This window comes from Rothia sp. ND6WE1A, from assembly GCF_001683935.1.
In the GTDB taxonomy this organism is placed as follows: domain Bacteria; phylum Actinomycetota; class Actinomycetes; order Actinomycetales; family Micrococcaceae; genus Rothia; species Rothia amarae.
Genome location: NZ_LXTU01000024.1, coordinates 1 through 47,356, shown reverse-complemented (window position 1 = coordinate 47,356; position 47,356 = coordinate 1). Strand labels below are relative to the sequence as shown.

At 52.0% G+C, this 47,356-nt stretch carries 45 protein-coding genes; 23 read left to right on the top strand and 22 right to left on the bottom strand.

Annotated features, from left to right (window positions below; all coding sequences use genetic code 11):
- Window positions 1–256 (top strand): LPXTG cell wall anchor domain-containing protein (locus A7E48_RS02565; protein ID WP_141669353.1); only part of this gene is annotated, 256 nt, incomplete at its 5' end.
- Between the two features lie 78 nt (window positions 257–334).
- Here the strand turns inward: A7E48_RS02565 and A7E48_RS02560 are convergent.
- A complete protein-coding gene (locus A7E48_RS02560; protein ID WP_068169041.1) occupies window positions 335–1,840 on the bottom strand; it encodes a PLP-dependent aminotransferase family protein in 1,506 nt (501 codons plus the stop codon).
- A gap of 127 nt (window positions 1,841–1,967) precedes the next feature.
- Here A7E48_RS02560 and pdxS point away from each other — a divergent pair, with 127 nt between their 5' ends.
- A complete protein-coding gene (pdxS, locus tag A7E48_RS02555) occupies window positions 1,968–2,876 on the top strand; it encodes a pyridoxal 5'-phosphate synthase lyase subunit PdxS (RefSeq protein WP_068169038.1) in 909 nt (302 codons plus the stop codon).
- Between the two features lie 330 nt (window positions 2,877–3,206).
- Window positions 3,207–3,809 (top strand): pyridoxal 5'-phosphate synthase glutaminase subunit PdxT, encoded by a 603-nt coding sequence (gene pdxT / locus A7E48_RS02550; RefSeq protein WP_068169037.1) that lies wholly within the window; start codon window positions 3,207–3,209, stop codon window positions 3,807–3,809.
- A 581-nt stretch (window positions 3,810–4,390) separates the two neighbouring features.
- Here the strand turns inward: pdxT and A7E48_RS02540 are convergent.
- The 4 genes from A7E48_RS02540 to A7E48_RS02525 form a co-directional block, all read right to left on the bottom strand.
- Window positions 4,391–7,303: a DEAD/DEAH box helicase gene (locus A7E48_RS02540; protein WP_068169035.1), complete on the bottom strand. Its 2,913-nt coding sequence runs from the start codon at window positions 7,301–7,303 to the stop codon at window positions 4,391–4,393.
- Between the two features lie 3 nt (window positions 7,304–7,306).
- Window positions 7,307–7,702, bottom strand: coding sequence for a (deoxy)nucleoside triphosphate pyrophosphohydrolase (locus A7E48_RS02535; RefSeq protein ID WP_068169034.1), 396 nt, complete (start codon window positions 7,700–7,702; stop codon window positions 7,307–7,309).
- 125 nt (window positions 7,703–7,827) lie between these two features.
- Window positions 7,828–8,385: a hypothetical protein gene (locus tag A7E48_RS02530; RefSeq protein WP_068169033.1), complete on the bottom strand. Its 558-nt coding sequence runs from the start codon at window positions 8,383–8,385 to the stop codon at window positions 7,828–7,830.
- Between the two features lie 19 nt (window positions 8,386–8,404).
- Entirely contained in the window at window positions 8,405–9,067 is a 663-nt protein-coding gene (locus tag A7E48_RS02525; protein ID WP_083147145.1) for a CPBP family intramembrane glutamic endopeptidase, read from the bottom strand.
- 55 nt (window positions 9,068–9,122) lie between these two features.
- Here A7E48_RS02525 and A7E48_RS02520 point away from each other — a divergent pair, with 55 nt between their 5' ends.
- From A7E48_RS02520 to A7E48_RS11220, 4 genes are all read left to right on the top strand, one after another.
- On the top strand, window positions 9,123–10,814 hold the full coding sequence (locus tag A7E48_RS02520) for a tryptophan-rich sensory protein (RefSeq protein WP_068169032.1): 1,692 nt from the start codon (window positions 9,123–9,125) through the stop codon (window positions 10,812–10,814).
- A gap of 571 nt (window positions 10,815–11,385) precedes the next feature.
- Window positions 11,386–12,750, top strand: a complete 1,365-nt coding sequence (locus A7E48_RS02515) for an HAAAP family serine/threonine permease (protein WP_068169031.1) — start codon at window positions 11,386–11,388, stop codon at window positions 12,748–12,750.
- 47 nt (window positions 12,751–12,797) lie between these two features.
- Window positions 12,798–14,171, top strand: a complete 1,374-nt coding sequence (locus A7E48_RS02510; RefSeq protein ID WP_068169030.1) for an L-serine ammonia-lyase — start codon at window positions 12,798–12,800, stop codon at window positions 14,169–14,171.
- A gap of 149 nt (window positions 14,172–14,320) precedes the next feature.
- A complete protein-coding gene (locus A7E48_RS11220) occupies window positions 14,321–15,202 on the top strand; it encodes a transcriptional regulator (RefSeq protein WP_198924114.1) in 882 nt (293 codons plus the stop codon).
- A gap of 2 nt (window positions 15,203–15,204) precedes the next feature.
- Here A7E48_RS11220 and A7E48_RS02500 read toward each other — a convergent pair whose 3' ends face one another.
- From A7E48_RS02500 to A7E48_RS02480, 5 genes are all read right to left on the bottom strand, one after another.
- Entirely contained in the window at window positions 15,205–16,134 is a 930-nt protein-coding gene (locus A7E48_RS02500; RefSeq protein WP_068169029.1) for an SPFH domain-containing protein, read from the bottom strand.
- A gap of 193 nt (window positions 16,135–16,327) precedes the next feature.
- On the bottom strand, window positions 16,328–17,821 hold the full coding sequence (locus A7E48_RS02495; RefSeq protein ID WP_068169028.1) for a DUF1846 domain-containing protein: 1,494 nt from the start codon (window positions 17,819–17,821) through the stop codon (window positions 16,328–16,330).
- Between the two features lie 30 nt (window positions 17,822–17,851).
- Window positions 17,852–18,796 (bottom strand): YgcG family protein, encoded by a 945-nt coding sequence (locus tag A7E48_RS02490; protein ID WP_068169027.1) that lies wholly within the window; start codon window positions 18,794–18,796, stop codon window positions 17,852–17,854.
- Window positions 18,797–18,918: 122 nt separating this feature from the next.
- On the bottom strand, window positions 18,919–19,224 hold the full coding sequence (locus A7E48_RS02485; RefSeq protein WP_068169026.1) for a hypothetical protein: 306 nt from the start codon (window positions 19,222–19,224) through the stop codon (window positions 18,919–18,921).
- Window positions 19,225–19,474: 250 nt separating this feature from the next.
- On the bottom strand, window positions 19,475–20,836 hold the full coding sequence (locus A7E48_RS02480) for an MATE family efflux transporter (RefSeq protein WP_068169025.1): 1,362 nt from the start codon (window positions 20,834–20,836) through the stop codon (window positions 19,475–19,477).
- A gap of 127 nt (window positions 20,837–20,963) precedes the next feature.
- Between A7E48_RS02480 and A7E48_RS02475 the strand changes: the two genes are divergently transcribed.
- Entirely contained in the window at window positions 20,964–21,203 is a 240-nt protein-coding gene (locus tag A7E48_RS02475; protein WP_068169024.1) for a hypothetical protein, read from the top strand.
- 17 nt (window positions 21,204–21,220) lie between these two features.
- Here A7E48_RS02475 and A7E48_RS02470 read toward each other — a convergent pair whose 3' ends face one another.
- The 5 genes from A7E48_RS02470 to A7E48_RS02450 form a co-directional block, all read right to left on the bottom strand.
- Complete coding sequence (locus tag A7E48_RS02470) at window positions 21,221–21,820, bottom strand: hypothetical protein (protein WP_141669352.1); 600 nt, start codon at window positions 21,818–21,820, stop codon at window positions 21,221–21,223.
- Window positions 21,821–22,155: 335 nt separating this feature from the next.
- Complete coding sequence (locus A7E48_RS02465) at window positions 22,156–22,629, bottom strand: pyridoxamine 5'-phosphate oxidase family protein (protein ID WP_068169022.1); 474 nt, start codon at window positions 22,627–22,629, stop codon at window positions 22,156–22,158.
- Window positions 22,630–22,804: 175 nt separating this feature from the next.
- The gene (locus tag A7E48_RS02460) at window positions 22,805–23,317 is read right to left on the bottom strand and encodes a hypothetical protein (RefSeq protein WP_068169021.1); all 513 of its coding nucleotides are present in this window, start codon (window positions 23,315–23,317) and stop codon (window positions 22,805–22,807) included.
- An 8-nt stretch (window positions 23,318–23,325) separates the two neighbouring features.
- Window positions 23,326–24,321, bottom strand: coding sequence for a GNAT family N-acetyltransferase (locus A7E48_RS02455; RefSeq protein ID WP_158004386.1), 996 nt, complete (start codon window positions 24,319–24,321; stop codon window positions 23,326–23,328).
- A 59-nt stretch (window positions 24,322–24,380) separates the two neighbouring features.
- Complete coding sequence (locus A7E48_RS02450) at window positions 24,381–24,812, bottom strand: RNA-binding S4 domain-containing protein (RefSeq protein ID WP_083147143.1); 432 nt, start codon at window positions 24,810–24,812, stop codon at window positions 24,381–24,383.
- Window positions 24,813–25,053: 241 nt separating this feature from the next.
- Between A7E48_RS02450 and A7E48_RS02445 the strand changes: the two genes are divergently transcribed.
- The 5 genes from A7E48_RS02445 to A7E48_RS02425 all read left to right on the top strand — a co-directional run bounded on the left by A7E48_RS02445 (window position 25,054) and on the right by A7E48_RS02425 (window position 31,090).
- On the top strand, window positions 25,054–26,130 hold the full coding sequence (locus tag A7E48_RS02445; protein WP_068169019.1) for a sucrase ferredoxin: 1,077 nt from the start codon (window positions 25,054–25,056) through the stop codon (window positions 26,128–26,130).
- A gap of 133 nt (window positions 26,131–26,263) precedes the next feature.
- Window positions 26,264–28,441 (top strand): bifunctional UDP-sugar hydrolase/5'-nucleotidase, encoded by a 2,178-nt coding sequence (locus A7E48_RS02440; RefSeq protein WP_068169018.1) that lies wholly within the window; start codon window positions 26,264–26,266, stop codon window positions 28,439–28,441.
- 344 nt (window positions 28,442–28,785) lie between these two features.
- Entirely contained in the window at window positions 28,786–29,124 is a 339-nt protein-coding gene (locus tag A7E48_RS02435; protein ID WP_068169017.1) for a hypothetical protein, read from the top strand.
- A 191-nt stretch (window positions 29,125–29,315) separates the two neighbouring features.
- Window positions 29,316–30,524: a DUF308 domain-containing protein gene (locus A7E48_RS02430; protein WP_068169016.1), complete on the top strand. Its 1,209-nt coding sequence runs from the start codon at window positions 29,316–29,318 to the stop codon at window positions 30,522–30,524.
- A gap of 176 nt (window positions 30,525–30,700) precedes the next feature.
- The gene (locus A7E48_RS02425) at window positions 30,701–31,090 is read left to right on the top strand and encodes a hypothetical protein (protein ID WP_068169015.1); all 390 of its coding nucleotides are present in this window, start codon (window positions 30,701–30,703) and stop codon (window positions 31,088–31,090) included.
- A 75-nt stretch (window positions 31,091–31,165) separates the two neighbouring features.
- Here the strand turns inward: A7E48_RS02425 and A7E48_RS02420 are convergent, their stop codons facing one another.
- Window positions 31,166–31,360, bottom strand: a complete 195-nt coding sequence (locus A7E48_RS02420; protein WP_068169014.1) for a hypothetical protein — start codon at window positions 31,358–31,360, stop codon at window positions 31,166–31,168.
- Window positions 31,361–31,511: 151 nt separating this feature from the next.
- Between A7E48_RS02420 and A7E48_RS11075 the strand changes: the two genes are divergently transcribed.
- Complete coding sequence (locus tag A7E48_RS11075; protein WP_158004385.1) at window positions 31,512–31,658, top strand: hypothetical protein; 147 nt, start codon at window positions 31,512–31,514, stop codon at window positions 31,656–31,658.
- Window positions 31,659–31,832: 174 nt separating this feature from the next.
- Here the strand turns inward: A7E48_RS11075 and gabT are convergent, their stop codons facing one another.
- Window positions 31,833–33,179, bottom strand: coding sequence for a 4-aminobutyrate--2-oxoglutarate transaminase (gene gabT / locus A7E48_RS02415; RefSeq protein WP_068169013.1), 1,347 nt, complete (start codon window positions 33,177–33,179; stop codon window positions 31,833–31,835).
- 286 nt (window positions 33,180–33,465) lie between these two features.
- Here gabT and A7E48_RS02410 point away from each other — a divergent pair, with 286 nt between their 5' ends.
- Together A7E48_RS02410 and A7E48_RS02405 are read left to right on the top strand one after the other, a co-directional pair.
- On the top strand, window positions 33,466–34,917 hold the full coding sequence (locus tag A7E48_RS02410) for a hypothetical protein (protein WP_141669351.1): 1,452 nt from the start codon (window positions 33,466–33,468) through the stop codon (window positions 34,915–34,917).
- Window positions 34,918–35,062: 145 nt separating this feature from the next.
- Complete coding sequence (locus A7E48_RS02405) at window positions 35,063–35,671, top strand: arsenic metallochaperone ArsD family protein (RefSeq protein ID WP_068169010.1); 609 nt, start codon at window positions 35,063–35,065, stop codon at window positions 35,669–35,671.
- 145 nt (window positions 35,672–35,816) lie between these two features.
- Here the strand turns inward: A7E48_RS02405 and A7E48_RS02400 are convergent, their stop codons facing one another.
- The 3 genes from A7E48_RS02400 to A7E48_RS02390 form a co-directional block, all read right to left on the bottom strand.
- Entirely contained in the window at window positions 35,817–36,518 is a 702-nt protein-coding gene (locus A7E48_RS02400) for a TrkA family potassium uptake protein (protein WP_141669350.1), read from the bottom strand.
- Window positions 36,511–37,842: a TrkH family potassium uptake protein gene (locus tag A7E48_RS02395; protein WP_068169008.1), complete on the bottom strand. Its 1,332-nt coding sequence runs from the start codon at window positions 37,840–37,842 to the stop codon at window positions 36,511–36,513. Before A7E48_RS02395 ends, A7E48_RS02400 begins: the two co-directional genes overlap by 8 nt.
- 234 nt (window positions 37,843–38,076) lie before the next feature.
- Window positions 38,077–38,589: an N-acetyltransferase gene (locus A7E48_RS02390; RefSeq protein WP_068169002.1), complete on the bottom strand. Its 513-nt coding sequence runs from the start codon at window positions 38,587–38,589 to the stop codon at window positions 38,077–38,079.
- Window positions 38,590–38,724: 135 nt separating this feature from the next.
- On the opposite strand from A7E48_RS02390, the gene A7E48_RS02385 reads away from it, so the two are divergent.
- A complete protein-coding gene (locus A7E48_RS02385) occupies window positions 38,725–38,925 on the top strand; it encodes a hypothetical protein (RefSeq protein WP_068168999.1) in 201 nt (66 codons plus the stop codon).
- Between the two features lie 92 nt (window positions 38,926–39,017).
- Here A7E48_RS02385 and A7E48_RS02380 read toward each other — a convergent pair whose 3' ends face one another.
- The gene (locus A7E48_RS02380) at window positions 39,018–39,353 is read right to left on the bottom strand and encodes a cupin domain-containing protein (RefSeq protein ID WP_068168996.1); all 336 of its coding nucleotides are present in this window, start codon (window positions 39,351–39,353) and stop codon (window positions 39,018–39,020) included.
- A gap of 125 nt (window positions 39,354–39,478) precedes the next feature.
- Between A7E48_RS02380 and A7E48_RS02375 the strand changes: the two genes are divergently transcribed.
- The 6 genes from A7E48_RS02375 (at window position 39,479) to A7E48_RS02350 (ending at window position 46,185) form a co-directional block, all read left to right on the top strand.
- Window positions 39,479–40,126 carry an HAD hydrolase family protein gene (locus A7E48_RS02375; protein WP_369796751.1) on the top strand — a complete coding sequence of 216 codons (648 nt, stop codon included), beginning with the start codon at window positions 39,479–39,481 and terminating at the stop codon, window positions 40,124–40,126.
- Between the two features lie 42 nt (window positions 40,127–40,168).
- Window positions 40,169–40,918, top strand: coding sequence for an MBL fold metallo-hydrolase (locus tag A7E48_RS02370; RefSeq protein ID WP_068168991.1), 750 nt, complete (start codon window positions 40,169–40,171; stop codon window positions 40,916–40,918).
- Window positions 40,919–40,984: 66 nt separating this feature from the next.
- The gene (gene deoD, locus A7E48_RS02365; RefSeq protein ID WP_083147141.1) at window positions 40,985–41,695 is read left to right on the top strand and encodes a purine-nucleoside phosphorylase; all 711 of its coding nucleotides are present in this window, start codon (window positions 40,985–40,987) and stop codon (window positions 41,693–41,695) included.
- Window positions 41,696–41,998: 303 nt separating this feature from the next.
- Window positions 41,999–42,649, top strand: coding sequence for a C39 family peptidase (locus A7E48_RS02360; RefSeq protein WP_083147140.1), 651 nt, complete (start codon window positions 41,999–42,001; stop codon window positions 42,647–42,649).
- A gap of 188 nt (window positions 42,650–42,837) precedes the next feature.
- Window positions 42,838–43,878, top strand: coding sequence for an HAD hydrolase-like protein (locus tag A7E48_RS02355; RefSeq protein ID WP_068168987.1), 1,041 nt, complete (start codon window positions 42,838–42,840; stop codon window positions 43,876–43,878).
- Between the two features lie 258 nt (window positions 43,879–44,136).
- Window positions 44,137–46,185, top strand: coding sequence for a fibrinogen-like YCDxxxxGGGW domain-containing protein (locus A7E48_RS02350; RefSeq protein ID WP_068168984.1), 2,049 nt, complete (start codon window positions 44,137–44,139; stop codon window positions 46,183–46,185).
- 224 nt (window positions 46,186–46,409) lie between these two features.
- Here the strand turns inward: A7E48_RS02350 and A7E48_RS11215 are convergent, their stop codons facing one another.
- A complete protein-coding gene (locus A7E48_RS11215) occupies window positions 46,410–47,063 on the bottom strand; it encodes a hypothetical protein (RefSeq protein WP_068168981.1) in 654 nt (217 codons plus the stop codon).
- Window positions 47,064–47,356: the final 293 nt, after the last annotated feature.

The following is a 47,356-nucleotide window of genomic DNA, read 5'->3' as shown; positions in this document are numbered from 1 at the left end:
AACTGAGCAACCTGCAGCGCCTGTAGATCATGAGGCTCCTGCGCCTGCTCAGCCGGCAGCTCCCGTAGCTGAAACCCCTGCCGCACCAGCTCCTGCGCATACCCAGACAGCTCCTGCTGTTGCAACTCCCGCGCCGGCTCCCGCCCCCGCGCTTGCCCACACCGGCGCAACCAGCATTGCAGTTCTCTCCGGTGCCGGTCTGCTACTGCTAGTCGGCGGCGCGGCACTGCTGTGGGGACGTCGTCATTCGGCATAAGCTAGTTGGCTCTTATGCCCAACGCAGCATTGCCTAGCAATAAATGAATCTCTCAGGAGCTGAACCTCCCCGCGAGGTTCAGCTCCTGCGTTTAAGCGCCGAAATCAGCAGCAGGAGCCCGCGCTGGAGCGCCCGGTCGCTGGCGGCGCCAAACCCCACCACAATACCGAACGCTCGTTCTTTTTCACTGATTCCTGCATGGGACCAGTAGTCTCCCAGCGCGGCCGCTTTCACACCTGACTCCTCCAGAATTTCTAACACTGCGCGCTCGTCTGCCTCGGTTGCATAATCGCCAGAGAACTCCAGCACCACATGCAAACCACCATCCATGGGGAGCACCTGCACCCAGGCGGGCATATCCCCGGTTGATAACGTGTCCAGGAGCAGATTGCGGCGTCCCTTATAGAGCCTTCGCATCCGCCCGATGTGCCGGCGCACCCCGCCATCGCGCATAAACTCAGCCATCGCGTCCTGCACCATGGCAGAGACGGGTGAGCCTAAATCTTCCCGCAGTTCCCACAGCGAATCGGTCAACGTATTGGGCGCAATCATGAATCCCAGCCCCAGCCCGGGGCTAATAGTTTTAGCGAACGACCCGAGGGTAATGACGCGGTCGAGCGCAGCGGCACTTTCGCCGGCATCGCGGGCAAGAGCTGCAAGGGCAGGGAGGGGATCGCCCACGTAGCGCAGTTCCGAATCATAGTCGTCTTCCACAATGAAGGCGTCATTTTCTGCGGCCCAGTTCAGCAGTTCCAGACGGCGCGCCACAGGCATCGAGGCTCCCAGGGGGTACTGGTGGCTGGGGGCAACCAGTACGAGGTCAGGGCGATTTTCTGCTGGTAAATAGGCAGGATTCAGACCGTGATTATCTACAGGAATCGGCATAATTTCATGGTCAAAGGCCGCAGGAATTCGATGTAACGAAGGGTAGCCGGGGTTCTCCACGGCAATGCGCAGCGGACGGTCATGAATTTCCCGTCGCAGGGCAGACAGCACCAGACGAAAAGCGTCACGAGCACCGGCAGTTACCATAATCGAGGCAGGCTCGCGCACTACCGACCGCATGAGCCGCAGGTGCTCGGCAAGCTGATATTGAAGTTCGAGGGAACCAGCCGCCGGGTGGGTTGGACTGGGGTGAGCCGCCGTGCGGCGCCACGCTGATCGCCATGCCGAGGTAGCCAGCTGTGAGGTGTCGGGAATGCCCGGTCGTAGGTCAATGAACTGTCTCGTTGGCATAGTTTTGGGAATGGGACGGACACGCGGACTAGGAGACGGTTCCGGCATTGTGGGGCTCGTGGGTCGGGGTGGTGCGGAGGAATCAAACGCCACACTCACCGTGGTGCCGCCTTTTCCCGTAGAAACGTAGCCTTCACCCGCTAACTGCTCATATGCAGCGACCACCGAACCGCGCGAAACCCCTAACCGCGCCGCCAGCGTGCGCGTGGCGGGCAGGGAGTCTCCTCCAGCTAACGTTTGGCTAACAATGAGCGCGCGAATTTGTTCCGCAATCTGAGAAGGCAGAGAAGCGGTTGAATTTTTGTTGATCTGGAGCGGCAGTTCTGCCGAGGTGGATGAGCGAGCCATATCCTCAACCTACCGCGAGGGCGGGCGGGGCGTCGTCGTCTTTTCTGATGTTCACTCTCGGATGGTCTAAAATTTTTATTGCTTTTTGGCTCTTTATTAGACCAATTTTTAGCGGCACTGTGGTGGTATGACTGAAAATAACAACGAAGTAACCGGATCCCCCCTCGTCAAGCGCGGCTTGGCAGACATGCTCAAGGGCGGCGTCATCATGGACGTCGTCACCCCAGAACAGGCAAAAATTGCCGAGGACGCCGGCGCAGTAGCCGTCATGGCACTCGAACGAGTTCCCGCAGATATTCGCGCGCAGGGCGGCGTGGCACGCATGTCCGACCCAGACATGATTGAAGGCATCATCGACGCCGTTTCCATTCCCGTGATGGCAAAGGCACGCATCGGCCACTTTGTTGAAGCGCAGATTCTCGAAGCGCTCAAAGTCGACTACATCGACGAATCAGAGGTGCTATCCCCCGCTGACTACGTCAACCACATCGATAAGCAGAACTTCAAAGTTCCTTTCGTTTGCGGTGCAACCAATCTCGGCGAAGCACTACGCCGCATCGCCGAAGGTGCCGCTATGATTCGCTCCAAGGGTGAAGCCGGCACCGGCGACGTTTCCGAAGCTACCAAGCATATTCGCACTATCAAGTCACAGATTGCTGAGCTTCAGGCACTTTACGCGGTCTCACCCGATCTGCTCTATGTGAAGGCTAAGGAGCTTGCGGCTCCTTACGATATCGTTCTTGAGGTTGCTCGTACCGGCAAACTTCCCGTGGTTCTCTTTACTGCTGGCGGTGTGGCAACCCCTGCCGATGCGGCAATGATGATGCAGCTGGGTGCTGACGGCGTGTTCGTAGGCTCCGGCATCTTTAAGTCCGGAAACCCCGAAGCACGCGCCAAAGCAATCGTGAAGGCAACCGCACAGTACGACGACGCCCTCGCAGTTGCCGATGCGTCCCGCGGCCTGGGCGAAGCAATGGTCGGCATCAACGTAGCTGACCTGCCCGCGCCGCACCGCCTTGCTGAGCGTGGTTGGTAAATTTCGCGGGTGCGAGCTAGCGAGCACGCAAAGAGCGGAATTTACCTGCGAGCATAGCGAAGCGGCGAGCAGTAAGAAACTGTGAGCGAAGCGAACTCCTAGCGAGGGCTATGGGAAATAGGTCAGCGAGGGAGTGCTCCTCCAGCCCGGCGCAGCATCGGCAAGCTATCCTTCTCGCCTGCCTCGCTAGCGCTCGCAAAGGCGATTCATGCCAGCCCCAGCCAGCTTGCCTCTAGCTGCGCCGGGCTGTCGGAGGAGGCACTCCGCAACGCCTAAAACTACCCAAGAAATCTTGTAATTACACATTTTCCTGCATTGAAGGTCTTTCATATGAGCAAACTTTCCGGCGCCGGCAAGACCGTGGGCGTTCTCGCACTTCAGGGCGGGGTTTCCGAACACGCTGAACTGTTATGTTCTTTAGGCGCCGATGTGGTGCTCGTGAAAAAGGCTTCTCATCTGGAAGGCTTAGATGCGCTGGTTCTTCCCGGCGGAGAGTCCTCCACGATTGATCGTTTGACGCGCATTTTGGGACTGCGCGATGCACTTATCGATGCTATTTCTGGAGGACTGCCCACGCTTGGAACGTGCGCCGGGCTGATTATGCTCTCGCGCGAAATCACTGACCCTGCGCCCGGTCAGCAGTCCCTGGGACTATTGAACGTGACCGTTGACCGCAATGCCTTTGGCTCGCAGGTTGCTTCTGCCGAAACAGTGCTCGATTGGAAGAGCCCTTCCAGCAAATCGCACCCCGTTAAGGCGGCGTTTATCCGGGCGCCGCGCATCGTTTCTGCAGGTGAGGGCGTGGACGTTACCGCCCGCTACAACGGCGAAATCGTGGGTGCACGCCAAGGCAACCTTCTGGGAATATCGTTCCACCCCGAACTGTGCGGCGAGACGGCGGTGCATGAGGAGTTGCTGGGGTTGATGAAGTAGGGAGCCCCTACTCCCCCGAGTTTGTATCAAACTTTTGCGCCTGCACCACGATTTGTCTGGTACGCAGCAAAAAGTTTGATACAAACTCACCTTCCGCCACTTTGTACCAGATTAATAAAAGTGGACCACATGCCGTACGGTCCGTTTTCGGTTTTCTGGTATAAACTTCTCGGCTCGAGCAGGAGTCCTCTTCCGCGGGGACCCACCCCGCCAGAAATAATGAGACTTATAGCTGACTAGTGTGGATACGCTGATTTAATGAAATCATGTACAAAATATTCAGTATTGCTTTCGGGGTTTTATCTATTCTGCTAGGGATTGCCTTTTTCGTTTGGCGAACCACGCTCCTTGGAGACTTTGAGGCCACCGGGTCTGCTCGCTTCGTAACAACGTTGGTGGGTTTTGCCCTCATCGCTGGCGAAGGCCTCATAATTTCGGGCGGAATAAAGATGCCGCCACGCGAGAAAAAATAACGTGGACGACGTCGCGGAGAAAGACAACGCACAACTCACGCAACTATGGTCAATTTTTAGGCGTTTTGAACATCAAAACGCCTAAAAATTGACCACAGTTCAGAATCCTTAGAGTCGCTCGGCAGAGACTCGCTCATCAGTAGCTTTAGTCAAATAGTCATAAAGTCCGCGCTCGAGCGGGTGTTTAAAGTCCAACCGCATATTGACGATATCTGCATTCGTTCTCGTCTTCGTCTCATGAGCATCTCTGGGGTCAGCCTGTCCAAGATAGACAAAATCTGTACCCTCGGCGTCGTCCTTCTTGACGAACACATCAAGCTTCAGAGCCCCTTCAGCGATCTGCTTCTCCACTTTATGTTTCAAAGTCCGAGTATGTTTTGTGTACCAAAACATTGTGCGCTCGTCTTCTAGATGATCCTGATAGTTAATTGCTTCATCGATATCTTCAGACTTATGGTAGGTAATAAATATCGGGCATGTTCCCGTCACAAAGTCAGGTTTATACCCATACATTGTGGATTGATGATTAGCACGCCAGTTCAAAAGGCGGCACACATCTTTACGGCTGTACCTCTCTCCCACCAGAAGCTCCCCAGTACGAGCATACAAATGGTCATTAAGATATAAACCGGTTTGAATGGAATCATCTATGTGAGACTTGAAATAAGGATTATTTTCGTATGCTTCTTTAAACTTTGGAGAAATACTAAATTTATCTTCGGTTCGTAGAATAATCGGCTCATTATCGAAGATTTTCTTTTCTGCATCGGTAAAGAATTGTAGCGTGAGTATTGATTCAACCGAAGCCATTATCTGACTGTTATAAACCGCCCCATACGTAACGAAAAGATTTATAACTTCATCGTCGGTTAAATGATTTTTCTGTAGTAAATCTCTTACCAGCAGAAGTTCATGCGGACGTTTACCATTCATCAGCTCTCGGTCAAACAAGCATAGATAACCGTGCTCTAATGGACTTAGCTCTTCCTCTGCGCGCTTAATTTGCTTAAGAAAATCCCAATAGGTCGGACGTTGTCCCGTTGTAGTTATGAAAGCAGTCGGCCGGGCTGTATCAAATCGAGCAAAATCATATCTGGAGGGTATTCTGCCCAGCCGATACTCTAACTCTCTAAAAGATTCTTTCAGGCTTGCCAAACTATTAAGTTTGACTTTTTCAAGAGCCTCAAGAACTCTTTCTTGTGCGATTTCGTCGAAACTAATACTCGATACGCCTGCAACCGAGCCCTGTTGCCGAGCAGTTATCATGCTCTTACGAACTGACTCTTTATCTAAGCTTTTGTTTCCAAAAAGAGCGATAGGAATAAGAAAGTTATTCTTGTAATTACCAATAAAATCAATAACTCTCAGATGAGATTTGTTCTTGGCTTTTCTTAGCCCTCGGCCTAACTGCTGGGTAAAAATAATCGAAGAATTAGTATTTCGAAGCATAACCACTTGGTTTACAGCAGGGATATCAATACCTTCATTGAAAATATCAACGGTGAGAAGATAATCGACCTCACCGCTTTCGAGTCTTTTTACTTGCAGTTCTCTTTCCTCAGCAGGAGCTGCACCTGAAAGAGCTACCGTACGAAGTTGCTTCCCATTCACTGAACGCTGATTAAGTTCCGCAGACAGCTCAGCAGCTTCCTCATTACGACTGCAAAAAATAAGGCCTCGTGCATCTCTTAGGTGCCCGTACTTCTCCAGATTTTTTACGATATGGTCCACGCGAGAGCTCATAATAAGGCGGGAAAGCTGAGATGTTTCATCAATTGTTGTTCCATCAGCATCAACAAAGTCCGTCACACCGTAGTAGCTAAAAGGAACAAGCATCTGCTCTTCTAATGCCCTCTGAAGCCGGATCTCATAAGGAACATTATGGTCAAACAGCTCATAAATATTGAAAGAGTCGCTACGTTCAGGAGTCGCTGTTAGACCTAACAGAAAATATGGCTCAAAATACTCGATAAGTCTTTGATAAGAATCTGCTCCAGCTTTATGAACCTCATCTATGATGATCAGATCGAAGTGATCCTTCGGAATTTTACAAAGAGTTTCCTCTTTAGAAATCGTTTGAATTGTGGCGAATACATACTTCCGGTCAATTTCACGGCGAGCGCCCACAAACTTTCCAAATTCATTCTCAGGAGCATCAAGAACCTTTATGAACTCTTGGGTAGCTTTGTTCAGAATCTGGTCTCGGTGCACAACAAATAACACTCTCGAAGGACGCGACTGTCTAACCGCCAACGCAGCCAAAATTGTCTTACCAGTGCCCGTTGCAGAAATAACAAGAGCTCGTTTCTCACCAGAATCCTGCACCTTCTTGATTTGCTCAAGAGCTTCAGCTTGCATGGCATTGGGAGTAATTTCTCCAACAGGAACTATTTGCTCGGTGTTAATTTCAAAAGCAGTGGGATGCACCTGGGGGCGTCGTCGTCCCTCATATTCTCTAATCCACTGAGGAGTTAGAACAGACGAGAACTTTTTCAGCCTCTCGATAGCTTCTTCTAGTTGAGCGATGACGTCGCCGTCGGGGAACGCTGAAAACCGAAGGTTCCATTCTTCGTTACGAAGAAGTGCCCCACGCGTAAGATTTGAGCTGCCGATAATCGCAGTTGAGGTACCCGCATGATGCTGAAAAATATAACCTTTGCTATGAAAAGCATCGATTGAATCATTGAGAACGCGAACTTCGATGTTCTCTAACGTAAGAAGTTCTTCAAAAACACCCGGGTCATTGAAATCTAAATATGTGGAGGTATATATCGTTCCCCGGCCCTGAAAATCTAAAAGCTCCTGTTTGAGCAGTGCAAGACCAGAGCTACTAATAAAGGCTACGGAGAATTGGAAACTCTTTGAGCGCCTCAGTTCTCCTAGTATTGCTCTGAGCATGGTTAGTTCGCTCTGGTTGGAGAATAATATCGGGTTATAAGCGCGTTGAGAGGAGACTGTACTATCTATAAAACCAAATTTGGTATCAGCTGAAAGCTCAGTCATGGGGGAAGAAGAGTTCATAGATTAGCTCAGCTCTTTTTGAATCTTTTTAAAAGCCGGGATATCGGCAGGTGCCCATTCCAATTGAGAGAGCTTATCGGGAGTTAACCATCTAATTTGTGCGTGTTCGGTCAAGGTAGGCTCACCAGTGGTAAGGGCACAGTAGAAAGTAGTGAGGGTGACGATCCCAAAATCATATTCAAAGGTAGTGGACTCAACTTGATCGCCGATCTCAGCACCGATGAGAAGCTCTTCTTCGAGTTCCCGTTTCAAAGCTTCTTGAGGCGTTTCTCCTGGCTCAATTTTTCCGCCTGGAAATTCCCACAACAGTGGGAGTGTCATACTCTTACCCCTCTGGGCACAGAGGACTTTACCGTTTTGGAGTAAAACTGCACCGACTACATCAATCCGTTTTTTCACAAGACTGCTTTCTGAATAAAAATCTACTATCAGCAGCTTAGATTTTTTGTTCAGTTACGTCGAGGCTACAACCTCACCCACAATTTATATGACGGCAAATTTCTCCCGCCCTACCCTCACACCCTCTATTTCTTCAGCCATTGCGCGTACCTTAGCGCGTCCTTGCGCAACCGGAAAAGCATCACCATGTTCACTACTAACATGGTCGCACCGACGCACCAGAAAATAATGTTGCCCCATATGGTCGATGTACCCGCCTGTGCTACCACCGCCACATCAAAAGCAAACCGCATCAGCGCAGCCATCAACGCTATGCCCACAATGTAAATCCTGAATTTGTTGTACATCTTCTGCCAGCCCCGTTTTCTGAGCACACCGGTGGGGAGATCAACCTGGTTGACAGATGTAACCATCCAGCGCGTTGACACGAGCAAAAACGCGAGCGGAATAAGCGTGACCATCACGCTCGCAAAAAGATCTTCCTGCGGATGCGGCACCAAAAACAGTCCAAGTCCGTTCACCGCAACAACACCCACCACCACGGCACGAAACTTTCTAATTCCCGGCGGCGACGGTTCCGCTGGCGGGCGACCCGAAAGTCCCTTTGGGTCATGTAGTTGCCAGGGGTTGAGGTCGAGCGGCTCGTCAAACTCGAGATCGTCGTCGAAATTTTTGTCAGTCATACGCTTCTGCGCAACATCCCTAAATAAGATGCGGCAAAATCAGCAACATGCCCAGGCTCCACGAAATGTGTAAAACACAAGCAGAGACAAGGGAGCCTGTACGGCGAGCTTCAAGCGCGGCAGGCACGCCCACGGCGATTGCTGCAAGTGCCAGCAGGGGTACGCCCATTGCAGCAGTCACAGCAATGTACAGCACAAGGCTAATGAGTGCGCGAGTGCGCCAGGTGCCTGGCAAATAATCCATGGCTATACGTCGAAAAAAGACTTCTTCGCCCACACCGTTGATGGCGGTAGTAAGAATTGTTACCCACAGCAGACCATAACGCGCATTATCCAAAAGCGCATCCACCGGCCCTGCCAGCACAGGAATATAGCGCACCAAAAATGCGCCTGCCAAAAAGATAAGCAAAAGACCAATGCCAATACCAAGACCTCGAAGGGCATCCTTGCCAGCGCGTTGTGCTAGAAAAGCGGGATGAGACCGCGGGCAAAGAGCCCAGGTAATGAAGTAAACAGCAGCCACCGCAAAGGTAGCAACGTAGAAAACGAGGCCACCATCGGGGGCAGCCGAAGCAATCCCTAAACCTATAGCGGCGGCAAGAGCTGGTATGAGAACAGCTCCCAGAACTTGCTGTGGACCGGGCCGGTTGGAAACCTCGGAGAGGGATGTATCGCGCGTCATCAAAGTGCTAAAGTCTTTCTAAGTTTACTTATCTATTTAACCTAAGGATATGTTAGTGAAAGACCGGAAAGATAGAGTAGCGCTTGTAACGGGTTCAACAGGTTACATCGGCGGCCAACTCATTATCGAATTACTCAAAAATGGCTGGGCAGTTAAAGCGCTCTCACGCGATCGCGCTAAAGCTGAACATCAATCCTGGGGCAAGCACATTGTGCCAGAAGGCTCCACTGCTCATAGCGGCCAGGTAGAAGTTATTGAGGGAGACCTCGAAGACAAAGAGGCTCTCGACCGCGCCTGTGCAGGCGTGAACGTCGCATGGTATCTAGTGCATTCTATGAGCGAGGGTTCTGACTTCCGCGCACAGGATAAAAAGATGGTCGAAAAGTTCGTGGAGTCAGCTAAACCTGCCGGCATTGAACGCGTGGTGTATCTGAGTGGTCTTCACCCAGAAAACGGTGAGCTCTCAGAACATCTAGCTTCTCGCGTAGAAGTTGGCGACATTCTCTTGAATTCGGGCATCCCCACCGCCGTCCTGCAAGCGGGAATTGTGATTGGTGATGGCTCGGAGTCTTTCTCCATGCTTCGTCACACCGCCGAGCGTCTACCCGGAATTGTTGGTCCTGGCTGGATGCGCAACAAAGTAACTCCCGTGGGTATCAAAGATGCTCTCTTTTACCTTCGCAAAGCAGCAGATTTTCCTGCCGATATCAACCGCACCTTCGATATTGGTGCCCGTGAGACGGTTCCTTATATTGAGATGATTCGCCGCTATAGCGAAATTGCTCTCAAGGTTCCCCGCGTTATCTTCATTGCCCCGGTGATTACGCAGAACTTAGCAGCTACCTGGATTTCTCTGATTACTCCCTTGAATAAGAAGATGGCTTTGCCTCTTATTCAGAGCTTGGAACATAATACGGTAGTAAAAGAGCGAGATATCATCGAGCTTGCCGGTGAACCCAAGGGCGGCATCTCCTCCTTTGAAGACGCCGTCAAGCATGCTCTACGCACTGTTGATACAGGCTTATGGGCGCGCACGGCCTGGGGCACAATGGGAGCGGTCGTCGCTACTGCAATAGTTGGTTCTTTACTCACCGATCCTGAAAATCGTTGGTACAAGAATCTCAAGAAGCCAAGCTGGCAGCCTCCTGCCCTGGCTTTCCCCATTGTGTGGACTGCTCTTTACGCTGATATCGCTGCTATCAGTTCCCTCGTACTTGCAGATGCGCAGGAAAAGGCGCGCGCCGGTGAGCAGGACGGCGCGAAAGAAGCTAAATCTTACGCGGTAGCCTTGGGGGCTAATTTGGTTCTCAATGCAACATGGAGTGGACTCTTCTTCCGCTCCCGCAGACCGTGGTTGGCAGCAGGAGAGTCGATTGCGCTAGCAGCTAGTTCGATTGATCTTGCACGACGCGCGGGGCGGTCTTCTCCTGAACGTGGGGTAGCTCTTGCTCCCTACGGTGCGTGGACTTCTTTCGCTGTCGTTCTCAACTCTGCCATTGCTCACCTTAACCGTGATTCCCGTACTCCTTTGCAGAAAGTAGTAGACCACGGCTTGGTAGCTGGTCAGCGCAGTGCCGATTTAGCCCAGGAAGGTTGCAACAGTCTTGGTAAGGGTGCGAAATTCGCGCTACGCAAGGGGGTAGGTCTGGCTCTTCGGTCTTTCCCGCCGTATGTGGTAGCTTCACGTGGCCTGAAGATTTATCGCACCGTGCAGCGGGGTCGAAAGACTTTCAAGAAATGGATGTAGAAAATTAGGGCTTCTTATTTCTGGTCAAACAGTTAAGGAGAAACTGCCGCACTCCTCCAGAGAAATGAGGTGGAGGGAAGACCCTGATAAGGGTTTTCCCCTCCCCTTTTTTGGGTCATCGCCTCATTCTTTATCAGCTATTTTTAGAGTTGACCCGCGTTACAGAAAATGTGTTTCATATCATAGATTTAAGTCTCTTTTGGTCCACAATGGAGCTTATTGCACTACAGATACCTACGAGATTGTTGAACAAATAGGTGCGAGATCCTCTTACAAGAGCTCATCCTTGATAAATTGACGAGATGAGGACGAAACGACCTTATCAATAAATAATTATCGTGTTGATAAAAAAATTTTCTAAGAGTAGTGTGAGACATATCAAACAACATAGTTGATCCGAGAAAAACGGGGATTGTTCAACAAAAATCGCTCTGACAAGCGATAATATTGAGAGAAATTTATCTCAGCCGCCTCAAGGATGAGAAAACTGAGAAAAAATTTTTCAATCTGCCTTCGAGCACCCGCCCCATCTTCTTAGATCCTCTCGTTCTCACGCACTCGGAGAAAGAACATGTCACACACCCCTCAAGCTGCATCGGGTTCTGTTGCTGCAGCATCTTCACCAGAATCTCACCCATCTTCCGCAGGCGTAGCTAACGTCGACTCATCTCAGGCTCCTAAATGGAACAAGACTGATACCCTGTGGACTCTTAGCCTCTTCGGAACCGCAATCGGTGCCGGCGTGCTCTTCCTACCTATTAATGCTGGTATTGGCGGCATTATCCCGCTCATCATCCTGGCAGTTATTGCCTTCCCGATGACCTACTGGGCTCACCGCGGCCTTACTCGTTTCGTACTTTCGGGTTCCAGCGAAGATGCTGACCTCACCGAAACCGTTACAGAGCACTTCGGACGTGGCGCAGGCGCCGTTATGAACGTCCTCTACTTCCTCTCCGTGTACCCCATTCTTCTGGTCTACTCGGTAACCATCACCAACACCGTCAACTCCTTCCTGGAGCACCAGCTCGGTGTGACGCCGCTTCCTCGCTGGCTTATGGCACTGATTTTGGTTGGTGGCCTCATCTTCATCGTTAGCCTCGGCAAAGACATCATCGTTCGCGTTATGTCCTACCTGGTCTACCCCTTCATTGCCGTTCTCGTTCTGCTCGGCATCTACTTGATTCCCAAATGGAACGGCGCACTTTTCAAGACTTTCGACCTCAGCGTTGCAACCCAGGCATCCGGTCACACCCTCGGTGTCACCCTCATGTTGCTGGTTCCCGTGATGGTTTTCTCCTTCAACCACTCACCTATGATTTCTTCCTTCGCCGTTGACCGCCGTCAGGCTTACGGCAAGTTCGCAGACTTCAAAACCGGTCAGATTTTGCGCCGCGCAGAAGCTCTCATGGTTGTCGTCGTTATGTTCTTCGTTTTCTCCTGCGCATTGGCTCTAAGCCCCGAAGATATGGCACAGGCAAAGGAACAGAACGTTACTATCCTTTCCTACTTGGCTAACCACTTCGATAACCCCATCATCTCTTGGGCTGCTCCCATCATCGCTATGGTTGCTGTTGCTAAGTCCTTCCTCGGTCACTACCTCGGCGCTGCTGAAGGCTTTGAAGGCCTCGTTATTAAGGGTGCAAACGCTGGCGGAAAGCGCAACATTACCCACAGCAAGAAGCTCTCCACCGGAACCCTTATCTTCATGCTCATCACCGCATGGTTGGTTGCTTGGTCTAACCCTTCAATTCTTGGCATGATCGAGACTCTCTGTGGTCCTACTATCGCTATCCTTCTCTTCCTCATGCCGATGTGGGCTATCCACACCGTTCCTGCACTGCAGAAGTACAAGGGTAAGGCTTCCAACTACTTCATCTTCTTTATGGGTCTAGTAGCTTTGGCAACCATCATCTACTCCATCGTTCAGGCTTTCTAAAACAGTCTCTGCAACAGATAAAAAGTTTTACTTCAAGGAACAGAAAAATGTATATCAGCATCTTTGATATGTTCAAGATCGGCATTGGCCCTTCTAGCTCACATACCCTTGGCCCTATGAAGGCAGGCAAAGCCTTCGTTGACCAACTCATTGAAGAGGGAAAACTCGATCAAGCAACCCATGTGCAGGTAAAACTCTATGGTTCGCTGTCCCTCACCGGAAAAGGCCACTCCACCGATAAAGCCGTGCTGCTCGGTCTTGCTGGTGAAGAACCTGAAACCGTAGATATTGACGGCATCGACAAGTTCATCGCGAGCGTCGTCCATACCGAAAAAATCAAGCTCAACGGTACTCACGAAGTAGATTTCCCCGCCGACGACGGCATGTACTTCTTCGACGAATACCTGCCCATGCATGAAAACGGTATGTGCATTGTGGCTTTCAACGGCGACGAAGAGCTTCTGCATAAAACCTATTACTCCATCGGTGGCGGCTTCATCGTCGATCAGGAAAACTTTGCAAAGCGCGGAGAATCTAGTACGAAAGTTCCTTACGAGTTCTCCTCTGCCGAAGAGCTCTTGCAGCTTTGTGCAGAAAACAATCTCACTTTCCCCGAGCTAGCTTGGGCTAATGAGCTTGCACTACACAGCGAAGAAGAAATCAAAACCCATCTAGATAAAATCTGGAAGGTTATGAAGGACGGCGTAGAGCGCGGTTCGCATCGCGAAGGCCCCCTTCCTGGTAACCTGCTTCTTCCTCGTCGCGCTGGCCTGTTGCGCCGTCGCCTGGAAGCTCAGGAGACCGACAATGGTCTTACCATGATGAGCTGGGTCAACCTCTTTGCAATGTCTGTTTCCGAGGAAAACGCTTCTATCGGTCGCGTAGTAACAGCTCCTACCAACGGTGCTTGCGGTATCGTTCCGGCAGTTATTCACTACTATGACAAGTTCGTTGAACCAGTCACTGAGAAAATTTTTGCCGATTACATCATGGCAAGTAACCTCGTAGCAGGTCTGTACAAGATGAACGCTTCTATCTCTGGCGCTGAAGTTGGTTGCCAGGGCGAAGTAGGCGTTGCATGCTCCATGGCAGCCGCTGGTCTCGCTCAGCTTGAGGGTGGCACCCCCGAACAGATTTGCGTAGCAGCTGAAATCGCAATGGAACACAAGCTCGGCCTCACCTGCGATCCCGTAGGCGGTCTCGTACAGATTCCATGTATCGAACGCAACGGTGTAGCTTCACTCGATGCTATTAACGCTGCGAGCATGGCGATGGAACGCGAAAGTGCACCCACCGTATCGCTCGATAAGGTGATTGCCACCATGTACCAAACCGGTAAAGACATGAACTCTAAGTATCGTGAGACTTCCCTCGGCGGATTGGCAACAACGGTGCTACCCGTACCCCCGGTATGTGGCTAAAAATATAAATTCATATGTTTGTAGCAGCTGAGGGTGCCAACCACACACTTTGTGGCGGGCACCCTCAGCTATATGAAAAATCAATTTATAGACAACATCAGGAAACAGCAGGCAAGGTTTCTCTTGCTATCAGGTATCTAAGGAAGAGCATGGACCCCTCACCCCGTACGCATGCAGAATTCATCAATCAATACATTCCGCTTGTCGATTTTCTCGGTCAGGCGATGGGTCCAAACGTCGAAATTGTTCTTCACGACTTAGATATCCCCGATAAATCTATTATCGCCATCAGTAACAGCCATATCAGTGGCCGCCAGATTGGCGGGCCGGTAACGGACTTCGCCCTATGGTTTATGAAACAGGGTGATGCCACCCATGTACCGATGATGACAGGTTACCGAGCAGTGAACTCCGAGGGGCGCGTCTGCCGTTCCTCTAGTTACTTTCTACGAGATGAAAACAACGTGATGCGGGGAATGCTCTGCATCAACGTCGACGTCAGCGACCTTATTCAGATAAGAAACCTGACAAGCAAGATGATTGGCAACACCGAGACTACCGCCCAGGAGAAAACCCAGGCATTCGGTGGCTATCCCGGACCCGGTGCTATTCCGCCGAATCCGGGCATAGACGAGAAGAGCGAATCTTTCTTCCCCAGTGACATCCAAACATTCATTCAGCAATCCTCGATTGCTCAAACTATTGCGGAGATGTCGAGCCCAAAGGTTCAGACAAGCAATATGGTGGAGGATGCCTCCACTGACTTCTCGCCTACAGATGAAGCTCAGGGAGAGGTAGTGGAATCACTGGGATCGAACGTCCAGCATCTCTTGGAATCCATGCTAGATAAAACGATTGCCGAACAGGGTGTTTCTCCCGAGCGTATGCAGCGCGAAGAGCGGGTAGAGGCTGTACGCAACCTTGAAGACGCCGGCTTCTTCCTCCTCAAAGGTGGAATCGCCGCAGCCGCTAAGAGACTAGGAGTTTCCGAACCAACTATCTATCGCTACCTGGTAGAAGTACGCAACTAGACTTAGCGGTGGGACTGCACTTCCTCCGCCTGAATGATGCTGCGGGTAATATCATCTGAGGTCATGGAACGGTTTTGGCCGCTGAGATTGCTGCCGTCCATCATAATAACCTTGGCGTTGTTGCTGGAGGCGAGGGCAGAGTAAACCGCCATGCCGTCGTTGAATTTGAGCCACTCTACAGCCGCTTCAGCGGATAGCCCGGCGTCCTTGAGCTTGTCGATGCGTTCCTTCATGCCCTTGGCAATCTCATCGCCCTCTTGCGCGATACCTTCACCGCGCAGTCGGCGGGCGTCACGCTCAGCTTCGGCGTCCAGAATCGCTGCCTGCTTATTACCTTCGGCAGTGAGAATTTGAGCCTGGCGCTTACGCTCAGAAGCATTGACCTGGTTCATGGCATCTTTGACCTCAGGCGCAGGCTCGACGTCGATGACGTTCGTATCCTTGATGACGTAACCATACTCGCCAATTTTCTCGGTCAGCTCGCCCTGCAGAGCCAGACCCACCTGGTGGAGCGAACCGTACGCTTCGTCCAAGTCAAGTTTGGAGAGCGAACCTACAATGTTCTGCTGGATGTAAGAACGCATCTGATTTTCAGGGTTCGACAGTTTGTAGACGGCGTTTTTGACGTCCTGTTCATTCTCATTCACAAAATACTGCACGTTCACCGGAACCTGCACGAAGACGTTGTCCTGGGTCTTGGTGGCAACCAGCAGGTCTAGCTCGCGAATACGCAAGGTCTGCTTGTAAGCAACTCGCTCCACAAACGGCAAGCGGAAGTGAAGACCGGAAGACAGCGTGCGATTGTACTTACCCAGCTTCTCGATGACATAGACGTCCGATTGCGGCACCACCAAAATGCAACTCACCAGAAAGATCAGCGCAAGCGCAACAAGAATAATAAGTAAGACAAGTGATACTAAAGCTGCCGTCATGGGGGGGGTACTTTCTGTAGGGATGTGTGGTTTCTTCCACTGTACAAAGCACGACGCGCGGGCGGTACTTGCCGGCGAAATATTACTTGGTATCGGTGTCGGAATTTAAAGTTTGTATCAAAAAAGTCGGTTTGTACCACGAAATTCTTGGTACAAACCGACTTTTTTGATACAAACTCCCCTGCGGGAAAAACTACCGCTTCTGATACAGCGATTTACGCTGGAATTTCGGGTCGGAAGTCACCAGTACACCAAGGTTGCGGAAGATACCTTCATCAACTGAACCGAGGATAGTGGTGGTATGAACATCGCAACCGCGCAGGTTCTTGAGCTGCTCCAGTGCACGCTGGGCTTCTTCATTTGCCGCTGCAGAAACTGAGAGAGCAATCAGAACCTCGTCAGTATGCAAACGGGGGTTCTGGCTTCCCAAGTGAACGGTCTTGAGCTTCTGAATAGGCTCAATAGATTCAACGGAAAGCAGGTGGCTTTCATCTGAAATACCCGCCAGGTGCTTCAAAGCGTTCAAGAGCATAGCGGAGGAGCAACCCAAAAGATCGGTGGTGCGTCCGGTAATAATCTTGCCATCGGGCAATTCGATTGCTGCAGCGGGTAGCGAAGTTTCTTCTTCACGCGCACGAGCAGGTTCAATGACCACACGGTCTTCAGCCTTCAAGCCGGCCTTCGCCAGCACTACTGCGGCGCGGTCAGACTGAGTAGAATCCAGGCCGTCACGAGCTTCATCCACCAGGGTCTTGAAGTAGCGGCGAATAATTTCCTGCTCAGATGCGTGGCGGCAGGCGGCGTCGTCGGTAATGCAGTTACCCGCCATGTTTACGCCCATGTCAGTCGGTGACTGGTAGGGGGTAGTGCCGGTAACGCGCTCTAGCAGGGTTTTGAGAAGGGGGAAGGCTTCGACGTCGCGATTGTAGTTGACGGTCGATTCACCATATGCCGAGAGGTGGAAGTGGTCAATCACGTTGGCGTCGTTGAGATCCACAGTCGCTGCCTCGTACGCGAGGTTAACGGGGTGTTCCAGCGGCAAATTCCAGATAGGGAAAGTCTCAAACTTTGCGTAACCAGCTTTGATTCCACGCTTGTTTTCGTGGTAAACCTGGCTGAGCGCAGTAGCTAGCTTGCCTGAACCGGGACCAGGAGCAGTGACCACAACGAGGTCGCGGGTGGTCTCTGCGAATTCGTTACGCCCCAGCCCCTCTTCAGACACAATCAAGTCCATGTTCGTGGGGTAACCGGGAATTACACGGTGGCGGGAAACCTTCATACCCAAACGCTCTAGGCGCTCTTTGAAGGCGACGGCGAGACGGTCATCGTCCTCCATCTGCGTAAGCACTACGTGTTCTACCAAGAAACCGCGATCGCGGAAAACATCTACGAGGCGCAGGACGTCATCTTCATAGGAAATACCCAAGTCAGCGCGCATTTTGTGGCGCTCAAGATCTTTTGCGTTAATGCAGATAAGGATTTCAACTTCATCGCGGATTTTTTCAAGCATCGCGATTTTGTTGTCCGGAGTGAATCCGGGAAGCACACGGGAAGCGTGCATATCGTCAAAAAGTTTGCCACCCATTTCGAGGTAGAGCTTGCCGCCTAATTCTTCGCGGCGCTCTTGGATGTGCTGAGACTGAGTCTCGATATATTTCTCACGGTCAAAGCCAATGTTGTTCACCATGGAACTTAAGCATACAACGGCTTAGGAAACTTACCTAAAGCGTCCATCAGGATTATTGCCTTCACCGGTGTATAAATCGGGATTTGCTCGATACAGGGGCAACCATTCTTCAAAGTTATCGGCATACTGGGTGTATTCCTCATGGCTCTCTGCGGTCTTCGATTTTAACCGTGAATTATAGGGAAGAATACCTTCATCGGGCTTGTGATTATAAAAAGCCCGATACTTCCGATACGCCCTGCGCGTTTCGTCCGAGACCTCTAACTGGGGGTCTTTACTGACCGCATCATAAATCTGCGCATCGGCATACCGGTAAAATTTTTGACGACGGCGAATCCTATAGGTAGCAACACCTAGCAGGTAAAGCGAAAGTGCACCGAGAACCCACCACATACCGTGAAGTTGCCGCGCGTACGCCTGATTTTTTTCTTCCTGCTGAACTTTTTCTGCCTGCCCAGCTTTCTGATAGATACTCTTGACGGCGTCGCCTATGCCATTTTTGAAGTCGCCCTCGCTCAGCTTGGGCAGAAGTACATACTGAAGAATCTCATTTGTCGAAGCATTATCTAACGTAGCGTTACGACCACGATAAATACGCATGTCTCCATTTCGCACATTTACTGCAAGAAGCGCCCCATTTCCTTCTTCACCACCTAAGTTCCATGCTTTGGAGACCTCGCCGGCGTAGTCCGCAATATTGCTCACTTCTGAACTGGAAAAAATATAGACCATGACACGCACGCCGTCGGTATTTTTATTAGCGGCGTCAATAACGGCGTTGATATCTTGTTCGTCTGCGGGGGTTAAAAAGTCGACATCGTCGCGAATGTATCCTTCCTTGGGAGCTGAGGGAATATCGGCGGACGTTGGAGATTCGGCAGCACGAGCAAATGAAAGATGAGAGAGAAATGCGCCCATAACAAGGAACAACACCAATATCAGCTTATGTTTAGCTATAACAGTGCTCTCACTCATGGACAACTCCTCTCTATTACCGCATCAGCTTTCTAGTGTGCCATGCCGTTCGCTCTAGCTCCACACTTAATAACCAATAAATTATTGATAAAGAAAATATTTCCGCTGGGGCGCTCTATTCTTTAAAAACTTCCGCCAGCTCCGCCGCCGGAAAATCCGCCTCCCCCGCCGAAGGAACTACCACTGGTCGAGGAGAGGTCCTGGTGTTCTGCAGGGGTCACTCCGCTACCTGAATACAAGCTCGGCGCTACGGCGTACAGGGGAAGCCATGCCGCATAATGAGTGGCGTAGAGCGTGTATGCCTGGTCATCTTCGTCGGCTTTTTGCTGGATTTCAGCGTTATATTTATCCGCATCTCCCTGAGGAGGTTTGCGATGATTCCTCCGGTAAGAACGGTAGGCTTTGCGCATTTCATCGGTAGCCTCCAATGTTGGATCTTGCGTGCGATGCGGCGTCGTTCGATCACCCCGCCAGAGTGAGAACTCCCAGCGTCAATATCCCCAGAGTAAGTATGTGGTTCTGATGTACAGGCATGTGGTTTCCTCCTAGGGAAAGCCTACCAATTAGTGAGAGGCTTCACACCATATCGAAAGCACACAATTTTTCCACCACACACGGATCTTAGCTGTGCTTTTGAACGAACCGCGTGTTCTCAAACCGGGAGCGCCTGCCCTCCCCTTACTTAATCCATACGTCCTGACGGGCGCGCACTCCCAACGTCAGCGCGCGAGCACCCATATAACCACCTGCGTACGCAGTCCAGATTCCAAGAAATGCCCACACCGAATCGGTCATACTGAAATACACGATGACTAGCAGAGGAGCGTAGAAAGCCAGTGTGAAAACCGAAGCTAGAGCCAAGTATCGAACATCTTGAGCGCCAATGAGAACGCCGTCGAGAATAAAAACGTAAGCTGCGATGGGCTGCCCTACCGCAACCACCAGCATCGCAAGAGCGAAGAGATGCTGAACCTGTGGGTCTGCGGTAAAAATCCAGCCGCCCCAGAACCCAACGATGGGGCAGAGCAGACCCGTCACCGCTCCAAACCACAGACTCCACTTCACCAAGCGATTTTTAAGGTACCGGACGGCGCCTCGCCCCGCCGTTGTGGAAAGATCCCGTGCACCCATTTCCTTACCCAGTAATGCCTGGGCAGCGATAGCCAACGAATCGAGGGCAAAGGCAAGAAAGTTAAAGAACGTCATGGTCAGCTGATAAGCAGCAAGATTTGTGGCACCTTGATGGGTCACCACAAAAACCGTAGAAAGTAGCGCAATTCTCATGGTGAGCGTACGCAACATGAGCCAGCCGCCCACTCGAAAAACACTGAGAGATCCACGGAGATCGGGCAGAAGGGAAACGCTATGCGCGCGCATACCGCGGACCACCATTGCACCCATAGTCAGCCCCATACACCACTGAATGAAGGCAGTCGCCACCGCTGAACCTGCCACACCTATGCCCAGCGGATAAACCAGAAGCCAGCTCAGCCCCAAGTTAAGGGCCGCGCCGACTCCCGCAACGTACAGCGGAGTTTTAGTATCTTGCAGACCGCGCAAAACCCCAACTGCGGCAAGCACCAGCAACATGCCGGGCAGACCGAGCAACGACGGGCGCAAATAAGCCACCCCATACTCCGCGGTGGTTCCGAAGGCTCCCATTGCCCGCAACACAGGTTCTGCAATAAACCACCCCACGATAGCGAGAACTACCCCCAGCCCTAGCGCTACCCACAGGCCATTGCGTCCGGCAGTAAAAGCTCGTTGCAAATTTCCTGCACCAAAAGCTCGCGCCACCGCAGGGGTGGTGGAGTAGGACAGGAAAACCATAATCCCCACGACCGTCTGAATAACGGTTGCGCCCAAAGTTAGACCCGCCAACGGCTCGGTGCCCAGATGCCCCACAATAGCGGTATCACCCAGCACAAAAAGCGGCTCGGCGACGAGCGCCCCAAAAGCTGGCACCGCCAGCGCGAGTATCTGCCGATTAAGGCTAGAAGAACGTGACGCTGACGGCGCAGGGGTAAGTGAGGAAGACATGAAACTACTGTATCGAACCGAGCGATAGAGCTTGAACAAACAAACGTCACCCCCAATGCGCTACTGTATTCCTTGAGTTACCGCCCCGGATCAGTGATCTGTTTGCCGTCCAGAGAAAATTGAGAACGTGTCCTTCGCTTCAACTTTTACCTTTTGGTCTATTTCTTTGCTACTTGCCTGCACCCCAGGCGCAGATTGGGCATACGTTCTGAGCTCAACTATCAAACACAAATCTCCGCGCCCCTCAGTGGCAGGGCTCGTGCTGGGATATCTAGGTCTGGTAGTAATCGGGGCGGTGGGGCTGTTCTCCGGGGTAGTGATGATGATTATTGGACTGCTCCTTGTGGGCGAGCAGACGTGGAGATAGACCGTATCTCCACAGATTTATATTGTGACCGGCCCTCGGGTGAACGAGTAAACCGTTCCATTCACCCTCACGCTACGTGTCGCATAGGCAGTAATTGAAGAGGTGCAGGTTGCATAAGAAATTTTTGCCGTGAATTTCGGGGGGACGGCAGCAATATATGTCTTATCAGTAGAGTTATAGGTCCAACCTCCACTGTATTTCATGGTGTACGCAGTGTAGCCGCTTCGCTGAGGCACAGTTGTATCAACTTTGGGAGTTGACCACACAGGAACATAGGTAGGATCAGCAACTAAACGAGTATTGACCCAGGCTAAAGATCCTAACGATGTGGGTAAGTAGAAAGTGATGGTGGCATTGGTGATTTTATCGGTGGCATTAACACCGCCCACCCACAGCCCACCGGTGGGATAAGCCTCTTTTGTACCATCGAGTGAAATAACTGAGGTTCCTGCACCTGCCGTCGTGCAAGATTTACCCAGCAACAACTTTCCTTGGAGGGTTTTTGTAGAATTTTGAGATGCGGCATAGGCGGGTATAGCAGTAGTCGCTAAGATTACTGGGGCGGCCCATCCTATACCTTTCACGAGTTCCCTGCGCTTAGGGTTCATTGGGGGCATGATCGTTCCTATCGAGTTCTGATAATTTAGGTGACCAGGGGAAATTTTGGTAGTAATTTATCTCCCCTTTTATGGAATTCAACTACAAAATTTACTCACAAAAGGTCTAAAGTCATAGAAAATTGATACCCGTGCTGAACCCCGTTTCCGATCCTAAGGCTAGGCAGGAGAGGAAAAAGCAAAGGACGCGTACCTTTGCAAGTCCCCTCGCTACCTAACAAACTCCGGCAGTATCTGCACAATAGTGGGAACGCTAAAATCAAAAATACTCGCGAAATTCTTGAAGAGGGTCTCGTCCCAGTTATAGTCAGGCTGTTACAAAAGACCTTTATGTTTTAAAGCTCTACAGTGTCACTAGTGCCGTTATGATCAGCACCGGTCAAACGGTTCTTCACAATCTCAGCCAGCGCCATAACCTTACCGCCCGGAGTGCCCCAGAACTGCGCGGATTCGCTATTGAAACGAATCAAACCCAGATTGGGATCATTTACACCTTCAAAGTAAGCTTCCATGCCCTTATTCCAGAGCTTTTCAGCCTGTGCGCGGTCTTCAATAAATTCAATGGTGCCTGAGACTGATAGCCAGGAACCAGTTTCTGCGAAAGCAAGGTTAACCGCGCGGTTCGCTTTAATCTGCTGCGCCTGATCAGAGTTCAGTCCAATAAAGAACCATGCATCGGCGTCGTCGGTAATTTCCTGCGGGGTCATAGGGTGGGTCTGGATTTTGCCGGATTCAGAGAGCGACGCCATCATCACCAGTCGTTCCTCACGCATGATTTTTACAACTTGCTCTTTGGTGAGATCAGCCATTATTTCCTCCAAAAATAACATAAACAAATAACATAAACAGTACGCTTACTACTCTACGCCGGTTGAGGAATTCCTTCTAGCCGCGTCGCTTTTCTCCTGAAGATGCTCAGCAAATCTGTAAAAGTGAACTCAAATACATGCACTTTCACAGATTTAGTGACCCGCGCACCCGCAACTACTCCAGGTGCGCGGTATTTTTCTCCAGTTGCCGCTTGTACTGCCACTGGATGAGGTACGCCGTCAGGCCCGTGACCGCGAAGAAAAATATCCCTCGCGGCTGCCAGCCCAGCACGGTGCTCAGGAATAAAAACGCGCAGTTGAGCAGTGACCACCAAATTGCCAGCACGTATTCTGAGCGCCGCACAATCTCATAGCGACGCCACCAGCCGCGTTCAGTCGTAGGTAACTCCCTGAGCCGAACTTTCCGAGGATTCATACCGCGCCGTATCGCCATAAACGGATAAAGGCATAGAAACAGCAACGCCATAAGGCTAAAATCCTCCTGGTCCCTACCTACCGTGACGAAAAAATAGATAGACGCCCCTACATTCGCCACTAGCATGCCAACCGCCAGCTTGTGAAGCTGACGAACGTAGGACGACGCCGGCGGTGGCTCCGGATAGAAACTCGTATTGTTGGGGTCGTTGGCTTCCCAAGGGTTTGGTTCGTGGTTCTGATTTTCCGCCACATACTCTCCTAACTTTGAAAAGCAATTTCCTGGCAGACGACCTTATATCCGAACTGCTCGTTGATGGCGTTCATCTGGGTGTTCAGCGATGAATTGCCCGTTGCCACCACCTTAATGTGAGGCGCTACTTCTTCTAACTTGCGATGATTAGCCACCTTCATGGCCAGCCCTAGAGCATACCCGCGATGGGCAGGCATCACCAAAGTATTTTCTTGGAAACCAATAGAAGTTCCCTCATTGGTGTTATAAATAATTTCACTCTGGCCAGCAATTTCATTCTCTGGCGAGAATGCCACCGTAATGACGCCCCGGAACCCCATAGCTTTTTGCTTCTCGTAGATTTCACGCACGCGATCGGCAGAAAACTCAGGCGCTTCATTTCTATGATCACCAGTGGGTTCGTCGAGCTCTAGCTGGCGCAATAAAATTCCGTAATTCTCTAGCTGATTTTCGGGAATGCCGTCGGTCCATGTTTCCAGGCGATAGTCGCCAATTTTTTCGGCAACCTGCGCTTCGAATTGCGCAAGTTTCCCATCGGGGAGGGGAAGGTCTAAGCTCTTCTGCGCCGCCACGTTTTTCTTTTCCATCCCTAGACGGCGGGCAATACGGTTCACAGGAAGCGTTGAATCATCGGCGTTGGCATCAGCAGGAATCTCACCCCACGAATCCAAGGCGGTTCGACCGGCAGACTGGGCAGTTTCTTTCAGCCGCTCCGCCAAAGCCGAACCTATCCCCCGTCCACGGTATTCCGGGTGAACCGCTAGACCAATAAACGCCGTCTTTTTGTTCTCATACAAGGGCATTCCGCAGATAGCGATACCTACAACGCGCTCGGTATCTCCTTCAGAAACAGCCGCTACAAAACGTTCGGTTTCCTGGTAAGCACTGGGGGCGAGCGCCGCGCGTCGTTCATCAACGGTAGACTTCTGGGACGCCCCGTAAATGTCCTGCGCACATGCCTCGTCTAATTCGTTGAGCTGGCGCATTTCTTCATCGGAATCCACGTTGATTCCTCGGATAGTAAAGTCTGTCATGAAAACAGAATACAGTTGCGGAGCTCAACTTACTCATTGAAGCCGCGAAGTTTATCCAAGGCACGGCGTTCTTTCTTGGTGGGACGCCCCGCTCCTCGTTCGCGCCGCGGCACAGCGCCAGTGGTGAGGTAGGCAGGCTTGGGCTCAGAAAGATCTTCATAACAGGTGACCGCCACCGGCGCACCCACGCGTTTGGTGAGGGTTTTGACTACCCTAAAGACCCGCTCATACCCGGGGTAACGCACCCGGACGACGTCGCCGCTGCCGATTTTGAACGACGGCTTAATATGGGCGTCGTTGACGCGAACGTGGCCTGCCTTGACCTCGTCATTAGCTAAAGAGCGAGTTTTGAAGACACGAACAGACCAGAGCCATACGTCCACGCGTACTTTAGGTTGCGGTGGCAACGCTTGATGCGTTGGTGTTGCGCTCTGATCTGTTGAGGTAGGTTGTTCGGTCATGTATTTAGGCTACCGAAAAGTCCTACTTGTTAGCCGCCTTTGCTGCTGCAAGCTCCTCGGGAGAAGACTTGGGAACAGTAATAATTACCGAAGCCAGCGCCAGAAGAAGCATGAAAATATTGACCGCAAAGGTAACCAGACCAGCTTCACGAACCGCTTTGTTATCGGGGCGACCTACAAAGAGGAAGGTTAGAAAGCGCGCCGTCGATCATGCCTACTCCTTTGTACAAGGGATGTTTGAATGTTCTTTCACCTCTATGCTATTTCTATGGGTACTTACTTATCAGAGGACAAAAGCGGGACGCTCAATAGTCCAGCGTCGCGAACATCTGTAGCGTCAAATGTAACGGCAGAGAAGGTTCTCTCCGCTATTCGCTTTCCTGACGTTCCCCAGAATTCCTGCTCCACTTTTACCGAGGGAAACTTAGCGGGAACAGCAGCGTATGAACCCGGCTGGATTGCTCTGGAACAGCCCGGCGCCTGGGGAAGGGATATTTTCGATGGCGTTGCCTTTGATAGCACTGTAGCTCAGACACTGGAGAAAAAACTTGCTGATGAGGGTGGATACCGCCTGCTTCTCATCCGTAAACCGGGCAGATTGGGGCAGGTGGTTCAGGACGGCGTGCGAAGGGTTTTTCTCGCCCGTCGGATTCACGGTCAAGATCAACTATTCACTTTCTGCGTGAAAGGGCCTGCAGACTTACTCGAATTGCCATTGAATGACCCCTCTCAGATTCCCTTTGCAGAGCGGCTCCCCGGAACGGTTCTCACCCTGGTGTGTGCCCATGCCAAAAGAGACCAGTGCTGCGCCTTGCGAGGTCGCCCCATTGCCCGCTTTCTCGATCAGATGAGACCCGGCGGCACCGTATGGGAGTGTTCGCATTTGAGCGGTCATAGGCTTGCCCCGACGGCGATGCTTTTGCCATCCGGTTACACCTACGGGCGAATCTCAGCAGAAAGCATGTTGGCTGCTACTAGTTGTCTTGAGGAAACCGGAGTGCCGCTGGTGGATAATTTGCGCGGACGTTCGAGCTTGCCAGCAGCTCATCAGGTAGCCGAGGTGGCGGTGCGAGAGTCGCTCCTCGCCGAGCAGATTGAACCGGGAATTGAAGAACTAACTTTTGAAGATGCCCCTCAAAAATATTCCGATTCAGCCATATCTTCGGTGCACGTGAAATGGGGATCCGCCCGGGGAGCCGAGACTCGCGCCTGGGACGTCGTCGTCAAGCTGGGAAAAACAGCCGCGGTACCTGCCTCCTGCGGCAAAGAAGGTAAACCCGCAAAATCATACGACGTAGTAGAAATCCGCCCTCTCTAGTGAGCTGCTCGTTACCTAAACTTCTCGTGTCATTTAGCTTCATTTCCCTGTCCTGAGGCTCTACGGTTTCCTGATTTACCTACAATGAAGACATCGCACACATCACTCGCGCCGCTGACGAAAGGAATTTTCGATGCGACGCATCATCGCTTCAGGAACCGGGCTTTTACTAGCCACCAGTGCTGTCATTATCGCCTCCCCAGCAATGGCGGCAGAGACAGATCTAGGTGATCTGACCGTTCTAGCTACCACCGATATCCACTCCCATGTGGCTGACTACGACTATTTCACCGGTCAAAACTACGGCGCTAAAGACCCCTCCAAAGCCCTGGGAATGGAGCATTTAGCAACTGCCATCAAGCAAGTGCAGAATGAGGGTGGCGACTCCGTACTAACCGTAGATAACGGCGACGCCAACCAGGGTTCGAGCCTTGCTAGCTACTACCAGCAGAACCGTGGCGCTGACACGGTAGACCCCATGGCAACAGTCTTTAACCAGCTCAACTATGAAGCCAGTGTTGTAGGAAACCACGAATTTAACTACGGTCTTGATGCGCTGAAACAGTATCAGGGCAACCTCAACATGCCGCTGCTCGGGGCGAACGTGATTGATGCCCAGACCGGTAAACCAGCGCTGACGCCCTACACCATGATTGATAAAAAGGTCGGCGATAAAACCGTCAAGGTTGCTGTGGTCGGTGTCGTGACCCCCGGCGTCGAAACCTGGGATAAGGCAAATGTTGAAGGCACATTAATTTTTGAGGACGCTGCCCAAACTGCTTCTCGCTATGCCAAGACGGCGAAAGATGAAGGAGCTGACGTCGTCATTGTTCTAGCCCATACCGGTCTTGACCCCGAGGGCGTAACTTATGACCCTGCGGCAAAAGCAGAAAACGTGGCTCGTTCGGTAGCGGAACAGAGCACCGACGTAGATGTGGTGATTGGTGGTCACTCACATGTGACCGATAAAGCTCAAGAATATTTCGTGAATAAAGAGGGCAAAAAGGTTCTTTTCTCGCAACCCGGGTATTGGGCTCGTTTTGCCTCAGAAATTACTGTGCCGCTGACTATTGACGATGCTACCGGAAAGGTCGAGGTTGAGTGGTCAGAGGAAGAGCAACCCAGGGTAAAGACCCTCAACGCCGCAGATTATTCTAGTGACCCCGCCATTCTGGCAGCTATTGAGCCCTACCATTCGGACACCCAGAAATGGGTTCAGACCGTAGTTGCCCAGGCAACCGAGCCGATGTCCGGCGCAGAATCTGCATGGAAAGATACCGCGATTCTTGACTTCATCAACCACGTGCAGACCGAAGAAGTTACCCGCGCCGTCGCCGGTACGAAGAACGAAAACCTGCCTGTGATTTCTGAAGTTTCGCCGTTCTCTCGCACTGCGCTGTTTGAAAAGGGCGATGTCACCATTGCAGATATGGCTGGGCTTTATGTCTTTGACAACACCCTCATGGGCGTCAAACTCACCGGCGCCCAGCTGCGGGATTACCTCGAATGGTCCGCCCGCTACTACAAGCAGCAGGAGCCCGGTGCAGAGATTAGCAACTGGGCGGATGTCACCAACGCCATGTATCCCGGCGATACCCGCGGAATCCCTGACTACTCCTACGATGTGCTCTCCGGCGTGAACTACCACCTCAATATCTCCAAGCCTGTGGGGCAGCGCGTAGAGAACCTCACCTTGGCAGATGGTTCGGCTCTAGCGGACGATCAGGAAGTCATTCTTGCTCTCAACAACTACCGCTGGTCTGGTGGGTCAGGCTACCCCCATGTAACCGATGCAGAAATTGTCTACAACGAGCAAAAAGCTGTTCGCGACCTGATGATTCAGTGGGCAACGGAAAACAAGATTATTGATCCCGCAGATTTCTTCACCGAAAACTGGAGTGTTTCAGCGGCTTCCGCAGTGGTTCCTTCTGAGACCCCCAGCTCTGCACCCAGCGAAGAACCTTCGGCTGCGCCTTCCGAGCAGCCTCAACCTTCGGCAGAGCCCACCGCACCTGCGAGTGCCGTTGCGTCTCCAGCAGGCTCGCCTTCGGCTGAGCCCGCTGCACCAGCGAGCCAGGCAAGCACTCAGCCTGTAGACATAACTACTGGCTCCAATTCTGATGTTGAGAACTCGCGCGACGGCGCAGAAGCAAGTCAAGGTGCCGAAGCGAACGAAAATGCAACGGCGTCTTCTGCTGATTACCTGGCGCACACCGGCCGCAATCTGGTTCTGCTAGTGGGTGCAGGAATTCTGTTGCTTCTAGTAGGCGGCACTGTCCTCAAAGCGGGTCGGGGAAAGGGCAAGAGCTAGAAGAGACGACTGTCCAAGAGAAACCAAACGAGCGTAGCAATGGTGAACTAACCTTCTCGCCTGCTTCGCTAGCGCTCAGTAAGGCAATTCATGCCAGCCCCAGCCAGTTCACCTTACTGCTACGCTCGTTTGGCTCTTGCTTGTTGAACATATCCCTAGGGTTACCGTTCAGTAAGTAAACGCTAGTGAAATAGGGGACAGTAGCCCCACTTCTTCTAAAACCCGCTATCAATTAGCGATTGGGCTCACGCTAGCCGTAGAATATTTTTCGGTGATACAGGCAACATGGAACCGCCTTGAAGCTTGTCTCACTCCACTCGCGCCGCTTACGAAAGGAAATTTCGATGCGTCGCTTATTCGCAACTCTTGCCGGTATCGCACTGGCTACAGGAATGTCCGCTCTCCCCGCGCAGGCACAAGAACTTCCCACAACTTCATATTCCATCAGTGCTGAAACCTCTGTAGAGACTACTTCTCACAAATCTGCAGTAGTGCGCCAAGCGCCGCTTGCCGTCATCAACGCCGATGACGCCGCGCGTCCTACTACCGAGAATCAGCCCAGCATGTTCCTTTCTTCGAAGAACCTACTGATTCTAGGTGCTGGGCTCGTCATTGTAGCTCTGGTTAGCGGGTTTAGTGTTCGATCTGCCATGAAAGCAGCCGAAGAAAACACCATTCTTTAGATCTTGGAAGAGCGCCCCGCAACCTCCTCTGACAGAGGTGCGGGGCGCTTTTGGTGCGTCTTGGGGGAAGCTAGACCCGTCTCTTTGCCCCTGCGGCTGAAGCGAGTGGCAGATTGATATAGCGCAATCATGCGATGTCATATAAAGAACACGACACCCTAAAATAGACAAGTTTCGGTGATCTAGGTTTTGTGACTCAGCAAAACAATATTCCAGAAGATCCGCGTGATTCTTCAGAGGATTACACACGTCCTCTAAACTCGCAGGATGATACTCTTCGCGCCCCCGACGCTTTCTCTGAATCAACGGAGAGCTCAGCTTCTCCCCGTACTTCTGAGACGCCGTCGCACGGCAGTGTAAGTTCTTCTTCCGCTGCCCCTTCAACCTATGCCCCTCAAGGTTCTCAGGGTCAAAACAACTACGACCAGCAGAACCCTTACAACCCTCACGCGCAGTCTGCACCCAGCGGTCAGTCCATGCAGAATGCTCAGAATGGTAACTACGGCCAGCAGTCCCCTTATGCAGGAGCGGCAGCGGGTTCTTCCGCGAACGGCTACCCAGCCTATTCCGCTGCTGGGGGTGCCAACAACGGTAACTACGGCAACGGCGGTTACGGTAACAGCGGTAACGGTTTCAACCAGAATCCTTATAACAACGGCGCACCTTACGGCCCCAACGGTGGCAAGCGAGCTAACAATATGCTCGGTTTAATTGCATTAGGCTCCTCAGTTCTTGGTCTGATTCTCGGTTGCATCCCGGTCGTTGCCATTTTAGGTTGGATTCTCCTCTTCGCGGGTTTCGTGATGGGCATCATCGCCCTTGTCCAGAAGAATAAGTCGAAGTGGGCGGGCATCACCGCAATCGTTGTTTCGGTGCTCGGCACCATTCTCTCGATGATTATTGTGTTCGTTGTGGCTGTTACGGCGTTGGCAGAGTCGACTGACGGGGAATACAGCTCCTCATCAGCGTCTCCTTCTTCCGCTTCGGCAACAGATTCCTCAGGTGAACAAGGATCCGATACAGGAAAAATTGGCGATACCTACACGTGGAACGACGGCGTGTCAGTAACTATTTCACAGCCTGAAGCTTTTAAGCCCACTGAATATGCGGCTGGAAACGACGATAAAACTCTCAAAGATTTTCAAAAGTACACCGTAACCATCAAGAATGACTCTGATGAAGCAGTTGATCCGTCGCTCTTCATGATGACAGGTAATTCAGGTGGGAAAGAAGCGGAACGAATTTTTGATTCTAACCTTTCCAATATTCCCACCACCAAGATTCAACCCGGAAAGTCTCTTTCTTTTGAGGTTGGCTACGCGATGGTGGATCACAAGGACGCATCCTTCGATGTTTCACTCGATTTCGACCGTGAAGAAGTTACTTTCATCCAGGAGTAAACCGTCCACGTTGGTGCACAAAGTTCTCTAATGACTGGTGCCAGATAACGCAAGTGGAAATACAAAAGCTGTGGATAACCTCCTTCTCGATGATGAGAAAAGGGGTTATCCACAGCTTTTTACTGTCATAAAAAATTTTAGAAGACAGCGGTTGAGCGAGTCTTTAGCCTTGCCGTATGACAGAAGAAAATTACACACCGCAACAGCTTACTCAGCAGGTAAACCTTCACCATCTGCAGGCCTCTGCACCAGAAACTTTTCAGCCCTACCCCTACGGCACCGATGCGTCTGCACAGTGGGCACCCGCGCGTCCTACATCTCGCAGAAATGTACCGGGAATCGTAGCTCTCGTACTCGTGGGAGTTGCCATATCTTTTGCTTTATTCCCCGTAATTCGGCTCCTAAACACGGTGCCCATGTTGGCGGCGTTCATGCTGGGGATCATCGCGCTTTTTCGCGCCGGTGAAACAAAGTGGGAGGCAATCGTGGCGATTGTTATCTCGGTTATCTGGCTTACTTTTCATGCGGTGATGTTTATTCTCGTGCGGATCATGTTTCAGATGTAGACGAGCTGATATAGCGCCGCCGTCCTGAGCTGTGGTTCAGGACGGCGGCGCTATAGTACAGTCAACGAAGCGAGTTTAGGACGATGTCCGGCGCCGTGCCTGTACTTTCTCCACGTTCTTCTTCGCCAGTGGCCAGAGAATAACCAACACGACGGTTGCGATCAGCGAGGTATAGACCTGTGTACGACCGTCTGCCGAGAACATCATGACCACAAAAACAAAGGCGATGCCGAGCATCAGAAGAATGTTCAGCCAGGGAGTTGCCCACATTTTTAGTTTGAGCCCAGCTAAGAACCGTGCGTCATGGGCAAATGGTGTGCTTTCGAAAACGCCTTATGAATAGGTCACTAGGCAAAACGCAATTTGACCCGGGCCTGTGAAATACGGTTGAGTTGCTTGTATCAACATCAAAGGAGCCAATATGCATCCCTATAAATACCAGTGCGCAACCGACGGCATCTTCGAACAGGAACACCCCGAAGGCAAGGCACCCGCCCAGTCGGCGTGCCCCGTCTGCCACGCGAACTCACCGCTCGTCCCCACCGACCTCGAAACTAAACAAAGCTAAGAAAAGCTAAAGAATGCCGCAGGAACGCTTGCTCCTGCGGCATTTTTAAAGCCCTGTGTCACTCAATCCGTGAAAGTGCGTTCATTTGAATGCACTTTCACGGATTGAGTGACACAGAAGTTTTTAACGCCGAAAGATACCTCAGCGCCTACAGAAAGATTGTTTGCAGGAAAGTTACTGACCTACCGAGCGGATTCCCGCAACGAAGATATCCAGCGCCTCGCCCAAGAGCTCCTTTGAAATAGTCAGAGGGGGTAGCAGGCGAACGACGTTGCCGTAGGTGCCGGTAGTCAGAATCAGCACGCCGCGCTCCAGGCAGTAGGCTGCGATATCTTTTGCCGCAGTGGGGTGCGGATTCTTTGAGGTGGAATCGCTGACGAACTCAAGAGCCATCATGGCACCGCGACCACGTAGCTCACCCACGTAATCGAGCTCATCGACGAGCGGTTCCAGCTTCTCGCGCACGATTTCTTCAATACGGGTGGCACGGTCGTTGAGCTTCCACTCTTCCATGGTTTCAATAGCTGCCAAGGACGCTGCGCAAGCCACGGGGTTACCGCCGTAGGTGCCACCCAAACCGCCAGCCTGCACCTTGTCGAAGAGTTCCGCGCGTCCGGTAACTGCCGAAAGTGGCATACCGCCAGCGATACCCTTGGCGGTAGTAATGAGGTCGGGCTCAATACCCTCGTGCTCCGAGGCAAACCACTTGCCGGTGCGGCAGAAACCTGCCTGAACTTCGTCGGCAATAAATACGACGCCGTGTTCGCGGCACCAGTTGACCAGCTCGGGCAAGAAGCCATCCGCAGGAACGATGAAGCCGCCCTCGCCCTGGATAGGTTCAATCAGGACAGCGGCAATGTAGTCAGCACCAATCTGCTTTTCGATCTGCGAAATTACTTCTGTTGCCGCCTCTTTACCGCCGCGATTGCCGTCGCGGAAAGGGTAGCTCATGGGCACACGGTAAACCTCAGAGGCGAAAGGCCCAAAGCCCTGTTTGTAGGGCGCAGCTTTTGCGGTGAGCGCCATGGTGAGGTTGGTGCGGCCGTGGTAAGCGTGATCGAAGACGACGATTGCGTTACGCCTGGTTGCCGAACGCGCAATCTTGACAGCGTTTTCAACTGCCTCCGCACCGGAGTTGAAGAGCACCGAACGCTTTTCGAAGTCGCCAGGAGTTAGCTCGTTGAGCTTTTCAGCCACTGCCACATAACCCTCGTAGGGGGTCACCATGAAGCAGGTGTGGGTAAAATGCGAGGCGGCTTCTTGTACCGCTTCAACAACTTTAGGGGCAGACGCGCCCACGGTGGTGACCGCAATGCCCGAACCCAGGTCAACTACCGAGTTGCCGTCGGCGTCTACGATGACCCCGCCGTCGGCATCTACTGCATAAAAGGGGGCAGTAGATGCCACACCAGCGGGCACTGCTGCCGCACGACGCTCGGCGAGCTTGGCAGATTCCGGCCCCTGAGGGTAGTTGCTGGTGAGTTTGATTTCCTGGGGCAGGCGGTAAGTAATTTCAGGCATTGGGACTCCTTAACAATCAGCTCAATGGTTTAAAGCAAGAAAACAACGAAGAGCGGTTTATGTTTCACGTGAAACATAGGGCTCGCAGAGAGTCGCTCTTCATGCCGCCCCTGCTTTCATCTCACTGATGAAACATTTGTTACTTGGCGAAAATAGTGTTGTCTACATCATAAAGAGTAAGTACTCGCAGGTGGAACGCATTCCACCGCGATTCTCCCATTTTGTCACCCCATAAGCGCTCCATCTGCTCCCACAAAGTAGATTGCTTTATGAGATTATGGGACGTATGAGTTTAGAGAGCTCCCTTACGCCCAATCTACAAACACTAACCGACATCCTAGAAGCCTATTCGCGCGCCTCCGGCAACCCCGCCAAGGCTCATGCGCTGATTACTTCAGGAGAGTTGGGTGACTTAGCGCTGACCCACCCGGACGGCGCTTATATTACAGACCCCGCACTGGTTCAAGATTTTATGGTGGCAGTCAATGAATTGATTGCGGCAAAGGTACTCCCTGCCGACTGCGATATCCGCCTAGAGACCATGGAGGTGGAACCGACATCGGAAGAGCAAGCAACCGAGGATGCCGCCCCCGAAAACACCGAACCCTTTATCCAGGAACCAGGCAACCCGGGAGATCTCTCAGCAGTCCCTTACGCCCACAATGACGGCATGACTCTCCGCAAGACCCTGCTCAGCCACGGACATTCCACAGGCTACCGCGTGCGCGATATTGACGACGCCGTCACTCGCCTGGACGGCAAAACCCTGCCTGAAATCCGCTTCTTCCGCTCCACTGTGCGCGAAGGCAAGGTGGCAGAAGGTCCACACGGCGACATTTTTTCATCAGATATCGCCGCGGATTTCGGCAGGGAGCTATTCGCTGATGCCGCCGTGCGCCTTCCCGCGCCTACCCCAAACGACGTCGTGCAACCTAAGCTTGCCCACAAGTACTGGGTGGAGCTAGCCCACGATGCGCAAACTCTCTACGCAGCTGATCTTGCTCCTGGCGCGTCCGGTGCCATCGGGCAGATTATTGCGCGTTCAGCCATGACCGCCGAGCCGCCCTACATAGTCGCACGGTCACTCTCGCAGTTTGTGACGGGCGATTGGATTCAGGGCGCTACCGAGCGAGTTGCACAGAACCAGTCGGCGGAAGAAGAAACAGGCCCTCGCTGGGAGAGCGTTTCTTCGGTTCTTGAGCCCAGCGCAGAAGCAGCGCCAGTGTTAGAGAATGCCTCAGCGTCGGAGGTTTTCAACCAAGAGTCGCCAGCTCACCACGACCATGGTCTGGTTCAGGAAGTGGAACAGGCGACTGATAAATCACTAGAGCAAGAGGCCGCGAATGGCACGGAACAGATCGGCGCCACAGCGACTGAAAACCGAGGCGATGAAAACCCTGCCGATGAAAACGAGGGTTTCACTCCCGACCAGCCCGCCGCGAGTCCTCACGAAGAGCATTCGGAAGAGTCCTATTACCGCTCCCAAATCAACACGCTTCTAGGGCGACAAGACGAAGAAAAATCACCGATTTTCTCTCACATCGACGCAGAGCTAGATGGACAGAAGGGTTCCTCGGCAGATGCGTCTCAACCCGAAGAAGATGACCCGTTCGCCCCGGTTGAGCCCGATGCTCGCCAGGAAACCCCTCAGCACCCCCAGCGAGACGTGGCGCCTGCCACTGAAAATGAACCTGAAAATAACTTTATGAAGGGCTTGCGTAGATTCTTCCTGGGCTAAGTTGCTCGCGGCGGTTTCCGTGCCGGTGGAAATATTGGGCGGGAATTCAGCGTTAAACCTACGAGACTGCCCCCAGGCGGGAACCGCTGCCATACTGCTGGGTTACGCCCGACCCTAATGCAGAAGACGCAAACTAGGAGTAATCGTGAAAGCCAAAGAACCCGAAAACAACGAGTGGGCAGAGCTGGAAATCTTTATTCCAGGCCCTGGTGAGAATGAAGATGACCCAGACGATTCTGAGCGCACCCAGTTTCTTGCAACCGCGCAACATCTCTTGGAGTCAGGGTTTGACATAGCTGTTTACTCCACTGACTCTTACCCCTCAGCGTTCGAAGACTGCGTGCCGGTTGCCGATCAGATTGAGATTTCTGGGAGGGACGTGCTGCCAATTTTGCTGGCAGATGGTGAAGTGAAAGTTTCTTACAACTACCCCGACGAAGAGCAGATGAAGCGCTTCTCCAAAGCGCGCAGTGTCAAACCTAAGAAGATTTCGGCGGCAGCTGCAGCGTGCGGAACCGGTGGCGCTGAGATGCCGCCCACCGCGCCGTCCATGGAACCGGCAGGATTCGCCGCAACCCTGGCAGGCGTAACGGAGAAACCTGCGGGTGGCCCCGAAATTGGCGCTCGACGCAATCTGATGTCTGGCGATTTTGGCGATGGACTCCCTACGCCCGGCACCTCTGCTGTAACGACCAAGGACGGCGCGGCATCGTCGTCCGGCGCATGCGGATGTGGCGGCTGCGGCTGCCAGTAGCTACCGAAGTTTCCAGCGAGAGTAACTGACTTTGAAAAACAGCCGAACTTCCCGAGATATATTTCTTGTTTGCTATATTCTCGGGAAGTTCGGCTTTCATTGACTTCAAAAGAGAGTGAAACTTAAGACTTTCTTCTCACGAAGGTCAGAGGAACTTACTGGCGAATCTTTCAATGGCTTGAGGGTCTCCCCCGAGAATCACTACGTTCCCCGGGGTAAGGTGGAGGTTTTCTAGATCATGATTCCACTGACCTGAGGAATCACGATAAGAATTAATAGCTACCCCATATTTCTTATAAAGTTCATGCGGATTCAGGTTTACGCCCGAAAGTTTTTCAGTCGCAGAAGCCATAGCCAGAGCATAATTAGTGTCAATCTGAATAAACTCTTTCAGATCTCCCTGCAAAAGATGAGCTACCCGCTTTCCCATGTCTTTTTCCGGAAAAACCACATTTCGCACACCCAGCTGTTGCAAAATGACACCGTGCTGGTCAGATACTGCTTTAGCCCAAATATTTTCTACTCCGGCTCTCAGCAGATATGAGGTCACCAAAATACTGGATTCGAGGTGAGTACCTATCGCAACAACCACACGATCGAAATCAGTGATCCCAAGCTGATCCAAAACATCAGGATGCGTCGCATTCGCGCGAACTACATGGGTCAGCTTGTTGTTAAGAGATTGCACGATTTCCTCACGGTCATCAATCCCTAAAACCTCAGAACCATTCGCCATCAGCTCCAGAGCAACCGATTGCCCAAAACGTCCTAGGCCAATAACCGCTACTGAACTACCTTCGGAGACATTATCTGAATCAAATAATGACAGCTTTTTCTTTCTAACCAATGAGAGGCCTTTCTTTGGGCAACTCGTACAGAGCTGGACGACGTCGATAGACAAGTGCAGCCGCAGCGGTAACGGGCCCGATGCGTCCGCAAATCATCAAAATGATAAGAATGATTTTTCCTACTAGGGGCATTTCGAAGGTGATACCCGTGGTTAGCCCTACGGTGGCGAAGCCAGAAACGACTTCGAAAAGTATCTGATCGGTGGTGAATGCTGTAAGAAGTTGCAGAGCGAAAACGGCAACAAATATGAGTGCGGTACTGAGGAGAACCACGGTGATTGCTTCGCGGTGTACAGAACGCGCCAGACGCTTGCCCAGAATATTAACTGCGCCTTCACCCCGTATCTCAGTAATAGCTACAAACAGAAGCACACCAAAAGTAGTAATTTTTATACCGCCGGCAGTACCTGCTGGGCCACCACCGATAAACATCAAAACATCCATAAACAGAAGAGTTGAGGGGTGGAAGGTGGAAATATCTAGGTTATTGAATCCCGAGGTACGCGTAAAAGCAGATTGGGCAAAGCTGTTGAGAATCTTTTCAGCGCTATTCATCGTCCCTAAGGAACCAGGATTATTCCACTCTAAAACTGCAATTACCGCTGTTCCCAAAAATAAGAGAATAGGAGTTCCCAGAAGAACAAGTTTGGTACCCATATTCCACAGCCGGATATGTGCTCCCGCTTTTCTCAGTTGCATAAATACGGGGAAACCCAGGCCTCCTAAAACCGTAAGAAAAGATAGAGGTAGGAGAACCCATGGGTCATGGTAAAAACTTATGAGGTTATCTGAATAAAGGGCAAAACCGGCGTTATTGAAGGCTGAAACAGAATGGAAGATTCCCTTCCATAGCGATTCAGTAAAACTAAGTTTGTAACCGAAGAAAAATCGTGAGAAAAGAAATAAAAATCCTATAAATTCGATGAGCAGAGCGATGCGGATAACGGCGAGAACCATGCGTCTAAGATCGAAGAGGCCTTGTCCACGAACTTCAGCCGAGGCTTTGAGTCTGTTGTTCAGCGAAATTTTTCGAAGGACAAAAGCTCCGATGGCGGTAGAGAGAGTCATAAATCCTAAACCACCCATTTGAATCAGAGCCAGGATGATAATTTGACCCAGAAAAGTCCAATGCGTAGCAGTATCTACGGTAGTGAGTCCTGTAACGCAGGTGGCTGAGACGGCGGTAAATAAATCATCTACTACCTTGTTGTTAGCAGGATCCTGGTGAGCAGCAGGCAGAAAGAGCAGTGAAGTGCCAACAAAGATGGCACTGACAAAGCCTATTAGAACGCTTCGTTGCGGATTTACCTTTTTGAAGGACATATCTTTAGCCCTCAAGCGGAAAATGTTGAGGTCTAGCGACCGGCAAAAATATCACCGATTTAATATACACCTGCTAGAACCCGCATGGGAGAAGTTAGAGAAAAATGCTTATCTAGTTTTTCACGGAGTCTTCTTTTGATGCCCTTGAGGCACCTGTGATTTCAGTCTTAGGTACTTTGCAGTATTTTTCGGAACGTTCCCGTATGTTTGGGGTGGGTCAGGTCTGTTTGCCTGCTAGCCCCGCTGCAAAACCAGCGTTTTGTATCCTGCAAAGGTTGAGGTTTTGCCGGTGTCTCTGAAACCGTGTTTACGGTAGAAAGCAACGGCGCGCCCATTGGTAGCGAGCACCTCCACCGTGACCCGTTCACCCTCTGGCAGGACGGCGCGCATGAGAGCTTCCCCCATTCCGGTGCCGAACGCTTGGGGAACAATATAGAGGGACTGCAAGTCAAGAGTTTCACCGGGGGCTTGCCGCGTGCTGACAGTTCCTAGAATCTCACCCTTTTCATCGACAGCAATGCGGGCGCAACGGCGGGCGCCGGTTCCGGCTTCAACATCGCAGCCGTTGGAATCGAGCCCGGCAAACCATTCGCTAAATGACTCGGCGCGGGCATCAAACTTTTCTTCTCGCTCACGAAAGAGCTTTTCTTCAAAGATGCCTTCGTAGGCGGCTCGCCAGCTCAGCTGACGGGCACGCTCGAACCCGGCGCCGTCGTGGGGACCAGGAATGCGAAGAGTGAAATTCATATACTTATTATGCGCTGAGTGAGCCGTAATAAAAGAGCTTGCGTCTTTTCCCCTACCCACTAAAGTTAAAACAGTAAGTTTTCTTAGTATCACTAGGCTTAAGGAGCACTCACTGGCAGATCTCAATAACAAAAAGTGCTCATTCTCGCTAGCCAGGGCGTAGAGCAGGTTGAGCTTACCTCGCCGCGCGATGCGCTCATCCTCCCCGGCGGCACCCTCAACGCCGATGCATCGCGCATCGACCCCGAGGCTCGCTCCATCACCGTTCAGTTCTTTGAGGCATTCAACAAGGCAATTATCGCTAAGTTGAGCATGGTTTCTTACCACCAAAAATAGATTTAAACCGGTGCCCGGCACACTTAGTGAAAATGTGCCGGGCACGTGTTATTTAAAATCTGAGGCAAAAATTTTTACCCCCTAACATAGCTTTATGCCATGTCGATCAGGGTCAGCGAAAAACGGGAAGGTTCCAACGCCTTTACTGCATGACGGTCATTGGGGGCTAGATAAATGACGTCTCCAGGGACCACCACATTCGCAGTCCCGCCTACCGTAAATTCAATCTTGCCCTGCAGGATATTGACGATAACTGCGCGCGGGGCAGAATGTTCTGTGAGCACCTGATTGGTGTCCATCGCGAAAGAGACCTGGCGAATTTTTTCGTTATTGAAAACCACCTGCGATTTAGTTGCCTCCTGTTCAAGTGGCAATTCTTCAAAAACGCCAGCGGCAACCTGGGATTCGCTCATCGGGGTGCTACTCATGGGATGCTCCATTCACTAAATAATTAGGTTATATATTATTTACCTAATTATATCTCGCGTCACCACCTACAAACTAGACTTTCCCCTCCCCGCTCTGAAGTGAGTACTGTAAAAACGAGACCACCATCAGGGGAAGGAACACGCTGAAACGCACAGCAGTTTTTCTCGACATCGATGGAACTTTGTGTAATTACAATGGCGAAGTGCCGCCCTCCGCCGGGGACGCCGTGCGCGCGGCTCGTAAAGCCGGGCACGTCGTCGTCTTATGCACCGGGCGGTTCCGTGCCGAAATTTACCCCGAACTCTGGGAATTTGGGGTAGATGGTCTCATCGACGGCAACGGAAGCTATGTCGAGCTGAACGAAAAAGTTCTCCTACACCAGCCCATACCCGAGACCGAAGCGCACGCCATCGCGGACTGGCTCCATGAAAGAGGGCTAGAATTCTTCCTCGAAAGCAACAACGGCCTCTTTGCCAGCGAGCATTTTGAGACCGCCGGTGAGCCGGTCATCCGCCAGTACAGTGCGGGAAAAGGCGTGGAAAACGCCGCCGCCATGCAAGTGCTGGTTGAGCATGCAGGAATCTCCGCCGAGCACACCGTCGCGTTGGGAGATGCCAAAGACGATATTCCTATGTTCGAATTCGCTCGGGTGGGAGTTGCTATGGGCAACGCAGGAGAGGAGGCACAAGTGGCGGCAGATTTCGTCACTGACGACGTCGATGAGCACGGTCTAGCACATGCCTTCACCCGGTTGGGCTTGATAACGAAGTAGTTCGATAGGCTTGGGAAAGAAAACTTTTCTTGAAAGGAAACTATGCCTCAGCCAACCATTAAAGTTATTTCCGGGCCGACCGTTGAGATTGAATATGCCGGTTTGCACTTGCTCACCGACCCCACTTTCGACCCTGAAACCACCTACGATCTCGGCGGCGGAGCGAGCCTGCGCAAAACCACAGGGGCTCCGGTAGAGGCAGAAAGCGTTCTACCCCTCGACGCCGTCCTGCTTTCCCACGATCACCACCCCGATAACCTGGATAACAAGGGGCGCGAACTTCTCTCACAGGTTCCGCTCACCCTCACTACCCGCGATGGTGAAAAACGTCTAGGCGGAAACGCCCACGGCCTTTCACCCTGGGAAGAGTATGAAATCACCAGCACCCAGGGCACAAAGGTCACCGTCACCGCGTTGCCCGCTCTCCATGGCCCAGATGGCGACGACACCGAGGAAATTATCGGTCAGGTCATCGGCTTCTTGCTGACGGCCGAGGGCGAGCCGACTATCTACATTTCCGGCGATAACGCCTCTTTGAAGGTAGTTGAAGAAATCGCTGAGCGTATCTCTGATATTGACACCGCCGTCATTTTTGCCGGTGCGGCTCGTAGCCCCTTCTTTGACGGCGCTCCCCTCACCTTGGACGGCGCAGGTGCGGTAGAGGCTACAAAAATCTTGGAGCCTTCCCACGTGGTTATTGCACACGCAGACTCGTGGGAACACTTCTCTGACTCTTTCGAGAACGCACTCCAAGCGTTTAACGACGCCGGGCTGGGCAAACTACTCATCTAAGACATGGCTTTACAGGCTCTATAGTCCACTCAGCGATTCCCTATAAACTTCGCAAGGAAAATTCACGTGAAAAACACCCCTCATATCAAGCCCGACAACGCTCCCATTGCAGAGACCGTGTTGCTCCCCGGCGATCCCCTGCGCGCAAAATTCATTGCCGATAACTATCTAAAGAATGTTCAGCAGTTTAACGGCGTGCGCAACATGCTCGGCTACACCGGCGAGTTCAACGGCAAGCAGGTATCGGTCATGGGTACCGGCATGGGTATTCCCTCTGCCAGCTTGTACGCATGGGAACTCATCAACGTCTTCGGTGTAAAGCGCCTGATCCGCATTGGTTCATGCGGCGGCTTGAGCGCCAACCTCGATACTTTCGATATCGTGATTGCAGCCGCAACCTCCACCGATTCGAACTTCATGCGCCAGTACGAGCTACCGGGCACTTTCGCCCCCACTGCATCGTGGTCGCTCTTGAACGCCGTGGCAAAAGAAGCCGAAAAACAGAACATTAAACTGCATGTGGGCAACGTGGTTTCTTCGGATGTCTTCTACCACCACAATTCTGAAGACAACAAAAAGTGGGCGGACATGGGTGTTCTCGCCGTCGAGATGGAGACCGCCGGCATCTACGCCACCGCCGCTGCCGCTGGTGCGGAAGCGCTGGGCGTCTTCACCGTGTCCGACCATATCTTCAAGGGTTCAGACACCACCCCCGAACAGCGCGAAACCGCTTTCACCGAAATGATGGAACTGGTACTGCCTGTGGCAGTCAGCTAAAGCCCTCGGTTTGAGGCGCGGGCCGCGCATCGAAAAAGACCCCCCTGCCTTACCCGCACTGAATGGCGCGGGTAATGCAAGGGGGTCATTTTTTTGACGAGCACATTATTCTCGACAGCAAAAATTTTTCGGATTTTAAGAAAAATTTGAACACTCAGCCCGTATAACTGCCTTTTGACTAGGGATTATGTATTCTATGAATGAAGTGGGTTAGCCAACACGGTCTTATGTTCGTATTCTCATTTCACAGGTTATTTACGACCGCAACCACATACACTCTCCTCCCCCATAAGGATTGCAATAATGCACACTTCCACCAGAATCTGGCGGGTCCTCTCCGCCGCCCTCTTTGCAGGCTTCCTTTCCGTCGGCACCGTCGTCGCCCCTGCACAGGCAGACATCACGCCTACCCCAACCGCAACAGCCTCTACCTCTAGCCTGAAGTCCCTGAACATCAAACCTGAAGCCCAAGCCCAAAACCTCTGGTGCTGGGCGGGTGCAAGCACCGCAGTAGCCAACTACTTTGGCGCAAATGTAAGCCAAAACGAATTCTGCAACCTCGCCAAAGGCAACCCCAACCGCTACGCACCGTGCGCCAACACTACCGGCGACCTCAACGACATCCGCCGCGGCTGGTACAACGTCGGCGTTTACGGCAGTACCACCCGCTATGGCACACTAACCTTCTCCGAAATTAAGCGGGAAATCGACGCCGGACGCCCCGTTCAGGTGCGCATTCAGTGGAACTCAAACGGTATGGGGCACTTCCTGGTCATCGAAGGGTACAACGCGGCAACACAAGAAATTCAGTGGATCGATCCCTGGCCCACCTCCCAGCGCGTGAACGTGGCGAAGTACAGCAGCTTCCTCAATGATTCCCGCTACAAATGGACCCACTCCATTACCAACATAGGCGTTTACGGAACCCCTAAGGATGTGTACAGCATCTATTAGGAGCATCGGCTAGCACACCACCCCGCAACATATAGGGGATTCGCAGGGTGAAGCCGAGAGCCGCCATCGCCTTATCTTGTTTCATTGCATGGGGAAACAAGACGGCGGTGGCGGCTTTTTTATTCTTGAGCGGGGTACGGGGCTTTCCAGTAAACTCAAGGCGAAACCTTCTGCAGAGAGATAAATTTATGGCTTCTGGAAACATCGCAAAGTCAGCGCTCATTTCAATTCGCGACGGCAAACTTCTAGTTGCGCGCAGCTTCGGCAAGGAGAAATTCTTTCTGCCCGGCGGCAAGCCCGACGCCGGAGAAACCGCAAAAGAGGCACTCTACCGCGAGATTCGCGAGGAACTCAGCGTTGGGCTACACGCCAATTCCGTGCGCTCTTGGGGCACGTTTACCCAGCAGGCAGACGGCAAAGCTGCCGGCGTGCAGGTAGAGATGGCATGTTTTACCGCCGAACTCGACGGCGAGCCTGCGCCATCGGAAGAAATTGAAGAAATCGCCTGGGTAGATGCGTCCGACAGAGAGAAACTCTCTGCAGTGGCGCAACTTGTGCTCGATGATTTAGTACAGAAGTCTCTGGTCGTCTCCGGCGCAAACTCCCATCGCGCCGTCATTTTTGACCTCGACGACACTCTCTTTTTCACCATCGAAGCCAAATGGAACCACCACCGCCACGTGGCTCGCGAATCATTCGGCGTGGAGCTGACCGACGACGTCCTGCGTGAATACTGGGGTAAACCTTTCACCGAGATGATTGGGTTTTACTATCAAAATGCTGCGTCGGTTGAAGAGATGGTGGCGGCGAACGCCGCCAGCCGGGATCTCTTTCCCAAAAAGCCGATTGAGGGTGCACGCGAGATGGTGCTTTCGCTGCTGGACGACGGCGTGGCAGTAGGCGTGGTGACCTCCACCCGCACCGAATGGGCGTTGGGCGAACTTGAACGTGAGGGTTATCCGCTGGAGCGATTCACCCTGGTGCAGGGTTCGGATCTTGTGGAATTCCATAAGCCAGATCCGCGCGTCTTTGATGAGATTCTTAAAATAATGCGCGCATGCGGCAAAACCGACCTGACTTATGTGGGTGATGCGCTACTCGACGAACGTGCCGCGCTTGATGCAGGAATGAAGTTTGTGGGGCTAGAAACCGGGTTGTATTCACATGCTGACTTCAGCGAAAACACCCCGGTGCTGCCAGATATCAGCCACCTAAGAGACGTTCTATAAGAGGGAACATCCTGAGCTTCTAGCGGGCACGCTACCCACATTTGTGACTACAAGATACCGCTTTTTAGTAGCGGCTCACCCTAAGAAAGTCGGACGTAAATTACCCCCTAGTAACTCTGTTTTCCCCTCAGGGCTGGTTCATATCCTTAATGCATCTATGAATTTATTCAAATTTATAGATTCCCAAACCCACACACTGCGATTCTTTCAAGCTCAGTGTTTGAGTCTAGAACCGCTGAAAACCACCCATGAGGTCTTATGTCCCCTTCTCCACTGCTTCAAAAAATAACAGCTGTTGCCTCTGCAACAGTCCTTGGAGTCACCTTTCTAGCAGGTGCCACCTCGGCAGCTCAGGCAGAACCAGCAGTCCACGATGGCAAAACTTTAGAAACCGCCGCCGCCTCCTGCTGGGAAATTAAGCAAAACTACCCCAACTCACCATCGGGCGCCTACTGGCTTGCCCCGCCAAACTCTAAATCAGTACCTGGCAAGTTTTACTGCGACCAGGAAACTGACGGCGGCGGTTGGCTCATGATTGGTCGCGGGCGAGAAGACTGGAATCGCTCTCTTACCGGCAAGGGAGATGCCAACAAAATTTGGCAGTCACCCAGCGGTAAAGACGCTTTTACAACCGCGCAGCTCTCCGCAGAGAAAATCAATGAGCTCACCGGCAAAGATCCCAATTATGTGAACGACATTCGAGTTGTTCGCTCGCTCAACGACCAGGGAAATTACACCCAGGAACTGCGCGGAACCATCAGCACCCGCAATAACTGGATTTGGGCTCTTCCCGACGCGCGGGCATGGCGCAGCGCCACCATGACTGAAAGCTCTGGCTGGAGTGCGCCTACCACTCAAACCGATCCTCGCACCACCACTAAAGACTCCAAAGGTTTCGACCGCGCTTATCGATCCTTCACCCCCATTTACTCCGGCGTCAACGGCCCCGGATACGGCTACGCCTACGGCATCGACGTTAAAGAAGGTTCAGCAGATAGCCACATCTGGCTCTCCAAAGGCAAGCGAACCATGCCTTTCACTCAGATGTACTTGCGCCCCAAGCTAACCTCACCGGTAAAGCCTGAAGCGCGCAAAGACGTACCGAAGAGCCTCACCATGCCCATGCTATGGCGCACTTCTGAACAGACCGCAACCGGTGTAGCGAGCGAAATGCACTCCTACGTACAAGCAATTACGCAGGTAAGCGATACCGTCTTCGTTGGCGGTGACTACAAGAACCTGGTATCTGCCAAGGGTGAAGTTGTTGAGCAATCCTACCTCAGTGGCTACAACGTCAATACCGGTGATTTGGTCCGTACTTTTATGCCCAAGTTCAACGGTCAGATTAAGGCTGTAGAAGCTCTACCCAGCGGCAAGCTAGTAGTTGGTGGCGAGTTTACAGAGGTCAACGGCAAACCTATCTCCAATCTCGTCGTCCTCAACCCTGTTACAGGTGAAGTTGAGGACTTGGGCTGGAAGATTGAAAACCGTGGCACCAGCGGTATCGCGCAGGTACGTTCTCTTGACGTTCAGGGTAACTACCTCTACGTGGGTGGCAACTTCACTCACACAACCGGAGCAACCAGCCAGTACGCTGTCTACGCTAAAAATGCGGTTCGTTTTGACCTCAGGAACAACAGCGTGGATAAGAACTGGAAGCCAGTCTTCAACGGCACCGTAAGCGGCATCAGCGCGGCTGAGGATGGCCAGTCTGTTTTCGCTGCGGGCTACTTCTCAGAATTGGGTGGCAAGAAAGCTTTCAAGCTGGCTTCTATCAACACCACCGATGGCGCCATGTATAAACCGTGGGAGTGGAAGCAGTCTATCGTTCTAGGCGGTGGCGGCTGGCAGCTTGATGTTCAGGATGCCGGAAACACTGTTTGGGCAGGTGGCACTGAGCATTTCATTCACGCTTACGATAAGAACAATAACTACGCACGAACCAGCTCGGCTATTACTAAGCGCGGTGGCGATTTCCAGGATCTGCACAAGGCAGGGAACATCATGTACGGCGCTTGCCACTGTGGCGACCAGGTCTTCGACGGCGCTTACACCTACTTCGGCGCTGAAAGCCAGGCTCGCAACAGCACCTACGACATCAAGCTCGTGGGCGCGTGGGACATTACCACCGGCAAGTACATTCCTGATTTCGCGCCTAATCTCAAGGGCGCATCAGGTAATGGCGTGTGGGAGTCCTTCGTAGATTCACGCGGCAACCTCTGGGTGGGTGGAGATATCAACCAGTCACTCGGCGTCAACGGCCCCCAAAGAACTGTTGGCTTTGCTCGATTTGAAGCGCAAAACTAACAGGATTTCTTAGCACTTGCACCGAAAAACACGGTGTGGGAACTTACCTCGCGGTGGTTCTCACACCGTGTTTTTCATCATTAGTAGATGAGCTACCTCTGTCCGAAATTTAATATTCTAGAAAGTTTATGAATATTTTCTACTTATAAAAGAGGGGAGTGAAATATCTTAATAAACATAAGCTTCACTGAAATAGTGAAGCCCTTATTGAATAAAAATGCAGATTAAGCAGACGCCAAAGGAGTCTGCAACCAATTCGTGGGAATGGTGTAGGAGAACCCATTAGCTGTGGTGTATGAGCCCAAAAGGCGTACCCAAAAATATCGACGATAGAAAACGTCCTGGTTGAAACAGGTCGTATTATTCCAATTCATGGTGGTAGTCATGGGACTATTAGCCCACGGGACTGAGCGGTCAGATGATTGTCCGGTATTCGAACCAATCCAGTTGAAGGTAAAAATATCCCACAGGTAACCGTCATTGTTAATATTTTGGTTTCGCACCACAGTGGGATTTGCCCAGCTACCGCTGGTTACGGTAATTGAAGACACCAAACCAGCAGGGAATGCTACCTGCTGGCGAATATTAGAAAGCGTAACAGTGGTTTGAGGCGCACCATCCACTGGGGGGACAGCAAAGCCTGCAGCTGCAGTTCCGCCAGCGCGGTCGTTAGTCCACAGTCCCATGTTGCTTACCTGACGCTGATTGGTTCCACAACTTGCTGACTGGCTATAAACGAGACGACCAAACCATGATGCGGAAATCGAGTAGCGTGGCTTCGATGAAGCATAAGCGGGAATAGTTGCAGATGCTGCCACAATCGGCGCAGCCCATGCCGCACCCTTAGCGAGAGAACGGCGAGATAAATCGGGGGTCATATTATCCTTATGTGAGTAATTTTTGACTAAAAAGTCTACGGGGGATTCATGTGAAAACGATTGGTTTAATGGAGAAATAAACCAATTATCTGGTTTTCTAGGGTTGCCTATCAGTTTTATCAAACTGCCTACTTAAGCATCCTTCATTCTTTGTATATACCACTGTAGAGGTATATGAGGCTTATTCAAAAGTAGGAACACACCCACACCCCACCAACTAGACAACGGCCCCACCAGCGGCAAAAATAAGAGGATTAAATCACTACAAATAACCTCAAGCCATACCGGAAGAA

Coding starts and splice junctions, on each gene's coding strand:
- A7E48_RS02360 (WP_083147140.1), top strand. CDS start 41,999: ATGCACACTTCCACCAGAATCTGGCGGGTCCTCTCCGCCGCCCTCTTT.
- gabT (WP_068169013.1), bottom strand. CDS start 33,179: ATGCCTGAAATTACTTACCGCCTGCCCCAGGAAATCAAACTCACCAGC.
- A7E48_RS02510 (WP_068169030.1), top strand. CDS start 12,798: ATGTATATCAGCATCTTTGATATGTTCAAGATCGGCATTGGCCCTTCT.
- A7E48_RS02495 (WP_068169028.1), bottom strand. CDS start 17,821: ATGGTGAACAACATTGGCTTTGACCGTGAGAAATATATCGAGACTCAG.
- A7E48_RS02355 (WP_068168987.1), top strand. CDS start 42,838: ATGGCTTCTGGAAACATCGCAAAGTCAGCGCTCATTTCAATTCGCGAC.
- A7E48_RS02440 (WP_068169018.1), top strand. CDS start 26,264: ATGCGACGCATCATCGCTTCAGGAACCGGGCTTTTACTAGCCACCAGT.
- A7E48_RS02370 (WP_068168991.1), top strand. CDS start 40,169: ATGCCTCAGCCAACCATTAAAGTTATTTCCGGGCCGACCGTTGAGATT.
- A7E48_RS02425 (WP_068169015.1), top strand. CDS start 30,701: ATGACAGAAGAAAATTACACACCGCAACAGCTTACTCAGCAGGTAAAC.
- A7E48_RS02410 (WP_141669351.1), top strand. CDS start 33,466: ATGAGTTTAGAGAGCTCCCTTACGCCCAATCTACAAACACTAACCGAC.
- A7E48_RS02540 (WP_068169035.1), bottom strand. CDS start 7,303: ATGAACTCTTCTTCCCCCATGACTGAGCTTTCAGCTGATACCAAATTT.
- A7E48_RS02530 (WP_068169033.1), bottom strand. CDS start 8,385: ATGACTGACAAAAATTTCGACGACGATCTCGAGTTTGACGAGCCGCTC.
- A7E48_RS02435 (WP_068169017.1), top strand. CDS start 28,786: ATGCGTCGCTTATTCGCAACTCTTGCCGGTATCGCACTGGCTACAGGA.
- A7E48_RS11220 (WP_198924114.1), top strand. CDS start 14,321: ATGGACCCCTCACCCCGTACGCATGCAGAATTCATCAATCAATACATT.
- A7E48_RS02450 (WP_083147143.1), bottom strand. CDS start 24,812: ATGACCGAACAACCTACCTCAACAGATCAGAGCGCAACACCAACGCAT.
- A7E48_RS02380 (WP_068168996.1), bottom strand. CDS start 39,353: ATGAGTAGCACCCCGATGAGCGAATCCCAGGTTGCCGCTGGCGTTTTT.
- A7E48_RS02390 (WP_068169002.1), bottom strand. CDS start 38,589: ATGAATTTCACTCTTCGCATTCCTGGTCCCCACGACGGCGCCGGGTTC.
- A7E48_RS02420 (WP_068169014.1), bottom strand. CDS start 31,360: ATGTGGGCAACTCCCTGGCTGAACATTCTTCTGATGCTCGGCATCGCC.
- A7E48_RS02500 (WP_068169029.1), bottom strand. CDS start 16,134: ATGACGGCAGCTTTAGTATCACTTGTCTTACTTATTATTCTTGTTGCG.
- A7E48_RS02515 (WP_068169031.1), top strand. CDS start 11,386: ATGTCACACACCCCTCAAGCTGCATCGGGTTCTGTTGCTGCAGCATCT.
- A7E48_RS02445 (WP_068169019.1), top strand. CDS start 25,054: ATGTTCTTTCACCTCTATGCTATTTCTATGGGTACTTACTTATCAGAG.
- A7E48_RS02465 (WP_068169022.1), bottom strand. CDS start 22,629: ATGGCTGATCTCACCAAAGAGCAAGTTGTAAAAATCATGCGTGAGGAA.
- pdxS (WP_068169038.1), top strand. CDS start 1,968: ATGACTGAAAATAACAACGAAGTAACCGGATCCCCCCTCGTCAAGCGC.
- A7E48_RS02560 (WP_068169041.1), bottom strand. CDS start 1,840: ATGGCTCGCTCATCCACCTCGGCAGAACTGCCGCTCCAGATCAACAAA.
- A7E48_RS11075 (WP_158004385.1), top strand. CDS start 31,512: ATGCATCCCTATAAATACCAGTGCGCAACCGACGGCATCTTCGAACAG.
- A7E48_RS02470 (WP_141669352.1), bottom strand. CDS start 21,820: ATGCCCCCAATGAACCCTAAGCGCAGGGAACTCGTGAAAGGTATAGGA.
- A7E48_RS02395 (WP_068169008.1), bottom strand. CDS start 37,842: ATGTCCTTCAAAAAGGTAAATCCGCAACGAAGCGTTCTAATAGGCTTT.
- A7E48_RS11215 (WP_068168981.1), bottom strand. CDS start 47,063: ATGACCCCCGATTTATCTCGCCGTTCTCTCGCTAAGGGTGCGGCATGG.
- A7E48_RS02350 (WP_068168984.1), top strand. CDS start 44,137: ATGTCCCCTTCTCCACTGCTTCAAAAAATAACAGCTGTTGCCTCTGCA.
- A7E48_RS02480 (WP_068169025.1), bottom strand. CDS start 20,836: ATGTCTTCCTCACTTACCCCTGCGCCGTCAGCGTCACGTTCTTCTAGC.
- A7E48_RS02525 (WP_083147145.1), bottom strand. CDS start 9,067: ATGACGCGCGATACATCCCTCTCCGAGGTTTCCAACCGGCCCGGTCCA.
- A7E48_RS02490 (WP_068169027.1), bottom strand. CDS start 18,796: ATGAGTGAGAGCACTGTTATAGCTAAACATAAGCTGATATTGGTGTTG.
- pdxT (WP_068169037.1), top strand. CDS start 3,207: ATGAGCAAACTTTCCGGCGCCGGCAAGACCGTGGGCGTTCTCGCACTT.